Annotated in this window: 54 protein-coding genes (1 of these 54 running past the window's edge); 35 read left to right on the top strand and 19 right to left on the bottom strand. The window is 43.2% G+C overall.

Annotation, left to right across the window (positions count from 1 at the left end):
- Positions 1-209, top strand: partial view of a methyl-accepting chemotaxis protein gene (locus N477_RS08650; RefSeq protein WP_063360132.1) — the end only. Its footprint begins 1,399 nt before the window's first position; 209 of the gene's 1,608 nt are visible here — the last part of the coding sequence; its start codon lies beyond the left edge, outside the window; it ends in the stop codon at positions 207-209.
- A gap of 46 nt (positions 210-255) precedes the next feature.
- Here N477_RS08650 and hemF read toward each other — a convergent pair whose 3' ends face one another.
- The 6 genes from hemF to N477_RS08620 all read right to left on the bottom strand — a co-directional run bounded on the left by hemF (position 256) and on the right by N477_RS08620 (position 5,191).
- Positions 256-1,182 (bottom strand): oxygen-dependent coproporphyrinogen oxidase, encoded by a 927-nt coding sequence (hemF, locus tag N477_RS08645; RefSeq protein WP_063360133.1) that lies wholly within the window; start codon positions 1,180-1,182, stop codon positions 256-258.
- A gap of 4 nt (positions 1,183-1,186) precedes the next feature.
- The gene (locus tag N477_RS08640; RefSeq protein ID WP_063360134.1) at positions 1,187-1,762 is read right to left on the bottom strand and encodes an L-threonylcarbamoyladenylate synthase; all 576 of its coding nucleotides are present in this window, start codon (positions 1,760-1,762) and stop codon (positions 1,187-1,189) included.
- Positions 1,749-2,327, bottom strand: a complete 579-nt coding sequence (locus N477_RS08635) for a type I DNA topoisomerase (protein ID WP_063360170.1) — start codon at positions 2,325-2,327, stop codon at positions 1,749-1,751. The genes N477_RS08640 and N477_RS08635 overlap by 14 nt, the downstream gene beginning before the upstream one ends.
- A 170-nt stretch (positions 2,328-2,497) precedes the next feature.
- Complete coding sequence (locus N477_RS08630) at positions 2,498-2,971, bottom strand: DUF494 family protein (protein WP_063360135.1); 474 nt, start codon at positions 2,969-2,971, stop codon at positions 2,498-2,500.
- 2 nt (positions 2,972-2,973) lie between these two features.
- Positions 2,974-4,053: a DNA-processing protein DprA gene (dprA, locus tag N477_RS08625; RefSeq protein ID WP_063360136.1), complete on the bottom strand. Its 1,080-nt coding sequence runs from the start codon at positions 4,051-4,053 to the stop codon at positions 2,974-2,976.
- Positions 4,054-4,078: 25 nt separating this feature from the next.
- Positions 4,079-5,191, bottom strand: a complete 1,113-nt coding sequence (locus N477_RS08620) for a LysM peptidoglycan-binding domain-containing protein (protein WP_063360137.1) — start codon at positions 5,189-5,191, stop codon at positions 4,079-4,081.
- A gap of 116 nt (positions 5,192-5,307) precedes the next feature.
- On the opposite strand from N477_RS08620, the gene def reads away from it, so the two are divergent.
- Genes def through trkA form a run of 4 tightly spaced genes read left to right on the top strand, consistent with a single transcriptional unit; the run spans position 5,308 to position 9,471 of the window.
- Entirely contained in the window at positions 5,308-5,817 is a 510-nt protein-coding gene (gene def, locus N477_RS08615) for a peptide deformylase (protein WP_063360138.1), read from the top strand.
- 31 nt (positions 5,818-5,848) lie between these two features.
- Positions 5,849-6,793, top strand: coding sequence for a methionyl-tRNA formyltransferase (gene fmt / locus N477_RS08610; RefSeq protein WP_063360139.1), 945 nt, complete (start codon positions 5,849-5,851; stop codon positions 6,791-6,793).
- Entirely contained in the window at positions 6,793-8,076 is a 1,284-nt protein-coding gene (gene rsmB, locus N477_RS08605) for a 16S rRNA (cytosine(967)-C(5))-methyltransferase RsmB (RefSeq protein ID WP_063360140.1), read from the top strand. The genes fmt and rsmB overlap by 1 nt, the downstream gene beginning before the upstream one ends.
- 18 nt (positions 8,077-8,094) lie before the next feature.
- Positions 8,095-9,471: a Trk system potassium transporter TrkA gene (gene trkA, locus N477_RS08600; protein ID WP_063360141.1), complete on the top strand. Its 1,377-nt coding sequence runs from the start codon at positions 8,095-8,097 to the stop codon at positions 9,469-9,471.
- 47 nt (positions 9,472-9,518) lie between these two features.
- Here the strand turns inward: trkA and N477_RS08595 are convergent, their stop codons facing one another.
- The 5 genes from N477_RS08595 to N477_RS08575 form a co-directional block, all read right to left on the bottom strand.
- Positions 9,519-10,196 (bottom strand): flagellar brake domain-containing protein, encoded by a 678-nt coding sequence (locus N477_RS08595; protein WP_063360171.1) that lies wholly within the window; start codon positions 10,194-10,196, stop codon positions 9,519-9,521.
- A 244-nt stretch (positions 10,197-10,440) separates the two neighbouring features.
- Positions 10,441-11,892 (bottom strand): TrkH family potassium uptake protein, encoded by a 1,452-nt coding sequence (locus N477_RS08590; RefSeq protein ID WP_039611128.1) that lies wholly within the window; start codon positions 11,890-11,892, stop codon positions 10,441-10,443.
- An 83-nt stretch (positions 11,893-11,975) separates the two neighbouring features.
- Positions 11,976-12,590 carry a YigZ family protein gene (locus N477_RS08585; protein ID WP_063360142.1) on the bottom strand — a complete coding sequence of 205 codons (615 nt, stop codon included), beginning with the start codon at positions 12,588-12,590 and terminating at the stop codon, positions 11,976-11,978.
- Positions 12,591-12,677: 87 nt separating this feature from the next.
- The gene (gene pepQ, locus N477_RS08580) at positions 12,678-14,000 is read right to left on the bottom strand and encodes a Xaa-Pro dipeptidase (protein WP_063360143.1); all 1,323 of its coding nucleotides are present in this window, start codon (positions 13,998-14,000) and stop codon (positions 12,678-12,680) included.
- Between the two features lie 105 nt (positions 14,001-14,105).
- Positions 14,106-15,974, bottom strand: a complete 1,869-nt coding sequence (locus tag N477_RS08575) for a transglycosylase SLT domain-containing protein (protein ID WP_155731847.1) — start codon at positions 15,972-15,974, stop codon at positions 14,106-14,108.
- A gap of 380 nt (positions 15,975-16,354) precedes the next feature.
- Here N477_RS08575 and fadB point away from each other — a divergent pair, with 380 nt between their 5' ends.
- The 4 genes from fadB to N477_RS25980 all read left to right on the top strand — a co-directional run bounded on the left by fadB (position 16,355) and on the right by N477_RS25980 (position 20,486).
- Positions 16,355-18,517, top strand: coding sequence for a fatty acid oxidation complex subunit alpha FadB (gene fadB, locus N477_RS08570; RefSeq protein ID WP_063360145.1), 2,163 nt, complete (start codon positions 16,355-16,357; stop codon positions 18,515-18,517).
- A 1-nt stretch (position 18,518) separates the two neighbouring features.
- On the top strand, positions 18,519-19,685 hold the full coding sequence (gene fadA, locus N477_RS08565; RefSeq protein ID WP_063360146.1) for an acetyl-CoA C-acyltransferase FadA: 1,167 nt from the start codon (positions 18,519-18,521) through the stop codon (positions 19,683-19,685).
- 181 nt (positions 19,686-19,866) lie between these two features.
- The gene (gene tusA, locus N477_RS08560; RefSeq protein ID WP_063360147.1) at positions 19,867-20,106 is read left to right on the top strand and encodes a sulfurtransferase TusA; all 240 of its coding nucleotides are present in this window, start codon (positions 19,867-19,869) and stop codon (positions 20,104-20,106) included.
- Positions 20,107-20,342: 236 nt separating this feature from the next.
- Positions 20,343-20,486 (top strand): hypothetical protein, encoded by a 144-nt coding sequence (locus N477_RS25980; protein WP_155731846.1) that lies wholly within the window; start codon positions 20,343-20,345, stop codon positions 20,484-20,486.
- Between the two features lie 148 nt (positions 20,487-20,634).
- On the opposite strand, the gene N477_RS08555 is transcribed toward N477_RS25980, so the two are convergent.
- The 7 genes from N477_RS08555 to dnaA all read right to left on the bottom strand — a co-directional run bounded on the left by N477_RS08555 (position 20,635) and on the right by dnaA (position 30,361).
- Positions 20,635-21,087, bottom strand: coding sequence for a hypothetical protein (locus N477_RS08555; protein ID WP_231098041.1), 453 nt, complete (start codon positions 21,085-21,087; stop codon positions 20,635-20,637).
- Positions 21,088-21,152: 65 nt separating this feature from the next.
- Positions 21,153-23,222, bottom strand: coding sequence for a glycine--tRNA ligase subunit beta (gene glyS / locus N477_RS08550; protein WP_063360149.1), 2,070 nt, complete (start codon positions 23,220-23,222; stop codon positions 21,153-21,155).
- Between the two features lie 2 nt (positions 23,223-23,224).
- The gene (gene glyQ, locus N477_RS08545; protein WP_039611136.1) at positions 23,225-24,124 is read right to left on the bottom strand and encodes a glycine--tRNA ligase subunit alpha; all 900 of its coding nucleotides are present in this window, start codon (positions 24,122-24,124) and stop codon (positions 23,225-23,227) included.
- A gap of 184 nt (positions 24,125-24,308) precedes the next feature.
- The gene (gyrB, locus tag N477_RS08540; protein WP_063360150.1) at positions 24,309-26,726 is read right to left on the bottom strand and encodes a DNA topoisomerase (ATP-hydrolyzing) subunit B; all 2,418 of its coding nucleotides are present in this window, start codon (positions 26,724-26,726) and stop codon (positions 24,309-24,311) included.
- Between the two features lie 12 nt (positions 26,727-26,738).
- Positions 26,739-27,827, bottom strand: coding sequence for a DNA replication/repair protein RecF (gene recF / locus N477_RS08535; RefSeq protein WP_063360151.1), 1,089 nt, complete (start codon positions 27,825-27,827; stop codon positions 26,739-26,741).
- Between the two features lie 10 nt (positions 27,828-27,837).
- Positions 27,838-28,941: a DNA polymerase III subunit beta gene (gene dnaN / locus N477_RS08530; RefSeq protein ID WP_063360152.1), complete on the bottom strand. Its 1,104-nt coding sequence runs from the start codon at positions 28,939-28,941 to the stop codon at positions 27,838-27,840.
- Between the two features lie 10 nt (positions 28,942-28,951).
- A complete protein-coding gene (gene dnaA, locus N477_RS08525) occupies positions 28,952-30,361 on the bottom strand; it encodes a chromosomal replication initiator protein DnaA (protein ID WP_063360153.1) in 1,410 nt (469 codons plus the stop codon).
- Between the two features lie 694 nt (positions 30,362-31,055).
- On the opposite strand from dnaA, the gene rpmH reads away from it, so the two are divergent.
- The 8 genes from rpmH (at position 31,056) to N477_RS08495 (ending at position 36,274) form a co-directional block, all read left to right on the top strand.
- A complete protein-coding gene (rpmH, locus tag N477_RS08520; protein WP_005492430.1) occupies positions 31,056-31,190 on the top strand; it encodes a 50S ribosomal protein L34 in 135 nt (44 codons plus the stop codon).
- Positions 31,191-31,196: 6 nt separating this feature from the next.
- The gene (gene rnpA, locus N477_RS08515) at positions 31,197-31,610 is read left to right on the top strand and encodes a ribonuclease P protein component (protein WP_046357211.1); all 414 of its coding nucleotides are present in this window, start codon (positions 31,197-31,199) and stop codon (positions 31,608-31,610) included.
- A gap of 188 nt (positions 31,611-31,798) precedes the next feature.
- Entirely contained in the window at positions 31,799-32,023 is a 225-nt protein-coding gene (gene yidD, locus N477_RS25605) for a membrane protein insertion efficiency factor YidD (protein WP_231098042.1), read from the top strand.
- Positions 32,024-32,031: 8 nt separating this feature from the next.
- On the top strand, positions 32,032-33,663 hold the full coding sequence (gene yidC / locus N477_RS08510) for a membrane protein insertase YidC (protein ID WP_063360154.1): 1,632 nt from the start codon (positions 32,032-32,034) through the stop codon (positions 33,661-33,663).
- A gap of 169 nt (positions 33,664-33,832) precedes the next feature.
- Complete coding sequence (locus tag N477_RS25975; protein WP_155731845.1) at positions 33,833-34,024, top strand: hypothetical protein; 192 nt, start codon at positions 33,833-33,835, stop codon at positions 34,022-34,024.
- A 372-nt stretch (positions 34,025-34,396) separates the two neighbouring features.
- A complete protein-coding gene (locus N477_RS08505; protein ID WP_063360155.1) occupies positions 34,397-35,065 on the top strand; it encodes a cytochrome c biogenesis protein CcdA in 669 nt (222 codons plus the stop codon).
- Between the two features lie 19 nt (positions 35,066-35,084).
- A complete protein-coding gene (locus tag N477_RS08500; RefSeq protein WP_063360156.1) occupies positions 35,085-35,543 on the top strand; it encodes a TlpA family protein disulfide reductase in 459 nt (152 codons plus the stop codon).
- Positions 35,543-36,274 (top strand): TlpA family protein disulfide reductase, encoded by a 732-nt coding sequence (locus N477_RS08495; protein WP_063360157.1) that lies wholly within the window; start codon positions 35,543-35,545, stop codon positions 36,272-36,274. The genes N477_RS08500 and N477_RS08495 overlap by 1 nt, the downstream gene beginning before the upstream one ends.
- A gap of 9 nt (positions 36,275-36,283) precedes the next feature.
- On the opposite strand, the gene N477_RS08490 is transcribed toward N477_RS08495, so the two are convergent.
- A complete protein-coding gene (locus N477_RS08490; RefSeq protein ID WP_063360158.1) occupies positions 36,284-38,455 on the bottom strand; it encodes a winged helix-turn-helix domain-containing protein in 2,172 nt (723 codons plus the stop codon).
- A 125-nt stretch (positions 38,456-38,580) separates the two neighbouring features.
- Between N477_RS08490 and mnmE the strand changes: the two genes are divergently transcribed.
- The 18 genes from mnmE (at position 38,581) to N477_RS08400 (ending at position 57,508) form a co-directional block, all read left to right on the top strand.
- On the top strand, positions 38,581-39,945 hold the full coding sequence (gene mnmE, locus N477_RS08485; RefSeq protein WP_063360172.1) for a tRNA uridine-5-carboxymethylaminomethyl(34) synthesis GTPase MnmE: 1,365 nt from the start codon (positions 38,581-38,583) through the stop codon (positions 39,943-39,945).
- Positions 39,946-40,862: 917 nt separating this feature from the next.
- The gene (gene mioC, locus N477_RS08480) at positions 40,863-41,309 is read left to right on the top strand and encodes an FMN-binding protein MioC (RefSeq protein ID WP_063360159.1); all 447 of its coding nucleotides are present in this window, start codon (positions 40,863-40,865) and stop codon (positions 41,307-41,309) included.
- 415 nt (positions 41,310-41,724) lie between these two features.
- A complete protein-coding gene (gene mnmG / locus N477_RS08475; RefSeq protein WP_063360160.1) occupies positions 41,725-43,614 on the top strand; it encodes a tRNA uridine-5-carboxymethylaminomethyl(34) synthesis enzyme MnmG in 1,890 nt (629 codons plus the stop codon).
- A gap of 15 nt (positions 43,615-43,629) precedes the next feature.
- Positions 43,630-44,250 carry a 16S rRNA (guanine(527)-N(7))-methyltransferase RsmG gene (rsmG, locus tag N477_RS08470; protein ID WP_063379443.1) on the top strand — a complete coding sequence of 207 codons (621 nt, stop codon included), beginning with the start codon at positions 43,630-43,632 and terminating at the stop codon, positions 44,248-44,250.
- Between the two features lie 13 nt (positions 44,251-44,263).
- Positions 44,264-45,049, top strand: coding sequence for a ParA family protein (locus tag N477_RS08465; protein WP_063360162.1), 786 nt, complete (start codon positions 44,264-44,266; stop codon positions 45,047-45,049).
- Positions 45,050-45,064: 15 nt separating this feature from the next.
- Entirely contained in the window at positions 45,065-46,009 is a 945-nt protein-coding gene (locus tag N477_RS08460; RefSeq protein ID WP_063360163.1) for a ParB/RepB/Spo0J family partition protein, read from the top strand.
- 138 nt (positions 46,010-46,147) lie between these two features.
- The gene (locus N477_RS08455; RefSeq protein ID WP_063360164.1) at positions 46,148-46,528 is read left to right on the top strand and encodes an ATP synthase subunit I; all 381 of its coding nucleotides are present in this window, start codon (positions 46,148-46,150) and stop codon (positions 46,526-46,528) included.
- 15 nt (positions 46,529-46,543) lie between these two features.
- Positions 46,544-47,404, top strand: coding sequence for a F0F1 ATP synthase subunit A (atpB, locus tag N477_RS08450; RefSeq protein WP_063360165.1), 861 nt, complete (start codon positions 46,544-46,546; stop codon positions 47,402-47,404).
- A 66-nt stretch (positions 47,405-47,470) separates the two neighbouring features.
- Positions 47,471-47,704 carry a F0F1 ATP synthase subunit C gene (gene atpE / locus N477_RS08445; protein WP_023400939.1) on the top strand — a complete coding sequence of 78 codons (234 nt, stop codon included), beginning with the start codon at positions 47,471-47,473 and terminating at the stop codon, positions 47,702-47,704.
- A 51-nt stretch (positions 47,705-47,755) separates the two neighbouring features.
- A complete protein-coding gene (atpF, locus tag N477_RS08440) occupies positions 47,756-48,226 on the top strand; it encodes a F0F1 ATP synthase subunit B (protein ID WP_046357200.1) in 471 nt (156 codons plus the stop codon).
- A 16-nt stretch (positions 48,227-48,242) separates the two neighbouring features.
- A complete protein-coding gene (atpH, locus tag N477_RS08435) occupies positions 48,243-48,776 on the top strand; it encodes a F0F1 ATP synthase subunit delta (protein WP_063360166.1) in 534 nt (177 codons plus the stop codon).
- Positions 48,777-48,790: 14 nt separating this feature from the next.
- Entirely contained in the window at positions 48,791-50,332 is a 1,542-nt protein-coding gene (atpA, locus tag N477_RS08430; RefSeq protein WP_046357198.1) for a F0F1 ATP synthase subunit alpha, read from the top strand.
- A 49-nt stretch (positions 50,333-50,381) separates the two neighbouring features.
- Positions 50,382-51,242, top strand: coding sequence for a F0F1 ATP synthase subunit gamma (gene atpG, locus N477_RS08425; protein ID WP_039611157.1), 861 nt, complete (start codon positions 50,382-50,384; stop codon positions 51,240-51,242).
- Between the two features lie 32 nt (positions 51,243-51,274).
- On the top strand, positions 51,275-52,660 hold the full coding sequence (gene atpD, locus N477_RS08420; protein WP_023400934.1) for a F0F1 ATP synthase subunit beta: 1,386 nt from the start codon (positions 51,275-51,277) through the stop codon (positions 52,658-52,660).
- 14 nt (positions 52,661-52,674) lie between these two features.
- Positions 52,675-53,091: a F0F1 ATP synthase subunit epsilon gene (locus N477_RS08415; protein ID WP_039611158.1), complete on the top strand. Its 417-nt coding sequence runs from the start codon at positions 52,675-52,677 to the stop codon at positions 53,089-53,091.
- Between the two features lie 300 nt (positions 53,092-53,391).
- Positions 53,392-55,563 carry a winged helix-turn-helix domain-containing protein gene (locus N477_RS08410; protein ID WP_063360167.1) on the top strand — a complete coding sequence of 724 codons (2,172 nt, stop codon included), beginning with the start codon at positions 53,392-53,394 and terminating at the stop codon, positions 55,561-55,563.
- Between the two features lie 977 nt (positions 55,564-56,540).
- A complete protein-coding gene (locus N477_RS08405) occupies positions 56,541-56,747 on the top strand; it encodes a hypothetical protein (RefSeq protein ID WP_063360168.1) in 207 nt (68 codons plus the stop codon).
- A 227-nt stretch (positions 56,748-56,974) separates the two neighbouring features.
- Positions 56,975-57,508 (top strand): hypothetical protein, encoded by a 534-nt coding sequence (locus N477_RS08400; protein ID WP_063360169.1) that lies wholly within the window; start codon positions 56,975-56,977, stop codon positions 57,506-57,508.
- Positions 57,509-57,671 lie beyond the last annotated feature (163 nt).

Raw genomic sequence — 57,671 nt, 5'->3', positions numbered from 1 at the left:
ATGAGATCAATGCGCTCAATGTGCAAATTGCCGATGCCACTGAGCAACAAAACCAAGCTGCTGAAGAGATCAACCAAAGTGTCGTCGCCATTCGGGATAATGCCGAGCAATCTTTGGAAGATGCCCACGGTAGTAAACGAGTCAGTGAAGAGCTACTCGAGCTAGCCCGATCTTTGGATGAGCAGGTGCGAGGGTTCAAATTAGACTAACCATTAAAAAAGGAGCATCACGCTCCTTTTTTAAAACTCAACCAATTTATGAGAGCGCGTCTATATTCAACCAATCTTGTGGTTTTAAGAAATGCTCATATAACTTTGCTTCATTAGAGCCAGACTCCGGGGTGAAGTCATACTCCCATCTAGCTAATGGCGGCATCGACATCAAAATGGACTCCGTACGACCACCGCTTTGCAAACCAAATAATGTGCCTCTGTCCCATACTAAATTGAATTCAACATATCGGCCTCGACGATAAAGCTGAAACTCGCGCTCTTGCTCAGTCACTTGGGAAGCCTTCCTGCGCTCAATGATGGGGACATAAGCAGGTAAAAAGCCTTCGCCAACAGCTTGCATAAAGGCAAAGCTCTTATCAAAGCCCCACTCATTCAGATCATCAAAAAATAATCCACCTACACCCCGGGTCTCATCACGGTGTTTTAAGTAAAAATAATCATCACACCACTTTTTATACCGCGGATACACGTCATCACCAAATGGGTCACATAGGTCTTTTGCGACTTGGTGCCAGTGCTTAACGTCTTCCAAATGCGGATAAAACGGCGTTAGATCAAAGCCACCGCCAAACCACCAAATCGGCGCCTCGCCTTCTTTTTCAGCAATGAAAAAACGCACATTGGCGTGACTGGTTGGTATATGAGGGTTTTTTGGGTGAATAACCAAAGAGACGCCGCAGGCATGAAAACTTCGCCCCGCTAATTCTGGTCGATGCGCTGTTGCTGATGCAGGCATTGACGCGCCAAAAACATGAGAGTAATTGACTCCACCCTGCTCAATGACATCTCCGCCTCTAAGCACCCGTGTTCGACCGCCGCCGCCTTCTGCACGCTCCCACTTATCTTCCACAAATTTACCCCTGCCGTCAGCTTGCTCTAAGCCCGCACAGATAGCATCTTGCAACTGCAATAAGAATGCCTTGACCGTCTCTAAATTCACTTTGCTCACGCACTTAGCTCCTAAATACTTTGCCTGTCATGGCATCACGGATTTGGCTTGGTGCAGTGCGACCACCTAACTCACCCTCTTGATAAAAACCAACGCGTTCATTAAACATGGCTTTGGCTTCATCAATGGTCATTGCAGGCTCTTCACCACTGAAGTTAGCACTGGTCGATACGAGTGGCTTACCAAATGTCTTACAGAGTTGTTTCACAACAGGATGATCGGTCACTCGAACAGCGATGCTCGAATGCTCACCCGTCAGCCATTTTGGTGTCGTCGATTTGGCAGGTAGAACCCAGGTGACCGGTCCTGGCCATGCTGAAAAGATCTCTGCACGTCTATCCATTGGGATTTTTGCGTCATCGACATAGTCTAAACACTGGGCAAAATTGTCAGCAATCAGGATTAGGCCTTTTTCAATTGGGCGCTCTTTTAACGCCAAAAGTTTATGTACCGCACTTTCGCTATCCGGATCGCACCCCAAACCAAAAATGGCTTCAGTGGGGTAACAGATCAACTCACCTTGCTGCAATGCATCAATCGCAGATTGCGGCTTAGCTGTTTGATTTTCATTGTGACTCATAGGGATCCTCAATCATATGCTGACAAGCTTTTTGCGGACATTGTAACATAGCTTTTCCAGCCCGCTTTTTTTGCACCATCACAGGCCAATCGCACTGCTCACACTGATGTGCTACGGGATACTGATTCAAACTATATTTGCATTTAGGATAAGCATCGCACGCATAAAAAAACTTGCCGTACTTGTTCTGTCTTTTCTGTAGATGCCCTTTATGACATTTAGGACACTGAGGAAGTGTATCTGCTTGCTCCTCTTCTTCATGCACAATGAAGTCACACTCTGGGTAACCGGTACACCCTATAAACATGCCATATCGACCATTTCTGATCACCAATGCTCGACCACATTCTGGGCAAGGTGCATCATCTAATACTTTGATTTCGTTGCTCTCATGATGAGCAAAGGCGCGCATATAATCGCATGTTGGGTAATTGGCACAGCCGAGAAATGCCCCATTTTTAGAGTGCTTGACCACCAGCTCTGAACCACATTTTGGGCAGATCTCATATTCTTTTTCTAATGCATGTTTATCTGCATTAAAAAGAGAGTGATCAATTTTACTCATTTGTTTACCTTCAGTGTGCATGCTTTGCGCTATTTTACTGCGTGTATCAATATAAGGACAATAGAATTACACATAAATTAGTCGAGATAAGCATATTCGAAAGAGTTAGAAAAACTGATGACATGAATTTGCTACGGCACTTTGATAGTTCAAATATGCCGCAGGCATTGTTAGTGTAGTAACCCTGATGGTTGCTCGAAGATTAAATCTTCCATTTGTGCATAGGCATGCTCTTTTCCAGGTACATTAAATAGCACCATTAAAATCACCCATTTCAAATCATCCAAACAAATAGATGATTTTTCGAGTGCCAGCATACGGTCAACGACCATTTCTCTGGTCGTGCTATCAATCACGCCTATTTGCTCAACAAACATTAAAAAACCTCGGCATTCTACATCGAGTACTCGACACTCTTCAGCCGTATAAATGCGTATCGCTGAGTCTGGTTTTGCGTTTAAGTAAGGAAATTCGTCACTGTGTTGAAGATCTGCTAGTTGCTCTAACCAATCCAAGGCTTTATATATTTCTGATTGATCAAAGCCTGCGCCAACTAACTCATCTGTTAACTGATTTTGCTCTACGAAGATATCCGCTTCGCTGTGAATATAGTTCTCAAATAAATACATCAGGATATCAAACATATTTAACCCCTCGCTAATTTGATGTAGCCGTTTAATACACGTTCTACTTTGTCTTCAAGCTCTAAGTCCAATAGTCTGGCAAGTACCTGCTCTACTGGCCACTGGGTCCTCTGTGCTAAGGTATCAACGTCAGTTACCTCATAACCGAGATTTTGCAAAACGAGGCAAGCCTCCTGTTTTTTCTCACTTTCTATAATATATAGACTGTTTTCGGGTAAAAAGCTCACCTCTTCAATAATATCACTGACATTTTCAGTCAGCTTTGCGCCCTGCTTTATTAAAAAGTGGCACCCCTCAGATAAACTGTGGCGAATGGAACCTGGAATAGCAAATACCTCTTTATTTTGCTCAATGGCATAACGCGCAGTGACCAGTGAACCACTTTTAATCTCAGCTTCAACCAATAACACGCCCAAAGAGAGTCCTGATATAATTCGATTGCGTCTTGGAAAATTAGTTCCATGAGGTTTAGTACCGGGCAAAAACTCACTGACTATCAAGCCTTGTTCAACAATGCGCCAATACAGCTCGTCGTGACGCTTTGGATAAATCACATCGGCACCTGTCCCCAACACCGCAATCGTCCCCCGCATACTTTGCAGAGCACCGCGATGTGCAGCGCCATCAATACCTCTTGCCATGCCTGAGGTGATAACAAAATTAGCGTCTCCCAGCTGTTTGGCAAAATCATAAGCGTTGTCCATCCCTAACCGAGATGCACTGCGACTGCCCACAATGGCAATTTGAGGTTGATGCAACAGCTCATTGTTGCCACGGCAAAATAACAACCAAGGTGGACTACAAATTTGTTTTAGCGACTCAGGATAATGGGTGTCAAAATAATGGATTATTTGAATTTTTGAAGATAAGCACTGTGCAAGGATACTATCCACTTTAGGCCAATCTATGGTGACCAGTTGCTGTGCTATGTGGTCACCCAGCCCTAACTGACAAAGTGCAGGTTTAGAAAAAGTAAAAAGCTCAGATAATTCAGCTTTTTGTTTTAACGCCAAGATGGTGCTCACACCGATGCCACGACATAGATATAAAGCCACAGCTTCTCTTAATGATAAATGTGTCATGCTCCCTCCTTGAGCAATGTTTAATTTAATTCGTTACGCTGTCTCCTATCTGAGCTGGTTGAGACGTTTTCATGACCATCGCGTAACTAATATTGTCATAGACTTTGAATAGCATCAGCTCACCCACTTTTTCACTGGGCATGTGCCATACAGTGCTATTCTCACTGTTTTCTTCACCAAACCAAGAGCCAACTTCCCCAATAAGCTTATCAAGACTGCTAGAGTCTTCTATGTATTTTGGCGTCCCATTACGCTCTACAACTGTCGGGGACTGGCGTAATATGTCCAATACGCTGCCTTCAACTAATTGCTGCTTACTCCCTACATTCAACACCACAACAGACATAGGGCCAAATTCACTGTGTTGATTGCTACTGGCGATAATGGTGCCATCAACCGCTTCTGTTGGCCTGCTCATTTTAAAAGTCGCTTTTAAATCTTGACCTTGCGGCAGTGGCATTAAAAAATCACCCGCCTTAACTTCCCTTTTAACCGCTTCAATTTTTACAGTGCTCGGCACCCCTTCAGAAATATTTCCCGCTTTTAAAGCACGTGCAGTCCCCACCAAGATGGTTTCATATGCCAGTGTTGCTAGACCATCCTTATAAGCACTGCCACGACGGTAAATACCATAATTTCCACCTCGAACGAGATTGCCTTTTACATACAGCAAATGACCTGTAATGCTCATTTTAAAATTTTTGCTGGCACCCAGTACAATGGGATACGTATCAATGTCAGCTTGATCAAGTGCTTGATCGTAACTTAAGTAAGGCTCTAATACCGAGAGAGGTAACGTCGGTATTGCGGTGCCTTTTTCTGCTATGATACGCACGTGTGGCGATAATTTTCTTACCCCTTTGTCAATTACTAATATCGGATTACCATGTTCATCCTTTCCAAGCGATAAAATATTACCGGGGTAAATCAAATGCGGATTATCAATTTGCGGGTTTTGCTGCCAAAGCTTTCGCCACTTCCAAGGGCTATTTAAATACAAACTCGAAATATCCCATAGTGTGTCACCCTTCTTAACCACATACCGTTTGGGCGCGTCAGATTTAACCGTCAAAGTATCGGCCATCGTAGGGAATACAGCTGAAGCTGCCAGTAATAAGGCTGCAATTTGAGATTTCATTCCGAATTCCTTGAGTTATTTTTAGATATTATCCACCAAAACCTGTTAAAGGGGAACGTGAATGGCTAAAATAAGAGCATACATTACCCCATTTATACAGACTGTAAAAGGTATCCATGGCAAAGTTAGAAGTGCTTACATTTCCAGACGAGCGTTTGCGTACAGTGGCAAAACCGGTGGAAGAAGTAAATGATGAAATCCGTAAAATCGTCAAAGACATGTTAGAAACCATGTATGAAGAAAACGGCGTTGGTTTAGCAGCAACACAAGTTGATATTCATCAACGTATTGTGGTGATCGACGTATCAGAAGAACGCAATGAACCATATGTTTTGATCAACCCTGAAATCATCGCCACAGAAGGGACTATGGTCTGCGAAGAAGGCTGTCTATCTGTACCCTACTCATATGCAAAAGTAGACCGAGCTGAGAAAGTGACCGTCAAGGCCCTCAATGAAAACGGTGAAGAGTACCAATTTGATGCGCAAGAACTGCTCTCAAACTGTATACAGCATGAGCTAGACCACCTTGCAGGCAAGCTTTTCATTGATTACCTGTCGCCACTTAAGCGCCAACGTATCAAGAAGAAAATTGAAAAAGAAGCGCGCCTAGCGGCTAAAGCGTAATCATACACATTTTTTATTGGACAGATTATTCGTGAATACCCCTTTACGTATCGTGTTTGCGGGCACGCCAGATTTTGCTGCACGCCATCTTCAAGCATTGCTCAACTCCCATCATGAAGTTGTTGCAGTGTACAGTACACCAGATAAACCAGCTGGTCGCGGAAAAAAACTAAAAGCCAGTGAAGTAAAAACACTCGCTCTAGAGAATAACCTGCCAGTTATCCAGCCCGCTTCTCTAAAAAACGACGAAGCAACGCAACAACTTGCTGAGTTAAATGCTGATGTCATGGTCGTGGTTGCCTATGGACTACTATTGCCAAAGGCCATATTAAATACGCCTAAACTTGGCTGTCTTAACGTACACGGCTCTATTTTGCCAAGATGGCGTGGTGCTGCCCCTATTCAACGCGCAATTTGGGCTGGGGATCAAGAAACCGGTGTGACCATCATGCAAATGGATGAAGGCTTAGATACCGGTGATATGCTACATATCGCCACGTGTCCAATCGATACGCAAGAAACCAGTGCAAGCCTATATGCAAAACTTGCAGAATTAGGTCCGTCCGCATTGGTAGAAACGCTAGATAAGCTCGCGGCGGGTAACATCACCCCAGAAGTTCAGGATGACGCCCTATCAAACTATGCACAAAAGCTCTCTAAGCAAGAGGCTGACATTGATTGGACCATGGAAGCTGCACAAATTGAGCGTAATATCCGCGCGTTTAACCCATGGCCGATGTGCTTTACGCAAATGCAGTCACAAACAGTGAAAATTTGGCAGGCCAATGTCGTCGAACAACAAGGTGAAGCCGGAACAGTTTTAAGCGCAGACAAGCAAGGTATTGTCGTTGCGTGTGGCACCCATGCCTTACAAATCACCCAACTTCAACCGCAGGGTAAAAAGCCAATGTCAGCGCAAGACTTTTTAAATGGTCGTGCTGAATGGGTAACACCTGGCAATAAGGTAGGTGCCTAATGGCAAATGTACGCGCACTCGCGGCACAAACACTATTTCAAGTCGTCGATAAAGGGCAGTCACTCACAGCGCAATTGCCTTATGCCAGCCAAAAGCTACCAGTCAAAGATCGCGCTTTACTGCAGCAAATGTGTTACGGCGTGCTGCGCTATTTGCCGAGCCTTGAAAACTATTGTCAGCAGTTACTTGATCAACCATTACGAGGCAAGCGTCGCGTTTTTCAGTTTTTGCTTTATGTCGGTATTTATCAACTTCAGCATATGCGCGTCCCCGCTCATGCAGCAGTAGCAGAAACCGTTAATGCACTTAAGTCATTAGGTGCGCCAGGCATGAAAGGCCTAGTCAACGCAGTACTGCGCAACTTTCAACGTCAGCAGGCAACTCTTGAGCAAAGTGCGAATGAGATCATGGTCTGTCAGTACAATCACCCAAGTTGGTTTATTAAAAAGATTCAGGCTGCTTACCCAGAGACTTGGTCTGACATTCTAGAAGCCAATCAGCTACAAGCCCCTATGTGGCTGCGTGTAAATCAGCGTCAAGCCGACACGGATACCTACGCTCAGCAACTAGATAAAGCAGACATTGACTATACTCTGGATGAATCGCACCCTGATGGTATTTTACTTGACCACCCAGTAGATGTGACAAAATTACCGGGCTTCTCAACGGGTGCAAGCTCTGTGCAAGATGCCGCGGCACAAATGGCAGCCCGCTTATTATCACCACAAGATGGAGATAATATCTTAGATGCATGCGCAGCACCGGGTGGAAAAACCTGTCATATATTAGAACTTGCAGATGCCCAAGTCACCGCATTAGATGCTGATGAGAAACGTTTAGAGCGCGTCACCGATAATCTTAATCGCTTGTCATTAACAGCACAGTGCGTGCATGGGCTTGCCGATGAACCTGATAACTGGTGGCAAGGCGAGCAATTTGATCGTATTCTGTTAGACGTACCTTGTTCTGCAACTGGCGTGATCCGCCGTCACCCTGATATCAAATGGTTAAGACGCGCAGCTGACATTGATGAACTGGCAGCGTTACAAGCCAAAATACTGGATAATATCTGGCCATTACTCAAGTCAGGCGGTACTTTAGTCTATGCGACCTGCTCTGTTTTGCCGGAAGAAAACCACCAGCAGATCAGTGCTTTCTTATCACGCACAGACGATGCACAGCACATTGCTTTGCATGCACAAGACAAGGTTGAACAGCCTGGCTTGCAATTATTGCCTGGCATCACGGATGGCTTCTATTACGCCAAGTTGCAAAAACTCTAAACGTTGTAAGTTTAAGCTATGAAAATCATTATTTTAGGCGCTGGACAAGTTGGCGGTACACTGGCAGAAAACCTCGTTGGTGAGCAAAACGAAATCACGGTCGTTGATATCGATGGTGAGCGTTTACGCGAACTGCAGGATAAATACGATCTGCAAGGCGTCAATGGACATAGTGCACACCCTGAAGTGCTCAGGCAAGCGGGTGCCGAAGATGCCGATATGATCATTGCCGTGACCAGTTCCGATGAAGTAAACATGGTTGCATGCCAAGTCGCCTATAGTATTTTCAATACGCCTACGAAAATTGCTCGGATCCGTTCCGAGCAATATCTAGACTATCGCGAAAAACTATTTCACAACGATGATCTCCCCGTAGATCATTACATTGCACCGGAGCAATTGGTCACTAAGTATATTCGTCGATTAATTGATTACCCCGGCGCACTGCAAGTACTGCAATTTGCCGATGGCATGCTGTCACTGGTCGCGGTCAAAGCCTATTATGGTGGCTTGCTGGTTGGTTATGCACTGTCAGCATTGAAAGAGCATATTCCTAATGTTGATACTCGAGTCGCTGCAATTTACCGTCAAGGTAAAGCAATCAAACCACTGGGCACAACCGTGATAGAAGCGGATGATGAAGTCTTCTTTATCGCCGCCACTAAACACATCCGCGCAGTCATGAATGAGCTGCAAAAGCTGGAGCAATCGTATAAAAAAATCATGATCGCCGGTGGTGGTAATATCGGTGCAGGCCTTGCCCGCTCGTTAGAGAAAAATCACAGTGTTAAACTGATTGAACGCAATCACAGTCGCGCATCTCAACTTTCTGAAATGCTCGATAACACAGTTGTATTCTGTGGTGACGCCTCTGATCAAGAGCTACTATCTGAAGAACATATCGAACAAGTGGATGTGTTTATTGCCGTCACCAATGATGATGAAGCCAATATCATGGCTGCCATGTTGGCCAAGCGTATGGGCGCGCAAAAAACCATGGTACTTATCCAACGCAGTGCCTATGTTGATCTTGTACAGGGTGGTGAAATTGATATCGCAATATCACCTCAGCAAGCTACGATTTCAGCACTCCTCACGCATGTTCGTCGTGGTGATATCGTCAATGTTTACTCGCTTCGTAAGGGGGCTGCAGAAGCCATTGAAGCCGTCGCACACGGCGATGAAAACACCTCTAAAGTTGTAGGTCGAGCGATCCGTGATATTAGGTTGCCACACGGCACTACCATTGGTGCGATAGTGAGAGATTCAGAAGTACTCATTGCCCATGATCACACGGTGATTGAGTCAGGTGATCACGTGATCATGTTCTTAATCGATAAAAAACAAATTGGTGTCGTTGAAAAGTTATTCCAAGTCAGTGCGCTATTTGTATAACACACATCCGAGATGGCCAATGTGCGCCATCTCGTCATCACACAGAGCTATTCGTTACCCAGTACAGAAATATCAATTAAATAGTCTTTAAGTATCGCCTGCACTTGCTTATCTTGGCTTTCTAAGTGAATCCCCAATGATACAATCTCTTCTTGGTTTTCTTTCACCCGGCACACCTTACCAACAAGCGTCAGTTTTTTTGCATCTTTGCCTTCAATTAAAATTTCACAAGACAGTTCTTTTAACTCTTCTGGCAAATGCGTTTTCTGAACATCAAACATCAAACCCGCCAAAGAAATATCCTTGATGACACCCACTTCACTTTTACCTTCTACATTTAGCACCGCTGGTATCAAGGTAGGAATGCGCGTCTGAGCGCGTAATTTATAGGTTTGCACTTCGTTAGGATAATACAGGTAGATGAGCCTGGCTGGGTGTGTGGTCACTGATTTAATGGTTTCTTTAAATGCGATAATTTGTCCATCACCTTCCTCTGGTAAAGCACGTACAATCACCTCAGTGCCCTCTTTGACATAATCCATTGCCGCCCCCAAGCGCTGATGGCTAGGGTGGTTTAAAATAATAAATTGATTCTCAAGCGCACCAACAAACTCTGTTTTGATCCGCTTGCGATTGGCTGGCAGTACAATCTCCATATCGACAATACTTCCCGCTCGCATTTGTAAGACCTGCAAACGATTTTCTGCCAACTCTTGTATAGTCATGCTAAATACCTCTAACGCTTCCATTGTTTATTTTAGCTGTATGACGCCCCTATATGACGCCATCGCATAATTACTATGAATTATCGTCTAGATATAAAAAAACTTTAACTTTTACACGGGATTTCACACTTGATGATGGGTTTAAGCGCCCATCATCAGACTTTTGGAGGGAGTAAAAAGCGCAGTCCAAAAGCGCGTTGCCAAGGCATCCTTGCCTTGGGATAAATTCAATCTTCAGGAAAAACTAGCCTCGCCAGAACGTTGGCGTAAATAACACTAATAAAGTAAATATTTCTAAGCGGCCAAATACCATCGCTAGCGTTAAAATCCACTTAGCGGTATCGGTGATATCACCATAGTGCGCCGCCACATCTCCCAAGCCTGGACCTAGGTTATTGAGGCAAGCGGCAGTTGCAGAAAACGCCGTGATATTATCAAGCCCCGTGCCCAGTAGCGCGATCATGATGATCACAAACACCAAAGCATAGGCAGAGAAAAACCCCCATACCGCTTCAACTACCTTGTCTGGTAAAGCTTTTCTACCCAATTTAATCGAATAGATGGCTCTTGGGTGTACCAAGCGATTTAACTCTCGGATCCCCTGCAAGTACAATAAAAACACCCGAACTACCTTCATCCCACCACCAGTAGAGCCGGCACAACCGCCAATAAAGCTGGAAAAAATCAGTAAAATAGGCAAAAACAGTGGCCAAGCAGAAAAGCTATCGGTTGCAAAGCCCGCTGTCGTACTGATTGAAACGGCTTGGAATAAAGCATGGTCTAACGTCTCATCACCATCGCTATAAACTTGATTTGAAGACAATACCGCAAAACAGATCACCACCAGCGCCAGTTGAATAAACAAGAAGACTTTAAACTCCGGGTCGCGTAAATATGCTCGCACACTGCGACTTGCCACCGCCGCATAATGCAGCGAGAAATTAATCGCCGCAATAAGCAAGAACACCACACAGATAAAGTTAATCATCGGGCTATCAAAGTGACCAATCGACGCGTCATACGTAGAAAAACCGCCTATCGCAATGGTCGCAAACGCATGACAAATGGCATCAAACCAGCCCATCCCAGCAAACTTATACGCCAATGTACACGCTGCGGTCAGAGCCACATAAATGTACCAAAGGTGTTTTGCCGTATCGGCAATACGCGGCGTCATTTTCGAGTCTTTCACCGGCCCCGGTGTTTCTGCACGATATAACTGCATCCCACCAACGCCAAGCATAGGCAGCACCGCGACCGCAAGTACAATGATCCCCATGCCACCGAGCCACTGTAGCTGTTGACGATAAAACAGTACTGACTTTGGTAAATACTCTATTCCGGTTAAGACCGTGGCACCTGTGGTTGTTAATCCAGAAAACGCTTCAAATACCGCGTCGGCAAAAGAGAGGTTAGGTTCATCGAGAAATATAAGAGGTACGGATGCAAACGATCCCAGTACCAACCAAAATAACACCACAATCAAAAAGCCTTCTCGGGCTTTGAGTTCACCGCGTTCTTTTCGGTTTGGGTAATAGGCCATCAGACCAATTAAGACACTAAAGATAAAAGCCAAAACGAAAGGCACACCACCACCATCTTTGTAGATCAAAGATACCAGTGCTGGCGGCACCATAGTCAAACTAAACAGTGCGACGAGTTGGCCAAGAATTTTTATAATGGTACGAAATTGCATAACGCAGATCGCTTGTTGTTATGATTAAACTTGATTGTCTAATACACTCGGGCGTTAGTAAACCTCATAACCCGACAAAGCAATTACTTTTGTAGTTTCATTGTCACACTACCGTGGGTCAGATCAAATATTGACTGAATGGCCAGCTTGGCTTCTCGGGCATCAATCTCTATTTGCCAGCCAATATTTGCTGTAAACGTATGCTGGATATTCAGTACCTGATACTGGCTAGCTAAATGCTGTTCAATGACCCCTTGCAGCGCATAGTCGGACTCACCAATGAGTATTGCTGCAGGTACTTTCACTGCTGTCGTCAACACATTCAAGGCATTATTCAAAGTGCCGCCATAAGCTCGAACTAGACCACCTGTTCCGAGCTTAATCCCCCCGAAATAACGCGTCGTCACCGCGGTGATTTCACCAATACCAGAGCCCATTAAGACATTCAACATAGGTTTTCCAGCCGTACCATTAGGCTCACCATCATCAGAAAAACCTAAAACATGACTGCCTCCTGGAGCCCCAGCCACATGCGCCCAACAATTGTGACGCGCATCTGGGTATGCGTCATTAATACTGCGAATAAATGCTTTTGCATCGTCCACTGTAGGGGTATGCGCAACATGCACCAAAAACGTACTTTTTTTGATTTCTTCGTGATGTGAAATGGTTTCAGTTGGGATTTTATATTCTGACATAAAGTATTTTCTAGCAAAAAGGAGCCTTTCGACTCCTTTTATTAAACAAGCTGAGCCGTACTTACACCAGTACGACACACCAACATATTAATCTAAGTTAAGATCGCGCGTCATATTCTCAAGACGGTCTTCGTGAACAATAATATTGTCTTCAATACGGATCCCGCCATATGGCTTAAACTCTTCCACCTTATCCCAATTGATATGCTGCGCGTGTTCGCCTTTTGCTAAATCGCTAAGTAATGAATCAATGAAATATAAACCAGGCTCGATGGTAAACACCTGCCCAGCTTCAATGCGCCTTGTACAACGTAAGAACGGGTGCCCTTCAGGTGGTGCCTGATGTGTACCTTGCTCATCAGCCATAAAGCCACCCATGTCATGTACCTGCAAACCAATGTGGTGGCCCAATCCATGCGGGAAGAACGTCGATGAAATGCCCTTCTCGACAATCTCATCTGCACCTAAGTTCACCACTTTAAAGTCAGACAAAATTTGCGCCATACGACGATGGCAATCAATGTGTAGATCACCGTACAGTTTACCTGGCTCAAGTGCATTACCAAGGGCTATTTGATGTTGGTTTAACGCATCTACCATTTCTGCAAATTGCCCTTGCTTAGCAAAGTCATAAGTACGCGTTATGTCTGATGCATAGCCATTGAAGTTAGCCCCTGCATCAATTAAAAATGAGAGATGCTTGCTCGGAGCCTGACGTTCAAAATGCGTGTAGTGCAAAATCGCACAGTGCTGATTAAGCGCCACGATATTGCCATACGGCGTATCATTTTCCATATGTGCAGTCGCATTCAAATACGCCTGCTGAATAGAAAACTCAGATCCACCAGCATAAAATTCATCTCTGGCAGCTTGGTGGCCAAGTACCGCAATGCGGTTAGCTTCACGCAAACAGGTCAGCTCATATTGTGTCTTATAGGCACGATGATAATGCAGATAGTTTATCACTGGCTCTGGGTTCATTTGACCAAAACCAAGCGCTTGCGCGACCTCGAGGTATTCGCCGATATAAGCAAACTTCTCTTTGTCGTAAGGCAGTAGTTTTTCAACCTGCTCAGGGTGAACGAGCAACGTAATATCAAAATGCTCAGCCCAAAAATCACTTGGCTCATCAGGAACTTTATGCCAAAAATCTACAGGGCGATAAAAAATCAATTTAGGCTTATCTACGCCATTGACCACTAACCAACAGTGTGGGTTATCGATGACCGGTAACCAAGCTTTAAACTGCGGATTAACTTTAAATGGATAATACATATCATCCAAAAACTGGCGTTTAGCTTGACCGGAATGAATAACTAAGCCATCAAGGCCTTCGCGCTCAACGATGGTTTTAGTACGCGCCTGAAGCGTGGTGATATGCTCTGCATACAAATTTGCTAATGTGTCCACAGTGTACCCATATTAATTCTGTTCAATTATGTTTGAGTCTAACATAGCACCGTCTCAAAAACGATGCCATGCCAACTCCTTGAAATGACGTCACAGCACGACGCTTTAACGTTTGCCGCCTATACTCATATCCAAGATCCCTGCCAAGACATTCCCATCTCGACCAAGCTTGGTATGATAGACCTGTCGATACGCCATCACATTTTTCACATAGTCCCGAGTTTCTCGATATGGAATAAGCTCAATCCATAATTCAGCAGGCATGGCTTCATCCGGTACCCAGCGCTTCACTCTGTGATAACCAGCGTTATAGGAAGCGGTCGCTAATATCTCATTGCCCTTAGTTTTACGCTTTAAGTACTCCAAATAGTCCGTCCCAAGGCGAATATTAATAGACGGTGTCATCAACTGCTTCTTAGATACACGCTTTTTCGCCACGTAACGGGCTGTGCTCGGCAGCATCTGCATCAAGCCATAAGCATCAGCGGAGGATCTCGCATCTGGTGCAAAGCTGCTTTCACGACGTGCCACCGCATAGCTCCAAGCAAGATCAACCCGATTTCGCTCACTATAACGCTCAAATAAACTGTCAAACGCCATCGGGAAGCGTAAATCGACATAGTTCCATGCTTTAATCTGCGCTAGGGTGTAAATGGTGCTGTCATACCAATCTAATTCTGCAGCCAATATCGATGCCGCAAGCTTTTCCTCAGTACTGGATGTGTTCGTTAAATAGTTCCATTCTCTACGAGCGTGGGTAAAACGCTCCAGTTCATACAGTGCTTTTGCCCGTTTAAAGCCGGGCGCTTGTGACACACTCGCTAACGTTTGCTCATTGACATCCAGTGACTGCGCATTCATTGACGGTGGTAAGTTCAGTCGCGCAGCTGCCAGAAAACCATAATAATCTCGCTTACTGGCCAGTGGCTGCCACAGTGATGTCGCTTTGGCTGAGTCTCCGCGCTTAAAGTAGCTGTAACCGAGCCAATAAGTTTGTCCATTGCTCAAGTTATCCATGCCTGTGAACAGTGCTGCGATCCCCTCCCAATCTTGCTCTTTGAGCATATTACTCATCAGCCATTGACGGAGCTTCACATCTTGTAATTCAGTAGGCACTTTATTCAACCAAAAACGCGCTTGCTCATGCCCTTTTGATGCCAAAGCCAACGCAAAGCGATAAGCAACGCTGTCTTTCTGCGCTTGGCTAAATTCAAACATGTCTTGCAGTTTATCCCATGCCCTGAGCGCCAACTTAGGGTCACGCCAAATAAGTCGTCTGACGCCATACACCGCGATTTCACTTTCTTTTTGACTGCGTTGTTTATAACGATATAACCCTGCTGACGCGCTTGGGCTTCTGCGCACCGCCACATATAAATCAGCAAGATACGCTTCATTACTTGGCAACAAGGTTTTTAAGTACTTAATTAGCGAGGTTTGACCGCCCTGTGCGGCCTTGGTAATGCGTTGCCAAATTAACGCTTGTGAGCGGTAACCTGCTTTTTGCCACTGTGAAAATAACTTATCGCAGGCTTTAGGTTGTGACTTGCCCACCACCCACAAAGGTTCAACTTGATCTAAAATGGCTTTTTTAGGCGCGCCTAAGTCCAATTGAAACTGCAAATATGTGCATTTTAACTCTGCATTATTTGTTGTCTGATAATGTTCAATAAATAACGCTTTCTTGCCGCGCTTTTTTAAATAGTTCAGCCAGCTTTTACGCACAGGCCAATCCAAGGGCGTGTGATCATAAACAGATAAAAACTGACTAATCTCTGCTTGATATTTTAATCTGGGATGACGTTTATAAAATGTCATCTCGACGTAAGGCTTCAATGGATGATCAAGTTCATCCAGTGCGTGTTTAAATTTAGTGTAATTTCCTGACCAAGCGATTCGCTCAGCTTGTATAAAATCTTGATGGGGCTTTTGCGCATACCCTTGGGTACTTAACAAAGTGAAAAAAGCGCACATACCCGTACTAAAAAACCGAGAGATCCGTAATTTCATGGCGACCTATACTTTACATAAATGCGTTGTATATCCAGACCCAGCTAATTTAAAAACCGTGTTTAAAGACAAAAGCTGAGTACTTCCTTAATTAAACTGCGTCACGCAGTCTTGAGTAGCACCTATGCCCTACTCATAATCAAGTTATGCATGATTGAAGGTTTAAATAAACTGAATGCGTAAACCTTAAAACACCTTAGTCCAATCTATGCACTTAGCCACCTTAACATTCCAATTTATGCTTTACAGTAAATCTGCGGTAAATTTTTCATTGCAATTTTCATTTAAAGGCGCCACACTGAATGAAATGACAACTCATCGTACCAGTGTCACGGAGAACAAGTATGTTAATCAAAAGCGAGTCCTTTGTAGTTGATTTTTGCAAAGGCAATATTGCTGAGTTTAAGTTTTGTCTGCCCGGTTCGGTAAACAAACTTTCTCAACAAACCCTGCAAGACTGTGCCAAAGCACTAGCTGAACTCAGCGCACGTGATGATGTAAAAGGCCTAGTTTTTACCAGTGATAAAGACCACTTTATTGTTGGTGCCGATATCTTCGAATTCTTACCGACCTTTAATCGCCCTGAACAAGAACTCGTAAGTTGGATAAAAGATGCCACTGACGTATTCGATGCGATTGAAGATTTACCTTTCCCAACCTTATCAGCCATCAATGGCCTAGCACTGGGTGGCGGATGTGAGTGGGTACTTGCTACCGATTATCGTATTGCAACTCCTAATGCCAAAATCGGTTTACCTGAAGTCAAACTTGGGATCATGCCTGGTTTTGGTGGTACCGTGAGACTGCCTCGCGTGATTGGTGCAGATAATGCCATGACTTGGATCTCAACCGGTCAGGAAAATCGTGCGCCCGATGCCTTTAAAGTCGGCGCATTAGATGCCGTTGTTGCAGCGGATAAATTAATGGACGCCGCGATAAAAACACTAGAGCAAGCCATTGATGGTAAGCTCGATTGGCAAGCAAAGCGCCAACTTAAACTTGAGCCTCTAAAGATGAATCGTGTTGAGCAAGGCATGAGCTTTGCGATGGCTGAAGGCATGGTTATGGCAAAAACCAAAGGCCATTACCCTGCACCTGTGATGGCAGTCAAAACCATCAAAGCGGCAGCTAACCAGAGTCGCGCAGAGGCTATGGCAATCGAAAATGCCAACTTTGCAAAACTAGCCAAAACGGCTGAAGCAGCAGCGCAAACAGGTATTTTCCTGGCGGACCAGTACATTAAAGGCGTTGCCAAAAAACAAGCTAAGGCAAGCCAACTTGATATTAAGCAAGCGGCTGTACTCGGTGCTGGCATTATGGGTGGTGGCATTGCCTACCAGTCAGCCTATAAAGGCACGCCGATTGTCATGAAAGACATCAACCAAGCTGCGCTTGATTTAGGCATGGGCGAAGCGGCTGGCTTACTGGGTAAAAAAGTAAAACGCGGCCACATGAAAACAGAAAAAATGGTTGCCACGCTTGGGAAAATAAAACCAACACTCAACGAACGTGATTTAGAAAACTCAGACATCATTGTTGAAGCCGTTGTCGAAAACCCACAAATTAAAAAAGCGGTGCTGGCTGATTTAGAAAAGCAATTACCAAAAGGCACTGTGCTGACGTCAAACACCTCTACCATCCGTATTGACGAGTTAGCAACTGCGCTTGAAAACCCAGAGCATTTTTGTGGTATGCACTTCTTTAATCCAGTGCCTAAAATGCCACTTGTTGAAATTATTCGTGGTGAAAAAACCTCAGATGATACAGTTGCAGCTGTTGTTGACTACGCATTGAAACTCGGTAAATCGCCAATTGTCGTTAATGACTGCCCTGGCTTTTTCGTAAACCGCGTCTTATTCCCTTATTTTGCAGGCTTCAGCAAGCTCGTTGTTGAAGGGGCTGACTTTAGTCAAATAGACAAAGTCATGGAAAATGTATTTGGTTGGCCTATGGGTCCAGCTTACCTGCTTGATGTTGTCGGTATCGACACGGCAAATCATTGTACAGGCGTGATGGCAGAGGGTTTCCCAACCCGTATGGCTCGTCAAGACAAAGACCCAGTTGCCTTACTAGCCAATGCAGAGCGTTTTGGTCAAAAGAATCAAAAAGGGTTTTACCAATATGCGCCGGATAGAAAAGGCCGCTTGAAAAAGAGCAAAGATCCTGAATCATTGACGCTTTTGAGTCAGATTTGTGATGACACGCAGCAGTTCGACAAGCAAACCATTATTGAGCGCTGTATGGTCCCTATGATCAACGAAGTACTGCTTTGTTTGCAAGAAGGCATTGTCGCTTCACCGCAAGAAGCAGATATGGCACTCATTTACGGTATTGGCTTCCCGCCATTTAGAGGTGGCGCTTTCCGTTACTTAGATCAAATTGGTTTGAGTGAGTTTGTTGCTATGGCAGATAAATATGCTGACTTGGGTGAAATCTACCAAGTTTCTGAGCAAACACGTGCTTGGGCAGCAGAAGGTAAAGTGTTCTATCAAGTGGAGGGCCAGTAATATGGAACATGCAGTTATCGTAGATTGTCTTCGTACCCCAATGGGTCGCTCCAAAGGCGGTGTGTTTAAGCATCGTCGTGCAGAAGATCTCAGTGCACACCTGATGAAAGGCCTACTTGAGCGCAACCCACAAGTTGCCCCAGAATCCATTGATGATATTTATTGGGGCTGTGTGCAACAAACACTTGAGCAAGGTTTTAATGTTGCACGTAACGCGGCGCTTCTGGCTGGTATCCCCCATTCAGTACCCGCAGTTACCGTGAACAGGTTATGCGGTTCATCCATGCAAGCACTGCATGATGCAGCGCGCGCTATCATGACAGGTGCAGGCGATACTTACCTTATTGGTGGTGTTGAGCATATGGGCCATGTTCCTATGACCCATGGTGTAGACTTTCACCCAGGCCTTTCAACTTCAGTTGCACAAGCAGCTGGCGTTATGGGCTTAACCGCAGAGTACCTTGCTACGCTTCATGGTATTAATCGCGAACAGCAAGATGCGTTTGCAGTACGCTCACACCAACGCGCTCACGCAGCCAGCGTTGAAGGCCGCTTTGCAAAAGAAATTTTACCGACCGAAGGACATGACGAACACGGCATTCCTGTATTGGTTGAACATGATGAAGTTATCCGCCCAGAAACTAACCTTGAAGGACTAAGTCAATTACGTCCTGTGTTTAATCCAGCCAGTGGTACTGTAACTGCTGGTACTTCCTCTGCATTGTCTGATGGCGCGTCAGCCATGCTCGTCATGAGCGAAAGCAAAGCCAAAGAACTTGGACTGCCGATCAGAGCACGCATTAAGTCAATGGCTGTTGCGGGCTGCGATCCATCTATCATGGGGTATGGCCCTGTTCCAGCGAGCCAAAAAGCGCTTAAACAAGCAGGAATTCAAGTGGAAGATCTAGACGTAGTAGAACTGAATGAAGCATTCGCTGCGCAGTCTCTGCCTGTAATGAAAGACTTAGGGTTACTGGAAGTTGCCGACGAAAAGGTAAACCTGAACGGCGGCGCCATCGCACTTGGCCACCCGTTGGGTTGCTCTGGTTCGAGGATCAGCACGTCACTTATTCATATTATGGAAGAAAAAGATGCCAAATATGGCCTTGCAACCATGTGTATTGGTTTAGGCCAAGGCATCGCAACCGTATTTGAACGCGTGAATTAACACGCTTGTTGTCATCACCAATTTCAACTTGGTAACCAAGGCAAAGTCACAATGTGTGTCTTTGCCTTTTTTATCGCCTCTTTGAATTTCAGGATATTGTAACAAATTACCTCAGCCCTCTTTAAATCTTCATACATGCCAAGTTAAAATGTCTTTTTTAATAAAAGCTAAGTGCAATTTTATGAGTTTTGATAATGCTGACCATACATTAGATGCCGTTGGGCTGCGTTGCCCTGAACCGGTTATGATGATCCGTGGCATGGTGCGAAAAATGAATCATGGTGAAACATTATTAATCGTGGCTGATGACCCATCGACCACCCGAGATATACCGAACTTTTGTGAGTTTATGGATCACACATTAGTTGCTCAAGAAACTGCGCAAGCACCCTATCAGTATTTGATTAAAAAGGGCCAATAAGCCCTTTTTAATCAGTCAGAGATAACCTCTGCCACAAGTCACCTTTTACATAAATAGTATTCTCGGTGCTCCATATCTCATAGCACGATTGCACATCTACTCTAATTAAACTTAAAGGTTTACCCACACAGTAGTGCATAAATGTGTAAGCTCACACCGAGCATTCAATGAATTATTTTATAAAATAATGCGGTAGTTTAAAAAATAGGTAAACAACAAAGTAAAAGGAAAAAGATATGAAATTACAGCTAAAAACAAAAAAAATTAAAAACCTAGACCTTCAAGCTATCAAACCAGCCCAAACGAATGCAGTAGCTGGCGGCGGTATAGCCAGTCTTAACGTTTGTGCGTCTCGCGATTACCCTTGCAAACCTGAGTAATAGTAAATGTTAACAACACGGCAAGTACTAAAACTTGCCGTTTAACTTGCCGTTTAACTTGCAGTTGCACTGCAATTCACACCTACAAATGGCCTTAAACTTTTGCATTACGCGCTCGACCTTTTGTATAGCAACGCTGTATTATTTTTTAATCTCTTTGAATTAAAACGACAGGCTTATGCGGCGCTCTATAATCTAGAGTAATGCGATACCACCCTTTTTTATCTGGCGCAAAACTAAAGTAATTATAAATAGTATTGCAATCGGCCGGCTGCGGTTGTCCAATTGTTACTAAACTTTGGTAGCGATAACCACAGTTATATCCTTGGCTCCATGCTTCATCCGCGATTTTAAATTCATATACTTTGCCAGGGCTCATAAATCGAGCGCGCACCGTATATGTGCCATTCCCTTTCGGCTTAAGCTGGTATATATCTTCAGCATCCCATAAGCTAAAATCACCGCGCAGATACAAAGCTCGATCAATGACTTTTGCTTCCGCTTGGCTCACATCATTACTCGTTATCTCTCCCACTTGTGGAGAGGCACAGCCAGCAAGCCCTAATAATATTAAGATGGATAACGCGATTTTGTTTTGCACTTGTCTCACCTTTTTTGTCAATAAAAAAGCCAGCATCATAGCTGGCTTCACAGATTATTTTTATCTTAGTTTTGTAAAACTGAGATATCCGCTGTATTTAAGAATAAGCGACTGAGCTGGCTCAATAATGCCAGACGGTTATTCTTAACCGCTTCATCATCTGCCATAACCATCACATTGTCGAAAAAATTATCAACCGCTTCACGTAGGCTTGCCAAACGCGTCAACGCTTGTTGATAGTCGCCTTGTGCATATACAGGTGCAAGCTCTTCAGTCAATACCGCAACTTGCTCTGCCAGTTGTTTCTCGGCATCTTCAATCAATAACTCAGTCGACACTGCTGCATCGCTGGTTACATTATTCTTCGCCAATATGTTGTTCACACGCTTGTTAGCAGCAGCGAGTGCTTCAGCTTCATCCAATGTACGGAAGTGGCTAACTGCTTTCACACGACGATCGAAATCAACAGGTTGTGCTGGACGACGTGCCAATACAGCTTGGATCACATCAACACTAATCCCTTCATCTTGATACCAAGCGCGGAAACGACCTAGCATAAACTCAAAGACATCATCTGCAACTTTGTCATTTGTTAGCTTGTCGCCAAACAGGGTTTGTGCCTTAGCAACAATGTCTAAAATGTCTAACTGAAGCTCTTTCTCAACCATGATACGTAATGCACCAATAGCAGCACGACGCAATGCAAATGGGTCTTTATCGCCTTTTGGAATTTGGCCAATACCAAAAATACCCACTAGCGTGTCAAACTTATCAGCCAATGCTACTGCAAAACTAATTGGGTTTGACGGTAATGCATCACCTGCAAAACGCGGCATATATTGCTCGTTTTGTGCAACTGCTACTTCTTCTGCTTCACCGTCAATGCGCGCATAATGCATACCCATGACACCCTGAACATCTGTAAACTCCATGACCATTTCAGTCATTAAGTCTGTTTTACTCAGAAGGCCAGCGCGCTCTGCCAATGCTTTATCCGCACCAAGTTGCTCAGCGATATACCCTGCCAATGCAGCAATACGCTCAGATTTGTCTTTCAGTGTGCCCAGCTGTTTTTGGAATAAAACGCTGCCAAGCGACTCTAAACGACTCTCCAGAGTTTTCTTCTTATCTGTTTCAAAGAAGAACTGTGCATCTGCTAAACGTGGACGAACCACTTTTTCATTACCTGAGATAACCACACTTGGATCTTTGCTTTCAATGTTTGATACAAATAAGAACTTGTTGATCAGTTCGCCTTTGTCATTCAATAACGGAAAGTACTTCTGGTCATCTTTCATCGTATAGATGAGGGCTTCATCTGGTACAGACAAGAACGCTTCATCAAATGATGCGGTCAAGGTTACCGGCCATTCAACTAACGACGTTACTTCTTCAAGTAAGTCTTCATCCATTGCAACAACCGCACCCAGTTTTGCAGCTTCCGCTTCAATCTGCGCACGGATCTGTGCTTTACGCACATCATAATCAGCAATGACATATGCCTTCTTTAAGGTATCAAAAATTTCATCAGCATGCGCTAAAGTCGTGCGTGCCGGGTGATGGAAACGGTGACCTTGCAGTTCATTACTGATCTGTTTGCCCAGTACTTCACCTTTAATGATCTCATTTCCTAGCAGTGCTGCAACCGTGTGCACAGGGCGGATAAATTGTGTTTTATTCGCCCCCCAACGCATTGGCTTAGGGATCGGTAATTTTGCTAAGGCTTTTGCAATGACATCGCTCAGTAGTTCCGTTGCCTGTTGGCCTTTGACAGTCGCCTTATGAAGTAACCAAGCGCCCTTTTCAGTTTCTAACTTGTCAGCTTCGCTAACATCAATACCACAACCGCGTGCCCAACCCTGTGCAGCTTTTGTCGGGTTACCCTCGGCATCAAATGCGGCTTTAATCGCTGGGCCACGTTTTTCAACGACTTTGTCTTGCTGCTGAGTCTCTAGTTGCTTTACCTGAATACCTAAACGGCGAGGCGATGCATACCAACTCACACCTTGATGGGCAAGCTCTAGCGCTTCTAATTCCGCCGCAGTGTTTTGAGCAAATGCTTCAGCTAACTTGCGCAGTGCTTTTGGTGGTAATTCTTCAGTACCAATTTCTACTAATAAATTTTCAGTTGTCATGATCAGTCCTTACAAAGCGGGAATCCAAGTGCTTCACGCGCTTCAAAATAAGCTTGTGCACACGCTTTTGATAATGCTCTTACACGCAAGATATAACGCTGACGCTCTGTCACAGAAATTGCGTGACGCGCATCTAATAAATTGAATGCATGAGATGCTTTCATTACTTGCTCATAAGCTGGTAATGGTAAGCCCGCTTCGATTAACTTTTGGCTTTCTTTTTCGCACTGATCGAACTGGTTAAATAACGCATCGACGTCAGCATGCTCAAAGTTGTAAGTCGATTGCTCGATTTCATTTTGCATGAATACGTCGCCATAAGTCACACGACCCATAGGGCCATCTGTCCATACTAGGTCATAGATGCTATCCACACCTTGTATATACATGGCTAAACGCTCTAAACCATAAGTGATCTCACCCGTTACCGGAGAGCACTCAATACCACCGACTTGCTGGAAGTAAGTGAACTGGGTTACTTCCATACCGTTTAGCCATACTTCCCAACCTAGACCCCAAGCACCTAATGTAGGTGATTCCCAGTTATCTTCAACAAAACGAACTTCGTGCGTTAATGTGTCTATACCCAGAGCTTCTAATGAGCCAAGGTATAACTCTTGAATATTATCGGGTGATGGCTTGAGTACAACTTGGAATTGATAATAGTGTTGTAAACGGTTCGGGTTTTCGCCATAGCGACCATCGGTTGGTCTACGACACGGCTGAACATACGCGCTCGACATTGGTTCTGGACCAATTGATTTCAGGAAAGTCATCGGGTGGAATGTGCCCGCACCAACTTCCATATCTAGTGGTTGTGCAATTACACAGCCTTGCTGTGCCCAATAGTCCTGTAAAGCCAGGATCAACCCTTGAAAGGTTTTGATATCATATTTTTGCATAGTTGGCTTTTATATTTATTTGGTACATGGGACTCAAATTAGCGGCAAATCAAATAGCGCAAAATTGAGTTTTAATGATTGAAAATTATGCTCAGTATACCGTGTGCAGTGCACAGAATTAAGCGTTAAAACGAAAAAAAGGAGGGTTTCCCCTCCTTTTTTATGGATTTGCTATGAGGCAGAGTTATACGTCTAAGTTAACTACTCTTAGTGCATTCTGCTCAATGAAGTCACGACGCGGTTCAACTTGGTCACCCATCAATGTAGCGAATAGCTGATCTGCTGCAATGGCGTCTTCGATAGTCACTCGTAGCATACGACGTGCATCAGGGTCCATGGTTGTTTCCCACAGCTGGTCTGGGTTCATCTCACCCAACCCTTTATAACGTTGTGTATACAAGCCACGCTTAGATTCATTGATAAGCCAATCAAGGGCTTCAACGAAGCTGCTAACAGGTTGAGTCTTCTCACCGCGTTGGATATAGCCACCTTCCTCAATGATATGTGCAATTTGCTTACCTGTGTTTGCAATGCGCGCATAATCTTTTGAAGTAATGAAGTCATAGCTTAGAGTGTGTGCTTTATCAACACCGTGCTGACGAATATTCACCACTGGATAATACATGTGACGTTCATCATCATAACTGACTGCTGCTGAGAAAATTGTCGCGTCATCGTCATGTTTAATCAGGTCAGCAACAAGCGCTTCGCTCCAAGCTGATACTTTTGCTTCATCACTTAAATCTGCTTCAGTCAGCTCAGGCTGGTAAACAAGACGATTCATGATGGAAGCTGGGTATTTACGCTGCAGGCGCCCAATTACATCAACAGTCTTTTGATAATCATGTACCAAGTTCTCTAAACGATTACCTTCAATAGCAGCAGCCCCTTCGTTTGAATAAAGTGCTGCGCCATCAAGCGCTAATGTTGTTAGATATTCAGTCAATGCATGATCATCTTTAATGTAGCGCTCTTGCTTACCTTTTTTCACTTTATAAAGTGGTGGCTGAGCAATATACACATAACCACGTTCGATGATTTCTGGCATTTGACGATAGAAGAAGGTCAATAGCAGCGTACGAATGTGTGAACCATCCACGTCCGCATCGGTCATGATAATGATGCTATGATAACGTAACTTTTCAGGGTCATATTCATCACGGCCAATGCCACAGCCAAGCGCGGTGATCAGTGTTGCAACTTCTTGTGAAGACAACATTTTATCAAAACGTGCTTTTTCAACGTTTAAGATCTTACCTTTCAAAGGTAGTATCGCTTGGTTCTTACGGTTACGGCCTTGCTTAGCAGAACCACCTGCCGAGTCACCCTCCACTATATATAGTTCAGATAACCCTGGGTCTTTTTCTTGGCAGTCTGCCAGTTTACCTGGTAAGCCAGCTAAGTCCATGACGCCTTTACGACGTGTCATCTCTCTTGCTTTACGCGCAGCTTCACGTGCTCTTGCTGCATCAACAATCTTATTCACGACTGTTTTAGCATCCTGCGGGTTTTCAAGTAAGAACTCATTCAGCTTCTCAGCCATGGCTTGCTCAACAGCGCCTTTTACTTCACTTGAAACGAGCTTGTCTTTTGTCTGAGATGAGAACTTTGGATCAGGTACTTTGACACTGACAACCGCAGTTAGACCTTCACGCGCATCATCACCAGTTGCACTGGTCTTGTTCTTCTTATTAAAGCCCTCTTTTTCCATGTAAGTGTTAAGTGTTCTTGTTAACGCCGCACGGAATCCAGCTAGGTGCGTACCACCATCTCGCTGTGGAATATTGTTCGTGAAACAATAGATGTTCTCTTGGAAACCATCATTCCACTGCATAGAAACTTCAACACTGATGCCATCTTCACGTTCAGTGGTAAAGTGGAAAACATGCTGATGTACTGGTGTTTTTTTACGGTTAAGGTATTCAACAAACGCTTGGATACCACCTTCATATTTGAAGTGGTCACTTTTATTTTCTTCACGCTCGTCGGTAAGAATAATACTTACACCAGAGTTTAGGAAAGACAGTTCACGAAGACGCTTCGCAAGAATATCATAGTGGAAGTTTATATCAGAGAAGGTTTCTGGGCTTGGCCAAAATCTCAGTTCAGTACCTGTTGATTCAGCTTCACCGATAATTGCTAGAGGTGCATCTGGCACACCCATAGTGTACTTTTGTTGATGCACTTCGCCATCTCGGCGGATAGTTAATTGTAGTTTTTCAGAAAGTGCATTAACAACAGAAACACCTACACCGTGTAGACCACCAGATACTTTATATGAGTTATCATCAAACTTACCACCAGCGTGTAGTACAGTCATGATTACTTCAGCAGCTGAAACGCCTTCTTCTGGGTGAATCGAGGTTGGTATACCACGACCATTGTCGCGTACAGAAACAGAACCATCAGTATGAATTGTCACGAATATATCGTCACAGTATCCAGCTAATGCTTCATCAATTGAGTTATCAACAACTTCGAAGACCATGTGATGTAATCCAGTTCCATCATCAGTGTCGCCGATATACATTCCTGGACGCTTTCTTACTGCGTCCAATCCCTTCAGTACTTTAATACTGGATGAATCATAATTATCAGACATGGTTAATTCCAATTAATTTGTTATTAAACGACCATGTTCCACGTGGAACATCTCAATATTTTTATCAAGCAGTTCCACAACAGGCGTTAAACTGTCCAAACTGATAGCTGAGATAAATAATTGGGAATCACAAATAGCAAGTAACTTTGCTACACACCCTAAAGTCTCAGAGCTCAGTTCAGATGGTAAATCATCGATTAGCAATATCGACTGCTTTTCAGTCTCTTTTTCAATTAAGTTATTTTGCGTAATCTTAAGCGCGTAGAGCAACAATTTAAGCTGTCCTCTAGACATGATCCCTTCAACACTGTGACCATGAACTTTAAAATTAAAGTCCGCTTTATGTGGACCTCGACTCGTATAACCGAGTTTTAGATCACGCTCAAGCTGTGATTGAAGAACGTCACTTAGTTCCCCTTTCCAACCCGCGTCATAGCGAGCTTCAAGGCCTTCAAAAACAGGGCTAATCCCCCCTATCTTATCAAAAAAATAGCCTTCAAACCTACTTATATACGCTTTTCGATAGATATTTATTTGTTCAGCTAACTCAATAAATTGCTTGTCCCAAAACTTGATCTGCTCAATACAGTTAGCAGGCTTAGTTTTCAGTAACGCGTTACGTTGTTTAAGGACTTTATTGAAACTTTTCCAAACGTCGAAAAACAAATGTTCCACGTGGAACACACCTAGATCAAGAAACTTTCTTCTCTCTTTCGGGCCACCAAAAAACAACTCATAACTTTCAGGTGTAATAACTTGCACAGGTAAAACTTGTGCTAATTCTGCAATGCGACGACTTGCTTGGCCTTGAATACGAAGCTCTGTATCTCCGCTTTGATCTTTACTGATTCCGATTGGTATAGACAAGTTATGTAATTGTTTTTTCCCATGAACAATGCATTTTGCCTGGCTACTGCGGATCATCAATTTATGTTTATTTGTGCGAAAAGAGCGGCCACTAGATAAGAAATAAATGGCTTCAAGCAGGCTGGTTTTGCCGCTACCATTTTGGCCTAAAATTAAATTAAGATCTTTTGAAGGGGAAAGAGAGAGTGCCTCAATGTTGCGAAAGTCATTGAGGCTAATATGTGTCAAACTCATTGAGCGCCCTCTACAGGCGCATTGGCATTACAACATACATAGCATCATCTTCGCCACTGCCTTCTATCAAAGCACTGCTATTTGAATCAGCTAATGTAAATTGAACATCTTCTGTTTTTAAGGTGTTTAACACATCCAGTAAATATGAAACATTAAAGCCGACTTCAAGGTCATCACCTTGATAGTTTACTTCTACCGTTTCCTCAGCTTGTTCTTGTTCAGGGTTATTGGCGCTGATCTTCAGCACACCACTGCTTAAGTTAAGCCTAACACCGCGAAACTTTTCATTTGATAGAATAGATACGCGTTGGAATGCACTACGTAACCATTCACGATTAGCCGTCACAAGCTTATCGCCACCTCGAGGTAGGACACGACGATAATCAGGAAAGCGACCATCAACGAGCTTACTGGTGAAGATAACTTCTTGATCAATAATACGGAAGTGATTCGCACCAAATTGTATAGTCAACTCTTCATCATCCGCAGGTAGTAGACGCATAATTTCTAACACGCCTTTACGAGGAATGATCAGCTGACGTTGTGCACCAAGTGATTGCTCAAGTTGTTTTTGTGCAATAGCGAGTCGATGGCCATCTGTTGCAACTGTTTTAATCTCGTTACCATCCACCTCAAAAGACATACCATTTAAGTAATAACGTACATCTTGGTTGGCCATGGAGAAATGCGTTGCTTCAAGTAACTTACGTAACTCTAGACGCGTGAGCTTAAATTCAACCTCACCTTGCCACTCTTCCAAGTTAGGAAAATCTTCTGCAGCCAATGTCGTCAATGAAAAGCGACTTTTACCGCTGGTCAACAAAACTTGATGTTCTTGCGTACTGAAGTGTAAGTCTGAATTATCAGGCAAACTCTTACAGATATCTAATAGCTTTTTAGCAGGCAATGTGAGCTTGGTGTCTGCGGTATCATTGTCGAGCGTTACAGATGCAACCAACTCAATTTCTAAGTCTGTGCCAGTCATCGACAGCACACCATTTTTTACTTCTAAATGCACATTCGACAAAATAGGAAGGGTGTGTTTGCGCTCTATGGCACCAGACACCTGCATTAACGGCTTTAAAAATTGTTCTCTTACTATCGTTATTTGCATCACTCAACCCTTAAGATGACAATGTTCTGATCAAGTTTTGATAATCTTCTTTTACTTCGTGACTTTCCTCACGAAGTTCTTTTACTTTACGACATGCGTGCAATACGGTGGTGTGATCTCTACCACCAAATGCGTCGCCTATTTCAGGTAAACTATGGTTAGTCAGTTCTTTTGACAATGCCATAGCAACTTGTCTAGGACGTGCCACAGATCGACTGCGTCGCTTAGACAATAAATCAGACACACGAATACGATAATACTCGGCGACTGTACGTTGAATATTGTCAATCGTTACCAACTTGTCTTGTAATGCTAACAAGTCACGTAACGCCTCTTTGACAAACTCAATGGAGATAGGACGCCCTGTAAAGTTCGCATTTGCGATAACACGATTCAATGCACCTTCTAACTCACGTACATTCGAGCGCAATTTTTTCGCGATAAAAAATGCAACTTCATGCGGTAAGTTAATGTTACTTTGCTGTGCCTTTTTCATCAAAATCGCAACGCGCGTCTCAAGCTCTGGTGGCTCAATCGCAATGGTTAGACCCCAACCAAAACGCGATTTCAATCTATCCTCCACTCCTTCAATTTCTTTCGGGTAGCGATCGGATGTCAAAATGATCTGTTGATTGCCCTCTAGCAGCGCATTAAAGGTATGAAAGAACTCCTCTTGAGAGCGCTCTTTATTGGCAAAAAATTGAATGTCATCAATCATCAATGCATCAACACTGCGATAGTAACGTTTGAACTCTTCAATCGCGTTGTTTTGCAATGCTTTTACCATATCTTGCACAAAACGCTCTGAGTGCATATATACGATTTTTGCATCGGGCTTTTTATCAATAATGCCATTACCGACAGCGTGCAAGAGGTGTGTTTTACCTAAGCCAGTACCACCGTATATAAATACAGGGTTAAAAGCAGAGCCTGGGTTATCAGCAACTTGAGTTGCCGCAGCTTTTGCTAACTGGTTAGATTTACCTTCAACAAAATTATCAAAGGTATAGTTTTCTTTGATATTAGATTTAACGCTAGATTTCGGAGCGGGCTCAACTTTTACATCGTTAACAGGTGCCTGCACAACTCTTTTAGACGATACATGCGATGTTGTTGGCGCATGCGTATCACTAATAGATGATTCTGCAGATACTTGCGGCTGAACTTGCGCCATCGGTTTACTACCGACATCAAAACGTAACTCTGGTGCTTCATCACCACAGATTTCAATCAGTAGTTCATTAATTCGATTTAAGTACTTTTCTCGAACCCAATCCAACACAAAACGATTAGGTGCATAGATGGTTAAAGTATCTTCGGTACTTTCTGCTTGTAGTGGCCTAACCCACATATTGAATTGCTGCGACGGCAATTCATCTTGCAAAACATATAAACAACTTTGCCAAACCGACAGATACACATTGCACTCCGAAATAGTTATTATTCCCGTACATCAGTAGGGTTGGTTTTTAATGTGCATTCACAAAATAACCAACAGAGTTATTCACAGCTAACTCAGAGATCTACGGAAATGTTTGTATATTATCAATTATTCACAGGTGGAAGCCGGGTATTATGAAGGGATCTTATCCACAACATCAATATTGACTTTTAAAAAAATTAAGATCTCACCAAACAAAAAAGATAAGCAGCTGTTTTTAATGAGTTTTTAATTTCACTTATTTGAAAAGATCTTATCAAAAAAAGAGCAAGATCTCACCATAAAATTACGATCAATTTAAGTTTTCCAAAGGTTGTTTGCAATTTGCGCCCAAGCTCTGTGGAAAACCCGCCCAAGATCAAACAACTTGATCCACAGCTAAGATCTCGATCATATATAGATAGATCAGAAAAGCTGATCCTTCATATATAAGCAAGACCATGGCATTTCCTTCTCTATATATAGAAAGTATAAAATCAATTACCTTATTTGGGTAAATTACAGGCGTTTCTATCAATTTTGCACCAGATTGCCTATAAATTAAGCCTACTATCACAATTATGATTGACTTTCATGCGCGTCGGCTTTAATATCTCGCGCTCGCAATGGCACCTGTGCCAGGATCGCGACCTGCATAGGATGTTTTAACTTTAACCGATCGGATGGATTAGTTATGAAAAGAACTTTTCAACCAAGCGTACTTAAACGCAAGCGTACTCACGGTTTCCGTGCTCGCATGGCTACTAAAAATGGCCGTAAAGTACTAGCACGTCGTCGTGCTAAAGGCCGTAAAGAGCTTTCTGCTTAATATTAAGTGGAAGGTTTAGGCTTCAGCAGGGAGTTACGTCTGTTAACTCCCTCGCATTACTCCCGCATATTTCAAGAGCCTGCTCGTGCAGCGACCCCTGTTTTTACACTATTAGCAAAACCTAATGATGTAGGTCACCCACGTCTTGGATTAACCGTTGCTAAAAAACGTTGTAAAAAAGCCTGTCAACGTAATCGCATTAAGCGTCTTGCCAGAGAAAGCTTTCGCCTCAATAGACATAAGCTAGATAACATCGATATCGTTTTGATGGTCAAAACAGGTGTAGATGAGCAAAGCAATGAAGAGCTTACAAAGCAATTAAATAAGCTTTGGCGCAAAATTAACGAACGTTGTAAGCCGGGTGCACCAAAACCTAAACACCATAAAAAACGCCCTACCAATAAAAAGCCGAAAAAATAACAGCGCTTTTATACTTCTATATCCGTCCTAACATGGCTATTTTAAGTGAATTAAGGTAAGGTTAGCTCACCTTTTAATCACTCAATTATCGAGTCTACCTCGCGACTATGAAACACGCCTCGAAGACCAAAAGCGAGTGTAAACGATTGGTGGATTATCCGCTTTCGGTAATACGTCTATTTTTGATCATGCTTATTAAAGCCTATCAAAAATTTATCAGTCCCATGTTTGGACCACATTGCCGATTTAATCCAACATGCTCAAGTTATGCAATTCAGGCAATTAATTTACACGGAATTGCAAAAGGGAGTTGGTTAGCGGTTAAACGCATATTAAAATGTCACCCTTTAAGCGCAGGTGGGGATGACCCCGTCCCTGAAAAATCGAATCAAGATAAACAACACGAGAAATAAGAGCTGTTATGGAATCGCAACGCACGTTTTTATTGATCGGATTGCTTTTAGTCTCTTTCTTGCTATTCAGTGAATGGCAAGAGGAACAAGCTCAAAGCAAAGCCGAGACCAGTGCTGTCACACAAGTGGCCACTTCACCTTCAAATAACGACCAAGCGGATATTCCGACTTCTAGCGAAGCGGACGTACCGGTTGCACAAACTCAAGCTGTTCGTTCTGTTATCACAGTAACGACAGATGTGTTTGCAGTTAAAATCGATACAAAAGGTGGTGACATTGTTGAAGCCAAACTTCTTCAACATGCAGAAACGCATGGTAGCGATATACCTTACTTACTACTTGGTGAATTTGAAGGGAAGCAATATATTTCACAAAGTGGTCTGATTGGCCTAAATGGCCCAGATGCATCAAGTGAAGGTCGCCCTGTTTACTCGAGCGAGCAAAAGTCATATACCCTATCAGGTGATGAGCTTCGTGTGCCGCTGACATTTGTGGACAAAAAAGGCGTTCAATTTACAAAAACATTTGTATTCAAAGCAGGTCAATATGACGTTGCGCTAGAATATGATGTGGTCAACGCAACAGAGAACCCTGTTCAAGTTCAACTGTACACACAAATCAAGCGTACGGCACAAGACAAAGACAGCATCATGACCCAAACGTATTTAGGAACCGCGTATGGCACACAAGATGAGCCATATGAAAAGTACGCATTTGACGATATGGCCAAAGCGAACCTGAACGAAAATACGTTAGGTGGCTATGTATCGTTTATCCAGCATTACTTCGTGAGTGCTTGGGTACCACAACAGGATGTCAACAACACCATTTACAGCTCACTGAGAAATAATCAAGGTATCATTGGTGCTAAAGGCGAGCCAGTTAACATTCAAGCTAACTCTGAAGCAAAGTTATCGGCCATTTATTATATGGGTCCAAAAGATACCGATGCACTTGAAGCGATCCACGAAGACTTAGATCTGACGGTGGATTATGGTTGGTTATTCTTTATTTCTCAGCCTCTACTTGTATTACTGAAGTTCTTATACGGCATTTTAGGCAACTGGGGTCTAGCTATCATCGGTATTACCGTGATCGTGAAAACTATCCTTTACCCGCTGACAAAAGCACAGTACACCTCAATGGCAAAAATGCGTGCATTACAGCCGAAGATGCAGCAATTAAAAGAGCGCTACGGTGACGACCGTCAGAAGTTCGGTCAAGCCATGATGGAAATGTACCGCAAAGAAAAAGTGAACCCTATGGGTGGCTGTTTCCCACTATTACTGCAAATGCCTATCTTCTTAGCGCTATTCTATGTATTCCTAGAATCCACAGAATTACGTCACGCGGAGTTTGGCTTGTGGTTAACTGATTTATCAGCGATGGACCCATACTACGTGCTACCAATTCTATTTGGTGCGAGTATGTTCTTAACGCAAAAACTTCAACCAATGACCATCACAGATCCAATGCAGCAGAAAGTGATGACCTACATGCCAGTGGTCTTCTCTATCTTCTTCATCTGGTTCCCATCTGGTCTGGTACTTTACTGGTTAGTATCGAACTTAATCTCTATCGCACAGATGCTTATCATTTATCGTGGCATGGAGAAAAAAGGCATCAAAGTACGCGACTAACGCGTAACCGCCTTAAAAAACGCCCGCTTCTGCGGGCGTTTTTGATCTTGTACATACAACTAATTCGCTCATCTAAACTCCCTCTCATACCGGTACGCCTAGGCATTTGACTTGCTGTTATTTAGGACATATTCGCCAAACACCATTTGCAACTCTAGGACGAAAACAAATGATGACTTCAAACCGCACACCGATAACAGCTCCCTCCGCTTATACACCCAATGCCCCCCACAACGAACCAAATCAAAATCGCGCCGAGCACCAGAGCCAAGAGTCGGTCAGTCACGCTCAGCAACAGCGCTGTACAGCTGTCAAACACATCTGTACAGCGTTACAACCCCTATGCAATGTCGACAAATGAAATGATAGCCCTGTCTCAGCAGCTTTTATCAGAAGGCAAAATAACGCCCCATGAATCCGTAAAATGAGCTTTGATATTAAACATACGCAGCTGTTTCCTGAAAAAGAGAGATGAGACTTCAATACACCCATTGACCAGATCCAAGTTTGGTCAGATAAATTAGCCGTTGCGCAGCAGCATGGTTTGCCAACCGAGTAAATTCAGCAAACCAAGCATATACTCGGTGTATTAAAGGGGCTTATATAACTTTTTAAAATCAAATAAAACATAGACTTGATAAATTTTGATATCGATTTGATGCCCCTTTGATAGGCCTTACAAACGCGCCCGTGCACTCTAACAGCTCATTCACGACATCATAAGAGCAAGCATATGGAGCAAACGATTTTAGGGGCATTGACCACGTCAGACATCAATGGCTGGCAAATCCCAGTCGTATTTTTTATCGGCCTACTAACCAGTCTAACCCCCTGTGTATACCCTATTTTACCAATTACCGTTGCCACCTTTGCACAGCAAAAACACCCTCGCATTGCCCCTCTACTGTACTGTATTGGTTTTGCATTCATTTATGCTGGGCTGGGCTTTATTGCAGCCACAACCGGCAGCCTATTTGGTCAAGTAGCAAGTGATCCACTCATTCTATTAGGGTTTGCCAATGTGTTACTGCTTTTTGCTGCCATTAATAAAGGCTTAGTCACATTACCGACTCAGCACTTTGCGCTAAAAAATACCAGTGCCGTACCCTTGATCATGGGCATGATCAGCGCGTTAGTTGCCGCGCCATGTACCTCGCCTATTCTAGGCGCATTATTGATATTTGTTGCTTCCGCACAGCAACCTCTACTCGGTGCCAGTCTGTTATTTAGTTTTGCGCTGGGTATGAGCACATTGCTGCTACTGGCTGGCACCAGCGCAAGACTACTGGCTGCCCTGCCTAAATCAGGGAAGTGGCTGGCTCACGTTAATAACCTCACCGCACTCATGCTCTTAATCATGGCGCAATATTTTCTTATTCAGGCTGGTAAAAGCTGGCTATAGTAACCACAAGGAACCCATTATGAAGTCTTTAGCACCTCTATTCATCTTACTCGGTGTACATACCAACATTTACGCAACCACCTACCCGCCTTTGTTAGCTAATACCCTAGACGGGCAAGCGATTTCAAGCCAAGGTCAGGTGACTTATTTGAAGTTTTGGGCCACTTGGTGCGCCTACTGTATTGAAGAAATGCCATTACTTGAACAGAGCTATCAACAAGCCAATACGGGGTATCAAGTTATTTCCGTCAATATTGGGTTCAATCAAAACAAACGCAGCATCACGAATTACCTGAAAAAACATGGCTACCGCTTCCCTACTGTCTTTGACAGCGACGGTAGTATCACACGTCAATATGCGGTATTGGGCACGCCGCAACATATTTTATTAGATGGATCAGGCAATGAGCTTTATCGCAGTGCGCTATTTACTGATGAATTAGCAAGTAAACTGACTGAATTACAAGGAAGAAAATAATGTATATACAAGCAAAACTTGGCCTAGTATTCGCCTTATTTATGGTAACTTGCAAAGCACATGCAACAGCCACCGAATATGTATTTATCAATATCTGGGATGAATATTACCAATCAACCAAATTGCCACAACCATTAGGAAAGCGCATTTTTATCCAGCCAGATATCAATATTGATAAGCCCAGCTTAACGCAGTTTGTCACAGCCAATCCCACATTTAAGGGGATCCGCATCGATCACAACAATCAACTCATGTTTAAATTTCAAGTTCGCAAGACCCCGACAAGGGTTGTTGTAAGCGAGGGACGTGTGGTCTTAAAAGAAGCACTTATTAGTAGTGAACCATCAGAAGCCACTTCAAATACCAAGGTGCCGTTACAGACATTATCGGGCAAAAGTCTTTCCAAGACATTGATACATCAACAGTATCAGGTACTATTTTTCAGTGACAGCCTCTGTCCATTTCAGCATATTCCCGATTGTGAAAAACGCATTGAGCAAAATAATCAGCTCGCTCAACACAATAAGAATGTAATTACGGTGATAAAGCCATTTTATGTAGACAAGCAAAGTGCACTCAATTACCAACAGCGCTTTGGGGTGAAGCACGATATTGTATTTGATACCCATAATCAGTTATTTGAACAGTATCAAATCACTGAGCTTCCCTATTGGGTTTTGTTAGATAATAAGGGGGAAGTCCTCTATCGAGGCACCAACGTGCCGCGATAAGTCATCTAATTACTCTAAAATCCATTTACTTTGACAATAAACACTGTAGGGCGCATCCAACAAGTCCAAAATATTTTTATCTGTGTGCCCTACTAAACGTGTAAACTCATCCAATTGCTGCAATAAACCATCGCTGTTTCTGAGTGCACTCAACTTCGCTTTTGAATGTGCAGCAAGAGACTCGTTATTTATCATCTGAGCTGCCGCTGAGGTATAAAACAACATGAGATGCGCATCGGTATTATCGCTATCTGCGAGCGCTAACGCCTGCTCTGGTTGACCTTGTTTAAGATGTATATACATCTTTGTATACTCAGCATAAATCGCCACATCAGCCAATTCAAAGCGTTGATATTCCGTTAAAGCCTGTTCAGTCAATGTGTGAGCCGTTTCTAACTCCCCCAACTTTAACCCAATCCAAGCCAGCATAAGTTTCGTATTTGCACGTGTCAGTGGCGAGATATAGTCAGTCTCAAGTAATTGGTGATATTGCCGCTTTGCATTATGTAATGCGTTTTGATCGTTTTTCACCAAGCCGATATCCATCCACGCCATCGCCTTGAGTAACTGAAGTTGCTCAGTGGCAGGTAAAAAAGACTCATGTATTTGCACTTGATCCAGATAAGATAAGGCTTTTTCACCCTGATGGAGCTGAATATAATAAAACCCTAAGTAAGTGAGTACTTGCACTTTAAAATATTCATTGCCACTATCAGCTACAATGTCCAGCGCCTCCAGTAAACTCTGTTCCCCTTCATTCACGGGCACTAAATAATTTTGCCCATACGCAAATAAGCTGGTTGCCAATTCTAAGTTTGCAGAGATCTGTCGATAATAGTCTATGGCCTGACTCAGTACTTTTTTACTTTGTACTAGGTTAAGGTGATTTTTTTCCTGTGGGCCGGCAGCTGGTGGGTTTGCAAGATAAAATGAGCGTTGTGCTTCACTGTAAGCAAACGAGCGACTACCTATGAGTGCATAAGCAGCATTCATCGCCAAAGTGTAATCTTGCCATTGCAAAGTATGCCAATAAATATCAGCTTGCAGTTGATAAGCACTGGCGATCAGTTCTATTTGTTGGCTTTGTTGTGCTGCTCGCAGTCCAAGTTCTGCACTAGTGAGCGCCGCTTCAAACTCCCCCTGTGCCTTTTCAAATGTCCCTTTATACAGATGATAACGAGCTTGTAATCCATCCTGCGTGTCACCCAATGTGATCTTATCAAAGCGTGCTTTCGCCTGCGTCACATCCCCTTGCTGCCAAGCTACCTGCGCTAACTCTAATTGTGAAGGTAAATGCTCAGGTACACGTACTAAAGCCGCCTCAAAATATGACCTCGCAAGCTCGGGACCATGCTCGTTCAGCGCTTGCAAACCACGATAATAATCACTGAGGTCCTTTACAGGCGCAGCGGTTTTATTTTCATGATCGGACGTCACTTCTAAAGCGAATAGCACATTTGTGGCAATTTCACTGAAGTTATGCCCTAACTGCTCAACAATGACATCTGTTGTTCTCCCATCTAGGCTGGCTTGCAGGATAAAGCGCTGCTGTCTTGGTTTCAGAGTGAGCGCTAATGTATGTGGCTGTTTCTCTGCTGGTAGCTTAAGCAGCTCAGGGGCTTGGTTTTTCGGTTTTAATTGATAGTGGTTTTGCAGCTGTGCTTTTAATTCGCTTTCGATGGCGTAGCCCCACCACGCGTTGGCCTCGACTCCCGTTTCATTTTGCAAAGGTAAAATCAATAAAGCTGGTTTTTGCTGAATTTGCTCGCTTGATGATAGTGGCCAGATAGCGTGAATTTTGTCGACCGCAAAAAACAAGGCAGCAACTAGGCTCACTGCCACGCCTATTTGCTTGGCACGTTTTGTTGCACATTTTGCGGCGTGCACCTCACAGATAAACTGATAGCCTTGTTGTGGTAGCGTTCGAATATAAGTAGGACTTTGCGCGTTATCGCCCAATGCTTGGCGTAATTCATTGATACTCTGTGTCAGTGCGGCTTCTCGAAATTCACCGTGCTGCCACAGTGCGCTCAATAATGTTTCGCGCTTAATGACTTGGTTGGGATGTGCGAGAAAGTAAGCCAGTAACTGTAAGACTTTAGGACGAAGAAGCTGCTGCGATTGCCCAGTGTATAAAACCAAGCGCTCAGCATCAAAACGAAATGGACCAAATAACAACACGGCTCAGAGTTTCCTTATCTCTACATCTTGCGTAATTGACTCTATTGATTAATTTCCACTATACCTGAGAAATGCCATTTGCTGTACAATTAAGCTCAGAATACATTCATTTAGCAAGAGCCATCATGATTGCACAAGATACAATAGCAGCTCAGGCAACCGCCCCAGGTCGTGGTGGTGTCGGCATCATCCGAATTTCAGGCACAGGTGCCAAACAAGTTGCTGAAAAAATATTAGGTAAATGCCCAAAAACGCGATATGCCGAGTACTTACCTTTTAATACCTTAGCAGGTGAACAGCTTGATCAAGGTATTGCGCTATTTTTCCAAGGCCCAAACTCTTTTACCGGCGAAGATGTGTTAGAACTACAAGGCCATGGTGGGCCAGTTGTCATTGACATGCTGCTCAAAGAGATCAGCCAAATTGACGGAGTAAGGTTGGCAAAACCAGGTGAGTTTTCAGAGCGTGCATTTATGAATGATAAACTCGATCTCACCCAAGCTGAGGCCATTGCAGATCTCATCAATGCAACCAGTGAGCAAGCAGCGAAAAGCGCCCTGCACTCTTTACAAGGCGACTTTTCAAAGCACATCAATGTGCTGGTGGAACAAGTGATTCACTTACGTATGTATGTTGAAGCAGCCATTGATTTCCCAGACGAAGAAATCGACTTTTTATCTGATGGCAAAGTGTCTGGTGACTTACAAGCGATCATAGATCAGCTTGCTGAAGTCAGACAACAAGCCAAGCAAGGCAGCATTATGCGTGAAGGTATGCGTGTTGTTATCGCGGGTCGCCCAAACGCAGGGAAATCTTCACTACTGAATGCCTTAGCAGGTAGAGAAGCCGCGATTGTCACTGATATTGCGGGCACTACACGCGATGTTCTGCGAGAACATATTCATATCGATGGCATGCCACTGCATATTATTGATACAGCAGGCCTACGTGAGAGCCCAGACAAAGTCGAGCAAATTGGTATTGAGCGCGCATGGGAAGAGATCAGCGGTGCCGATCATGTGCTATTTATGGTCGATGGCACGGAGACGCTAGAGACAGATCCGATCAAGATCTGGCCTGAATTTATGGAAAAACTGCCAAAAGGCATGGATATCACCGTCATTCGCAACAAAATCGATCTATGCGGAGAACAACAAGGACTATGTCAGCAGGGCAACTACCCTGTTTTAAGACTCAGTGCACAGGCCAATGCCGGCGTTGATATACTCAGAGAGCACTTAAAAGCGTGTATCGGATTTACCGGAGCGAACGAAGGTGGCTTTATGGCTCGCCGCCGCCATTTAGATGCATTAGAGCGTGCTGCTGAACATTTAGAGATCGGTCAGACACAACTAGAAATGCATATCGCAGGCGAGATCTTAGCTGAAGAGCTGCGCTTAACACAGCAATACCTCAATGAAATTACCGGTGAGTTCACCTCAGACGATCTACTCGGTAAGATATTCAGCTCATTCTGTATTGGTAAGTAACCAATCTCACATGTGCTCTTAGCGATGGCGTTTAAACACCGCAGACCAAGGGGCTGGCAATTTTGCCACCCACTTGGTGTATGCCTTGCTAAAAGTGGTTTTACCCAGCACCGAAATAGACAATCCCACTAAGATAACCCCTCCCCCAATTACCCCGACAACAGAAATAAGTAATGTAAAAGGTGAAACGCTCGCACTCGGGTAATTCACCTTAAACTTATAAACTAGCTCATCGTAAACTCAAAAACTAACTCAAAAGCCTACTATTACTGGTTTTTGGCTCAACCAATATCCAACTTTATAGACAAAAGATGAGCGCTCTCTACTGCCAGACCAAAAAGCAGCTTAGGTGCACCAATATCGTTTAAACATACTTACCCTATCACTGAAATGGACTGTCAGCATGCAGAATAGTATCGGACATAATGAAAATTATTATATGTCGATACCCACCATAAATGACGTAAAAAGTAGAAATCTACCGCTTCAATACATGAAATCTCTGTCAAAATGAGGGGATCTCACCGACAAATAAAACTTTTTTAGAATATTTACTTATATAGATCTAATTTTATAGATCTAAAAAAAGTAGATCACCGAAGGCGATAAGATCGTTATCCATAGGGTAATTATCCACACCCGCTAAAATGAGACTGGTTTTTGTGCATCGGCCTATTAACCAAGAATACCAACACCTCATTGCCACACTGATTACCCCCTGTTTATCCACAAAAATTAAGCCACAAAGCAGCGAGGAATAATTTATTAAATCATTATTAATCAATGGTATATATAAAACAACTCACAATAGGACACAAATCACACTGAAAAATTTTATCCCAAGACTTAAGTAACACTTTACTTCTGATCAATCCACATTAATATGGCCAGCATAGAAGATTAAAAAACGAATCATAATGCGCAATATTGAGATCATTATCGGTAGCCAAATGGGCTCTGCTGAATACGTCGCAGAACAATTAGCTGAAGATCTAAATACACGATCTTTCAACTGTAATTTACATGAACAACCTGATTTATCAGAGTGTAATAGCCATACATGGTTGCTTGTCACCTCTACATATGGCGCAGGTGATTACCCAGAGAATCTATTGCCCTTTATCTCACAGCTGACTGAAGCGTCAGATCTAAGCCATATCAGCTTTGCAATTATAGGTATTGGTGACTCCAGTTATGACACTTATAACTATGCGGCAACAAACAGTGAAAAGCTGCTGGTGGAAAAAGGTGCGCAAATACTGATCCCTACCCTAAAAATAGATGTATTAGATGAAGCATTGCCTGAAGATACTGCACTGGCATGGCTGCCTCAATTAAGTGAGGTTATAGAGAAGAATATATAAAGATCAGTTCTACATAACTTATCCACAAATTTTGTTATTTTAAACACCGTATGTGGATAACCTTTGATCTAACTGCTGATCTAGTATTACTTATCCATTGGATAAATTTAATCAGATTTGTGCCTGTGTATAAATAGCTCTTTTGATCAAAGCTTATACGCCCTTAGATCCGATCTAATTCACACTATATGATCCGACCTAAGCTTATGGATCATAATAGGAATATAACCTTATACACAGATCTGGCTCTGCTTAAATATAAGATCAATAAAGATCTTTAAAAAGATCCTTATATATTTTTAAGTGATCCATTTTGAGTTCAGGTTAAAATTTAATCGTTTCACTTCTGCGTTTTTCTAGGTAGAATACGCACCCTTTCGAAATTTGCTGGTTGTTTTTAAGTAGGATCCCGTAAATGATTTATCATGAACATTTTGACGTAATCGTGGTTGGTGGCGGTCATGCTGGTACTGAAGCTGCATTGGCTGCAGCTCGTATGGGTATGAATACCTTATTGTTAACTCACAATATGGATACTTTAGGCCAAATGTCTTGTAACCCAGCGATCGGCGGGATCGGTAAAGGACATCTTGTTAAAGAGATTGATGCGCTAGGTGGTGCGATGGCTCAGGCCATTGATAAGGGCGGGATCCAATTTAGAACTCTGAATTCATCTAAAGGTCCTGCGGTAAGAGCAACTAGAGCACAGGCAGATCGCGCATTGTATAAAGCGGCGATCCAAGATACTTTACAAAACCAAGAAAACTTAAAAGTTTTCCAACAAAGCTGTGATGATCTCATTGTTGAACAAGATCAAGTAAAAGGCGTAGTGACTCAAATGGGGCTACGTTTTAGTGCCCAGTCGGTTGTTTTGACTGTAGGTACGTTCTTAGGTGGACAAATTCACATTGGCCTTGAAAATTACAAAGGCGGAAGAGCAGGGGATCCACCTTCAATCGCGTTAGCGCATCGATTACGTGAATTACCATTTCGTGTAGACAGACTAAAAACTGGCACACCTCCAAGAATTGATGCAAGAACGGTTGATTTTTCAGTGATGCAAGAGCAACCGGGTGATACACCAACACCGGTGTTTTCATTTTTAGGTAAGCAATCCGATCACCCACAACAGATCCCGTGTTACATCACTTATACAAATGAAAAAACACATGATGTGATCCGTGAAAACCTGCACAGATCACCAATGTATGCAGGTGTGATCGAAGGGATTGGACCAAGATATTGTCCGTCTATTGAAGATAAAATAGTGCGTTTTGCTGACAAAGAGAAACATCAGATCTTTGTTGAGCCAGAAGGGCTAACATCCTATGAGTTATACCCTAATGGTATTTCCACCAGCTTACCTTTTGATATCCAATTAGATATTGTGAAATCAATTAAAGGATTCGAAAACGCACATATTTGCCGTCCAGGTTATGCGATTGAATATGATTTCTTCGACCCAAGAGACTTAAAACAGTCTTTAGAGACCAAATTTATTAATGGTTTATTTTTCGCTGGTCAAATTAACGGCACTACGGGTTACGAAGAAGCCGGTGCACAAGGCTTGATTGCGGGTATGAATGCCGCATTACAAGTGAAAGGTGAAGATGCTTGGACGCCGCGCCGAGATGAAGCATACACAGGCGTTTTAATTGATGATCTTGCTACTTTAGGTACAAAAGAACCGTATCGTATGTTTACTAGCCGTGCAGAATACCGCCTGTTATTACGTGAAGACAATGCTGATTTGCGTTTGACTGAAAAAGGCCGTGAGCTAGGCTTGGTCAATGATGAACGTTGGGCCGCTTACAATGATAAGTTGGAAGTCATGGAGCAAGAGTCACAGCGTTTACGTTCGACTTGGATCCACAAAGATCACGAAGCATTAGATCAAGTCAATGCGTTGCTTAAATCGCCACTAACCAGAGAGGCGAGTTTAGAGGATCTGATCCGTCGACCTGAGGTGAGCTATCGCGAGCTGATGACGATCGATGGCTTGGCCAGTGAGCACGAAAATTGGCAAGCATTAGAACAGGTTGAAATTCAAACCAAGTATGCAGGTTACATTGCGCGTCAACAAGATGAGATAAATAAACAGCTTCGCCATGAGGAAACTTTACTGCCAGCTGAGTTTGATTATAGCCAAGTAAGTGGCTTGTCAAATGAAGTTGTGGCTAAGCTCACAGATGCGCGTCCGCAAACGATTGGACAAGCATCACGTATTTCTGGTATCACCCCAGCGGCTATTTCGCTATTATTAGTGTATCTGAAAAAGCAAGGGCTGTTGCGCAAGTCGGCGTAACAGCGATGGAAAACTGTGTTACTAGAACAACTCAATGCTTTGTTAGCTGAAACGGAGATTTCGCTGACCGAAAATCAAAAACAGCAGCTTGTCGATTATGTCGGGCTGCTCGACAAATGGAATAAAGCTTACAACCTAACTTCTGTACGTGATCCAAAAGAGATGATGGTAAAGCATATCTTGGATTCACTGGTGGTTGCCCCGCATCTCAATGGCAAGCACTATATCGATGTTGGTACGGGCCCTGGATTACCGGGTATCGTTTTAGCGATAGCCTTGCCGGACACTGAATTTGTGCTGTTGGATAGCCTCGGAAAAAGAGTACGTTTTTTAACCCAAGTAAAACATGCGCTTGGACTAAAAAATGTCACCCCAGTCCAGTCACGTGTTGAAGAATATCAGCCAAGTGTTAAATTAGACGGTGTGTTGAGTCGCGCGTTTGCATCACTGCAGGATATGGTCCAATGGTGTACGCATTTAATTGACTCTTCGGGACGATTCGTTGCACTGAAAGGAATGTATCCGCAAGAAGAATTGGACAACCTGCCTGAAGGTATTTCTTTGGAGCAAAATGTCACCTTGCAGGTACCCAATCTTGAAGGTGAGCGCCATTTAATTATTCCTACTAAAGACTAAATTCGAGGATACTGTGGCTAAAGTCATTGCAATTGCAAACCAAAAGGGTGGTGTTGGCAAAACAACCACTGCGGTGAACCTTGCTGCCTCGATGGCGGCAACCAAAAGAAAAGTACTGCTGATAGATTTAGACCCGCAGGGCAATGCGACAATGGGCAGTGGTGTTGATAAATATGGCGAAGTAGCCACCATCTACGATTTACTCATTGAAGAAACGCCGATTAAAGATGTTATCTGTACAGACACATCTGGTGAATATCATTTAATTGCAGCTAATGGCGATGTGACGGCTGCTGAAGTTAAATTGATGGAATTGTTTGCCCGCGAAGTACGCCTGCGCAATGCCATTGAATCAGTGCAAGATGAGTACGAATTTATCTTTATTGATTGCCCGCCGTCTTTGAATATGTTGACCGTTAATGCGATGGCCGCGGCTGACTCCGTCATGGTACCGATGCAGTGCGAATACTACGCGCTTGAGGGCTTAACCGCATTAATGGATACAATCACGCAATTATCAAAACTGGTAAACCCTGAACTGCAAATTGAAGGGATCTTGCGTACTATGTATGATCCTCGTAACCGATTGGCAAACGATGTTTCTGAGCAGCTTAAACAGCACTTTGGCGAGAAAGTATACAGAACGGTGATCCCGCGCAATGTACGTTTAGCTGAAGCCCCAAGTTTTGGCGCACCTGCAATGTATTATGATCGCGCATCAAGTGGTGCTAAAGCGTATCTTGCATTAGCGGGAGAAATGTTGCGTCGTCAAGAAAAACAAGCCGCTGCTGTAGCATAAGAGGATAATAACAAGATGTCGGTGAAAAAAAGAGGATTAGGGCGTGGTTTAGATGCATTGTTAAGCTCTGCAAAACCACCTGCCGGGGCAACACAACCAGAGGCACCTAAAGCCCCTGACGTTGAGGCTTCATCAGCACCGGTTAGCCAGCCATCTGCAGCACCTGAGCAAGAGTTACAGCGATTACCGATTGAGTTTCTACAGCGTGGCAAATATCAACCACGTAAAGATATGTCAGAAGAGGCACTGGAAGAATTAGCGAATTCTATTCGTGCACAGGGCGTATTACAGCCAATCGTTGTGCGGCAATTGGCAGCTGAGCAATATGAAATCATTGCGGGTGAGCGCCGTTGGCGTGCATCACAACTTGCGGGTTTAGATGTGGTACCCTGTATCATTAAAGATGTTGAAGATGATGCGGCGGTTGCCATTGCACTGATTGAAAACATTCAGCGTGAAGATCTCAATGCCATGGAAGAAGCGGTTGCCTTAGATCGTTTGCTCAATGAATTTGATTTAACCCACCAGCAAGTCGCGGACGCTGTCGGCAAATCGCGTACAACCGTGACTAATTTGTTACGTTTAATCAATCTCAATGATGATGTGAAAATCTTGTTAGAACATGGTGATATTGAAATGGGCCATGCTAGGTGTCTATTGTCGCTACAAGGTGAAGCACAATCAGAAGCTGCTCGTACTGCTGTAGCAAAAGGCCTGACAGTACGTGAAACTGAGAAATTGGTTCGCGCTATGCAAGAACCGGTGGTTAAAAAAGAAACTAAAGAAAAAGACCCAGATGTCAAACTGTTAGAACAGCAGCTCGCAGAAAATTTGGGCGCAAAAGTCGAGATCAACTACAATCAAAAAGGCAAAGGGAAATTGGTTATTTCTTACGCTGATCTTGATGAATTAGACGGTATTCTTGGGCGGATCCACCCAGATTTACAACAACCCTCCTAAAGGTCAAAATTGCGACGAAATGAGCGCTTAAATTATGCTGCATTTCGTCGCGTCAAGTTGCAAATTGAGCAGAAATCAGTATAATTTCGCCAGTTTTTATACCCTGATAAATTTTAGCGTCATTAAGGTTAATATAAAGTGACTCATTCGTTAGCTGGCCCGTATAGACGCGCCGCATTAAAAGGTGTCTTGCTTCAGGGTATCGTAGCATTAGTAGCTGCAGTAATAGTTTTAGTAGGTTGGGGAGCCCATGCAAGCCTGTCAGCATTGGTTGGCGGACTCGCAATTGTGTTTCCGAACCTAGTATTTGCCTTGTATTCATTTCGATTTGTCGGAGCGAGCAAAGCAAATCAAGTGTATGACTCGTTAAAACGAGGCAAAGGATTAAAATTTTTGCTAACCATTTGCATATTTGCACTGGCGTTTAAACATTTGAGTGTCATGGCGTTGCCATTTTTCTGTTGTTACATACTAGTGATGTTTTCGCAGTGGCTAGCACCGATTTTTTTTAATCATTAACTTTTGGGATAAAACATGGCTGCAGAAGAAGTTACTCTATCAAGCCATATTCAGCACCACTTGACCAATGCCAAGATGTGCTCGACCGATGCCGGTCTTGCCTTCAATAAAGCATGTGCGGATAGTGGATTCTGGACATGGCACATAGATACCCTCGCATGGTCAATCGGTTTAGGTCTGGTTTTTTTATGGATCTTCCGAAGCGCCGCTAAAAAATCCACTACTGGTGTACCTGGCAAATTTCAGTGCTTTATTGAGATGATTGTTGAGTTCGTTGGCGACAACGTACGCGATACTTATCACGGTAACAGCAAGTTAATTGCTCCACTGGCCCTAACAATCTTTGTTTGGGTGTTCTTAATGAACTTAATGGACTTGATTCCTGTTGATTTCCTACCTGCATTTGCTGGCTTTGTTGGCGAAACTGCATTTGGTATGGACTCACACGATGTATACATGAAAATTGTACCGACAACTGACTTAAATATGACGGCTGCATTAGCAATCGGTGTATTCCTTCTGATGATCGGTTATTCAATTAAAATCAAAGGCATCGGTGGTTTTATTGCTGAGCTAACGCTTCACCCGTTCAGCACTAAAAACAAGCTTGGTATGGTTTTCCTTATCCCTTGTAACTTGTTACTTGAAACTATCGCGTTGTTTGCTAAGCCTTTCTCGCTAGCACTACGTTTGTTCGGTAACTTGTACGCGGGTGAGATGATCTTCATCTTGATCGGTGCAATCGGCTTGATGCAGTTACCACTGCACTTTATCTGGGCGGCTTTCCACATCTTAGTTATCGTTCTACAGGCATTCGTATTTATGATGCTTACGATCGTATACCTGAGCATGGCAAGTGCTAAAGATAGCCACTAAGAATATAATTTTTAAAAGATTTTTTAACTTTAACTTTAATTTACAAATGAAACTTTGGAGAAAAAAATGGAACTAGTATTAGGTCTTAAGCTTATCGCTGTTGCTTTACTTATCGGCTTCGGTGCAATCGGTACTGCTATCGGCTTCGGTAACATGGGTGGTAAATTCCTAGAAGCATGTGCTCGTCAGCCTGAGCTTGCGCCTTCACTACAAGTTAAAATGTTCATCCTAGCTGGTCTAATCGATGCGGTAGCGATGATCGGTGTTGGTATCGCTATGTACATGTTGTTCGCGCTTTAATTTTTAAGACAATAGCTGAATCGAACAACTGTCAAGTAAGGAGGAGCGGTCGTGAACTTAAACGCCACTCTAATAGGTGAATTAATTGCATTTACGGTGTTCGTACTTTTCTGTATGAAGTACGTATGGCCACCGCTAAATGGTGCAATTGAAGCTCGCCAGAAGAAAATTGAAGATGGTTTAGCTGCCTCTGATAAAGCTGAAAAAGATCTTGAGCAAGCGCGTGAACAAGCTGCTGAGCAGCTTAAAGAAGCAAAGACTCAAGCGGCTGAAATCATTGAGCAAGCTAAAAAGCGTGCTGCGCTTATCGTTGACGAAGAGACAACTCGTGGTCAACAAGAGCGTGAGAAGATTATTGCTCAAGGACACTCTGATATCGAAACAGAGCGTAACCGCGTAAAAGAAGAGCTACGTACTCAAGTAGCAACTCTTGCCGTGGTTGGCGCTGAAAAGATTTTAGAGCGTGAAATCAATCAAGACGCACATAGCGATATCGTTGATAAGCTAGTTGCTGAGCTTTAATTAGGAGGGTATGAGCATGTCTGAATTGACTACTATCGCTCGCCCATACGCTAAAGCGGCTTTTGAACTTGCTGTTGAAAAAGGCACAGTTGAAGCTTGGAATGAAATGCTGTTCTTCGCCGGTCAAGTGACCAGCGATGAACAGGTTCAGACACTACTAGGTAGCCTTGCTACTCAAGCAGAGCAGTCTGAAATCATCATCAAGCTATGTGCTGAACAACTCGACGAGCAAGGTCAAAATCTTATCAAGCTGATGGCCGAAAATGAGCGTTTATCTGCAGTCCCTGCAGTTGCTGATTTATTCGCTGAATTTAAAGCGGATTATGACAAAGAGATCGACGTTACTGTGGTTTCTGCAACTGAACTTGCTCAAGAGCAGCAAGATAAATTGGGCGCTGCGTTAGAAAAACGTTTCGCACGCAAAGTTAAGCTGAATTGTAGCATCGATGAAACCGTAGTAAGCGGTTTGGTTATTAAGGCTGGCGATACCGTAATTGACGGTAGCGTACGCGGTAAATTAGACCGCTTAGCAGTGTCGCTACAATCGTAATTGGGAAAAAGAGCATGCAACTTAATTCCACAGAAATTTCTGCACTGATCAAGCAGCGTATTGAGCAGTTTGAAGTTGTAAGTGAAGCACGTAACGAAGGTACTATCGTATCTGTTACTGATGGTATCATCCGCATCCACGGTCTAGCTGACTGTATGCAAGGTGAGATGATCGAGCTTCCTGGCAACCGTTATGCTATCGCACTAAACCTTGAGCGCGACTCAGTAGGTGCAGTAGTAATGGGTCCTTACGCAGACCTTAAAGAAGGCGTAAAAGTACAATCTACAGGTCGTATCCTTGAAGTACCAGTAGGCCGTGGTCTACTAGGTCGTGTTGTTAACACACTAGGTGCACCAATCGATGGTAAAGGTGCACTAGACAACGATGGTTTCGAACCTGTTGAAAAAATTGCACCAGGTGTAATCGAGCGTCAATCAGTAGACGAGCCAGTACAAACTGGTTATAAGTCTATCGATGCGATGATCCCAGTTGGTCGTGGTCAGCGTGAGCTAGTAATCGGTGACCGTCAGACTGGTAAAACTGCACTTGCAATCGATGCAATCATCAACCAAAAAGACACAGGCGTTAAGTGTGTGTACGTAGCGGTTGGTCAAAAAGCATCTACTATCGCAAACGTAGTACGTAAATTAGAAGAGCACGGTGCACTTGAAAACACTATCGTTGTTGTTGCATCTGCTTCTGAATCAGCAGCGCTACAATACCTAGCGCCATTTGCTGGTTGTACTATGGGTGAATACTTCCGTGACCGCGGTGAAGACGCACTAATCGTATATGATGATCTTTCTAAGCAAGCTGTTGCTTACCGTCAGATCTCACTACTACTTAAGCGTCCACCAGGTCGTGAAGCATACCCAGGTGACGTATTCTACCTTCACTCACGTCTTCTAGAGCGTGCATCACGTGTAAACGCTGATTACGTTGAGAAGTTCACTAACGGTGAAGTGAAAGGTAAAACAGGTTCATTGACGGCATTGCCAATCATTGAAACTCAAGGTGGTGACGTTTCTGCATTCGTACCTACTAACGTTATCTCAATCACCGATGGTCAGATCTTCCTAGAAACTGACTTATTCAACGCAGGTATCCGTCCAGCTGTTAACGCTGGTATCTCGGTATCTCGTGTAGGTGGTGCAGCGCAAACTAAAATCGTTAAGAAACTAGGTGGTGGTATCCGTCTAGCGCTAGCTCAGTACCGTGAACTAGCGGCGTTCTCTCAGTTCGCTTCTGACCTTGACGATGCAACGCGTGCACAGCTTGAGCACGGTGAGCGTGTAACAGAGCTAATGAAGCAGAAGCAATATGCACCTATGTCTGTTGCTGAAATGTCTCTGTCTCTATTTGCTGCTGAGAAAGGCTTCCTACAAGACATCGAAATCCCGAAGATTATGGATTTTGAAGAAGGTCTTATTGGTTTCGCTAACAGCACATACGCAGAGCTAATGACTCAAATCAACGAAACTGGTAACTATAACGCTGAGATTGAAGCGCAACTTAAAGAACTTCTAGAGAAGTTCAAGTCGACGCAAACTTGGTAATTTAGTTATTCATGGTGACTTCGGTCACCACTGATTCGGAGAGAGAGTCATGGCCAGCGGAAAAGAGATAAAAAGCAAGATCGGGAGTATTAAGAATACTCAGAAGATCACCAGCGCGATGGAAATGGTTGCCGCTTCTAAAATGAAGAAGGCGCAAGACCGTGTGGCATCAAGCCGTCCATACGCTGAGAACTTACGCAAAGTGATCGGTCGTATTGCTCAAGCAAATCTTGACTTCAACCATCCGTTCCTAGAGGAACGTGATGTGAAGCGAGTTGGTTACATTGTTATCTCAACTGACCGTGGTCTGTGTGGTGGTTTGAACTCAAATGAGTTTAAGAAAATCACATTAGACGTTAAGGCGTGGAAAGAAAAAGGCGTTGATGCCGAATTTGCTACTTTAGGTAGCAAGGCAGCTGGTTTCTTCCAACGTTTTGGCGGTGAGTTACTCGCTAAAAAAGCGGGTCTTGGAGATGCTCCTTCAGTACAGGACGTAGTAGGTCCAGTAAAAGTAATGTTAGATGCATTTACTGAAGGCAAAATTGACCGCTTGTTCGTTGTGTACAACAAATTCGTGAACACAATGAAGCAAGAGCCAACGATCGAACAGTTATTACCTTTGCCAAAAGCTGAAGAAGAAGTATCAGCCCACGCTTGGGATTACTTATATGAGCCGAGCCCAGAAGCGATCCTAGAGACGCTACTGGTACGTTTCATTGAGTCACAGGTGTACCAGGGTGTAGTAGAAAATGCTGCATCTGAACAGGCTGCCCGTATGGTTGCGATGAAAGCCGCAACTGATAACGCAGGCGACCTAATGGATGAGCTGCAACTTGTTTACAACAAAGCACGTCAGGCTGCAATCACACAAGAAATCAGTGAGATTGTTGGCGGTTCGGCTGCTGTATAACGCTTCGGCAAAGTTTAACGAGAGGAATAGACATGAGTTTAGGTAAGGTCGTCCAAATTATCGGCGCCGTTGTGGACATCGAGTTCCCACAAGACAACGTGCCAGCCGTATATGACGCACTAAAAGTTACAGAAGGCGACCTAGCTGGTTTGACACTAGAAGTGCAACAGCAGTTAGGTGGCGGTGTGGTACGTGGTATCGCACTTGGTACTACAGACGGTCTACGTCGTGGTATCTCAGTAGAAGGCACAGGCGAGCCAATCAAGGTTCCAGTTGGTACAAAGACCCTAGGTCGTATCATGGACGTATTAGGTCAGCCTATTGATGAAGCAGGTCCAATTGGTGAAGAAGAGCGTATGTCAATTCACCGTGCTGCGCCTTCATACGAAGATCAATCAAGTTCAGTTGAGCTACTAGAAACAGGTATCAAGGTAATCGACCTTGTATGTCCGTTCGCAAAAGGTGGTAAAGTTGGTCTATTCGGTGGTGCCGGTGTTGGTAAAACCGTAAACATGATGGAACTTATCCGTAACATCGCAATCGAGCACAGCGGTTACTCAGTATTCGCTGGTGTTGGTGAGCGTACGCGTGAGGGTAATGACTTCTACCATGAGATGAACGATTCAAACGTACTAGACAAAGTATCGCTAGTATACGGTCAGATGAACGAGCCACCGGGTAACCGTCTACGTGTTGCACTAACGGGTCTAACGATGGCTGAGAAGTTCCGTGACGAAGGTCGTGACGTACTTTTCTTCGTAGATAACATCTACCGTTACACGCTTGCAGGTACTGAGGTATCAGCACTTCTAGGTCGTATGCCTTCAGCGGTAGGTTACCAGCCAACTCTTGCAGAAGAGATGGGTGTACTACAGGAGCGTATCGCATCGACTAAGACTGGTTCAATCACTTCAATCCAAGCGGTATACGTACCTGCGGATGACTTGACTGACCCGTCACCAGCTACAACGTTCGCGCACTTAGATGCAACAGTTGTACTTTCACGTGATATCGCGTCTCTAGGTATCTACCCTGCGGTAGATCCACTAGATTCAACTTCACGTCAGCTTGACCCTCAAGTAATCGGTAACGAGCACTATGAGACAGCACGTGGCGTTCAGACTGTACTTCAGCGTTATAAAGAGCTGAAAGACATCATCGCGATCCTAGGTATGGACGAGCTATCTGACGAAGATAAGCAAGTTGTATCTCGTGCACGTAAGATCCAGCGTTTCCTATCTCAGCCGTTCTTCGTTGCTGAGGTATTCACAGGTGCACCTGGTAAATACGTATCTCTTAAAGACACAATCTCTGGCTTTAAGGGCATCCTAAACGGTGATTACGATGATATGCCTGAGCAGGCATTCTACATGGTTGGCTCAATCGACGAAGCAGTTGATAAAGCTAAAAACATGTAATTTAGGAGGTTGTTATGGCAATGACAGTACACCTTGATGTAGTAAGTGCAGAGCAGAATTTATTCTCTGGTGCTGTGGCTACAATTCAAGTGACAGGTAGTGAAGGTGAACTTGGTATTCACCCTGGCCACGCGCCACTCCTGACTGGCCTAAAGCCTGGTATGGTACGTTTGGTTAAAGAAGATGGTGCTGAAGAGTTCATCTACGTTGCAGGCGGTACGCTTGAAGTTCAACCTAAGACAGTAACTGTTCTAGCGGACGTTGCTATTCGTGGAGAAGAACTTGACGAGCAAGCTGCTGAAGAAGCTAAACGTGAAGCTGAAGCACAGCTTGCTTCAGGTACTGCAAGCGAGCTGGATTACCAGCGTGCCGCTATGCAGCTTGAAGAAGCGCTTGCCCAGCTACGACTACTTCGCCAGCTGCGTAAATAAGCAGCCACCTATCTGGTTTGAAACCCACATGCTGACAAGCATGTGGGTTTTTTTATACCTGTTTCTTTATCTACATTATCTGTATTATCACGACAGTGTTTTGACTGATTCTGGCATGCGTATCACCAAAAAATCGAGAAGTTGAAGCATGTGTTTTGAATAAAAAAACAAACCGGTAACTTCTTACTTTTTAACACAATCCTCTCGTACCAGTTACATCTATTCATATATTCGCTTGAGTAAAACATGGCTTTGAGTAAAATGGGTATTCGTTAGCAGCCTACTCGTTTAATACTCACCATGAATGAAGTAAAATTTTCTAGGCAAGTAAAGGAAGTCAAATTTGGCGAATGGGTGCTTGATCCAAAGCGCCAATGTATTTGTGATGGTGACACTACTCGTGAGTTGGAACCGCTATTATTTCGCTTATTGTGCTATTTGATAATTAACAATGAGCAAATTATTACGCGGCAAGACTTAGTAGACGATGTCTGGAGCCAGAATTATGTTGATGATAATGCGATTAATCGTGCAATGTCGGAGTTGCGAAAGATTTTAAAATCTGACAAACAGCGCGGTATTGTCGTAAAAACCCATTATCGTAAAGGGTATAGCTTTTTTCTTGAACCCGAAATCATATACTATTCTGATATACCTGCCCAAGCTCACCCTGATGCTCATTCAAGCAGTGTCTCTCCAAGCATATCTCCAGTCTCTCAAATTGACCCCTCCTGTGATAGTGAAAAGCCACCAAATCGTTTTACATGGGTATTTAAAGGCGCTGCACTGTGCTGTGTTATAGGGTTAACTGTTGCGGCAGGGGTAAAGTTTGGCGTTGATGAGCAAGAGGTAATCACGCCCAGTATTGTTACTCAAGATCAACCTATTAAGGAACACGCTCTGTCATGGATGCAAGGTCGTTATACCCTACTTAATTTATCTCCCAATGATGCCATGGTGGCCTATTCCTTTATTAAGCGCGATACTAACTATTATTCATTGGTGGTCAAAAACTTAAAAAGTGGTCACGAGCGCAGGTTGGGTGAACAAGGCGTTAACTATTACCCTGTAGGGTGGTCACTAGACTCCAATACCATTTATTACAGAATAGTGGATGGTGATAAGTGTCAAGTATGGCAATTGAACGCGGACTTCAACTCTGGCAGTGAGTATTTATTTGACTGTAAAATAAATAGTATGACAGGCGGAGAGATAAATCAGGGCCGTCTTGTTTATGCAAAAAGTGGCTATCGCAATAGGGATGAATTATCTGCATTAACTAACCGGGATTTGGCTACCGGAGAGGAGTTTCAAATTACTTCTCCAAATTTAAATTCCTATGGTGATCGCTTTTTAACTTATATTCCGGAAAAAGAAATTATCTTGTTTGAGCGACGTCAGTACGATACCAATGAGTTGTATATGACGGATCCGGATGGAGGAAATCAGGTTAAAATTTATGACTCAGCATCGCGCATTTGGGGGCTTAGCTATGATGAAAAGACGGAACAATTAGTCTGGTTCAACAATGCTGAGAATGTTGTATATGGTTTTTCTCTTAATGAAATGCGTCTGGTGAAAGCGCAGAAGTTGTTGACTGATCAGTCTTATGCGAATTATGAGATACTCAACAGCCGCGACTTATTAATGACCAGCTATCCATTCGTATTAGATATCTATCGCTTAAATACACAGAATGACGCACTTGAGCCACTCATTAATAGCAAGCGTGAAGACTCTAAAGCGGTAGAGGTCCCTGAAGGGTTTTTGTTCTTAACACGTTTGGGAGATGTGCAGCAAATACACCAAATGAACCGTGATGGCAAAGTTAAACTTCTGGGTTTACCAAATGCGAAATATAAGGCGCTGCGTTATAACCAGACAACGAATGAGTTATTGGTCCAATATGCACGTAAAATTGAAGTGTATAACCTAAGTGATTTATCTCTTACTATGTCAAAGTCTGTTGATGGCACATTGGTATCAGTTGAGTATTTAAATGATGAAGAAATTAGTTATACCGTAATTGACGAGCAGAAGGTTAATAGCAGCGCATACGTATGGTCTAGTGTAGATGGTCATGTAAGAAAACTCCCTATGCAAAGTACGTTATGGTTGGATCGCCTAAATGAAGACACGCTCATTACTCTCTCTTCTAACGATATTATTTCTGCATTTGATTTACACAGTGGTGAAGTGATCCATCGTGTGGAGTTGCTTCCTGCAAAATATAAGCATTCGGTTGCTATTTTAGACGGAACTATCTATCACTCTAATGGCAAGCGCATTTTTAAAATTGACTTTTCTTCTGATGTTCCGATTGAGACAATTCACACAGTCAATGATCCTAAATTGTTTATTGAGCAAATACGAGGGTCTAAATCAGGTCAACTGATCGCTGATATTATAAGGACCGTAGACAATCAATTGCTAAAAGTATCGATGATAAACTCAGGCAACGATCTTAATTAGCTTGGATAGCGCGCTTTCTGTGTGAGAGCGATTTTGAAGGCCCGCTATATCTTATTGCTAATATTTCTTTTCTAGTCTGTTTAGACTGGCCTTCGAGATGAAATGATTTATTGACCTCTTTTTTGTGTTCATTTTGATATCCGGTTGAGTAATCGTTAAAGTCACAAACTAAATAGTAGAACTTTGGTTACTCAACCACCAGCCTTCTCATGTTTTGTAAAGCGCCTTATGACCCTGTTTTTTTAACTACATAAAGACATGACTTTTTACTTCTTATCAATGTCTAAGTGGCGTTTAGGTGCTTATAACGCTGCCTAAACGGCTTTGATCGAGAATGAATATAAGAGGTCGCTATACGATAAGCTGAGTGATCTTTTCATAGATAAACAGAGATTTAAAAATAGTGGTTTTAGCTAAGCTTTTTGATTAGAGCCTTGACCCTTATTCGCTATGAAAATACATTGGTCTTAAATTGCGCAGTGGTGAGTTCAATAACCCTAAGTTGTTTTTTCTGTCTCAACTTTTTGCTCAGGTTTGACATTAGATGTTGGGATTATCTCCTGCACTTTGCATAGATAACATGAGCAGTCGTCCCCTAAACACGACCTAAGTATCCATCAATAATGTAACTGCCTGCTGTGGTTACACGTATATATTTCACGGTACTAAAAAGCGCCTATTTGCCTTATGAGTGTTTGTTTTATCGTTGTGTATTCATTTTGTTCACTACGTCATTTTGTAATAAATCTAGATTTTTTAACTACTTCTCTTTAACTACATATCCTTACCAAGCTGTGTTTTTTTATTATGATACTAATCAATGGGTTGTGAAACATTACGGGATATTTCATAAGATTTGATATGTACCAATGTGGCTATGAGTGCGCTAATGTAGAAATCACTGAAGCACACGAAGATGTGCAAAAAAAATAAGATAAAAACGATAAAAATTATAAAACCTATTAAGGAACTAAAGCATGTTACTTTCTCTAAAAACAAAAACACTTAAGATTCTTTCTAAAAATGCACAACTTGGCGCAAAGCAAACACAGCTAATTGGGGGTGGAACTGATTACACTGCTCCTAACACAGATACAGTGACGCAATTTGCGGCTCCTAATACAGACACTGTGACGCAATTTTCAGCACCTAATACTGATACTGTGACACGAAATAATAGTTAAATTAGTTGTATCGTATAACATAAAAAATAAGCTGTTAGTACATCAGAAAGCCTCGTTCGGCTTTAAGTAAATTAAAGTTTTAGCACGCCTGCATTAGGCCTACGCATCTAAATAGTATATGAATAGGTAACTTAGTAGGAGTAGCTTATTCATATGCTTTATAGATGCCAATCTAATTTTTTTAATATGATACCTAATTAAATTCAGGACATTGATTAAGGATTGATATGAACAGTTTACTGGCTTTTTCTCTCATCTTACCGAGTTATGATGCGCCTATGATTGGACAGTTATACTTACAAGCGCCAGCAGTAGAGTATTACTTTACTCGTGAGACTGGGGTTGCCACACGAGCAGAAAAATTAGAAGTCGGTAAACTTGTTGAAAAAGGTGAAGAGTTAGTTAGATTTAAGCCGGATACTGATAGTGGCGCAAGCAAAGTGTATATCTCTAATACAAAGGGATATATTGAGTTTATCAAGGACACACAGTCTATGCTTGAATCGGGCGAGTTGGTAGCTAAAGTGTCTTCTGATCACGCATTTGGAAATTACTACTTCGATAAGCATTATGACTTAAGCAATATCTCTCAGAGTGTGTGGTTATGCACGGACAAGAAACCAGTTAAATTTAATGTCGATGGAATATTAAAAAATAGCCTATTAGTATCTGTTGAATTAGCACAAATAAGATATAGTGAATTGACTGAGCTATCCACTGGAAAGGTGCTGTTGTATGCCAACTCAAGCGATTGTGGGTGATCTTATTTTACTAAATAGAGGAAAGTTTAAAGTGGTGAGTCAACGGGTTTTTAGCATCATTCGTATGTCACATTGCTTTAAGTTTATGTTTAAAGTGCAGTTTTTATAACTTACTACTCTTCTAATCTGCTAACCTACTAATCTGCTAACCTGCTAACCTGCT

Source organism: Pseudoalteromonas luteoviolacea H33-S (genome assembly GCF_001625695.1).
In the GTDB taxonomy this organism is placed as follows: domain Bacteria; phylum Pseudomonadota; class Gammaproteobacteria; order Enterobacterales; family Alteromonadaceae; genus Pseudoalteromonas; species Pseudoalteromonas luteoviolacea_B.
This window is presented reverse-complemented; position numbering and strand designations above follow the sequence as displayed.

Bases quoted from the DNA above. Each gene is read 5' to 3' on its own strand.
- fadA (WP_063360146.1), top strand. From the start codon at position 18,519: ATGGAACATGCAGTTATCGTAGATTGTCTTCGTACCCCAATGGGTCGC.
- N477_RS08620 (WP_063360137.1), bottom strand. From the start codon at position 5,191: ATGAAATCTCAAATTGCAGCCTTATTACTGGCAGCTTCAGCTGTATTC.
- yidC (WP_063360154.1), top strand. From the start codon at position 32,032: ATGGAATCGCAACGCACGTTTTTATTGATCGGATTGCTTTTAGTCTCT.
- N477_RS08595 (WP_063360171.1), bottom strand. From the start codon at position 10,196: ATGACTATACAAGAGTTGGCAGAAAATCGTTTGCAGGTCTTACAAATG.
- trkA (WP_063360141.1), top strand. From the start codon at position 8,095: ATGAAAATCATTATTTTAGGCGCTGGACAAGTTGGCGGTACACTGGCA.
- gyrB (WP_063360150.1), bottom strand. From the start codon at position 26,726: ATGTCTGATAATTATGATTCATCCAGTATTAAAGTACTGAAGGGATTG.
- mnmE (WP_063360172.1), top strand. From the start codon at position 38,581: ATGATTGCACAAGATACAATAGCAGCTCAGGCAACCGCCCCAGGTCGT.
- fadB (WP_063360145.1), top strand. From the start codon at position 16,355: ATGTTAATCAAAAGCGAGTCCTTTGTAGTTGATTTTTGCAAAGGCAAT.
- glyS (WP_063360149.1), bottom strand. From the start codon at position 23,222: ATGACAACTGAAAATTTATTAGTAGAAATTGGTACTGAAGAATTACCA.
- def (WP_063360138.1), top strand. From the start codon at position 5,308: ATGGCAAAGTTAGAAGTGCTTACATTTCCAGACGAGCGTTTGCGTACA.
- mnmG (WP_063360160.1), top strand. From the start codon at position 41,725: ATGATTTATCATGAACATTTTGACGTAATCGTGGTTGGTGGCGGTCAT.
- glyQ (WP_039611136.1), bottom strand. From the start codon at position 24,124: ATGCAAAAATATGATATCAAAACCTTTCAAGGGTTGATCCTGGCTTTA.
- atpA (WP_046357198.1), top strand. From the start codon at position 48,791: ATGCAACTTAATTCCACAGAAATTTCTGCACTGATCAAGCAGCGTATT.
- N477_RS08415 (WP_039611158.1), top strand. From the start codon at position 52,675: ATGGCAATGACAGTACACCTTGATGTAGTAAGTGCAGAGCAGAATTTA.
- atpG (WP_039611157.1), top strand. From the start codon at position 50,382: ATGGCCAGCGGAAAAGAGATAAAAAGCAAGATCGGGAGTATTAAGAAT.
- N477_RS08495 (WP_063360157.1), top strand. From the start codon at position 35,543: ATGTATATACAAGCAAAACTTGGCCTAGTATTCGCCTTATTTATGGTA.
- N477_RS08635 (WP_063360170.1), bottom strand. From the start codon at position 2,327: ATGAGTAAAATTGATCACTCTCTTTTTAATGCAGATAAACATGCATTA.
- N477_RS08585 (WP_063360142.1), bottom strand. From the start codon at position 12,590: ATGTCAGAATATAAAATCCCAACTGAAACCATTTCACATCACGAAGAA.
- N477_RS08410 (WP_063360167.1), top strand. From the start codon at position 53,392: ATGAATGAAGTAAAATTTTCTAGGCAAGTAAAGGAAGTCAAATTTGGC.
- N477_RS08500 (WP_063360156.1), top strand. From the start codon at position 35,085: ATGAAGTCTTTAGCACCTCTATTCATCTTACTCGGTGTACATACCAAC.
- N477_RS08405 (WP_063360168.1), top strand. From the start codon at position 56,541: ATGTTACTTTCTCTAAAAACAAAAACACTTAAGATTCTTTCTAAAAAT.
- atpB (WP_063360165.1), top strand. From the start codon at position 46,544: ATGGCTGCAGAAGAAGTTACTCTATCAAGCCATATTCAGCACCACTTG.
- N477_RS08575 (WP_155731847.1), bottom strand. From the start codon at position 15,974: ATGTGCGCTTTTTTCACTTTGTTAAGTACCCAAGGGTATGCGCAAAAG.
- rpmH (WP_005492430.1), top strand. From the start codon at position 31,056: ATGAAAAGAACTTTTCAACCAAGCGTACTTAAACGCAAGCGTACTCAC.
- atpH (WP_063360166.1), top strand. From the start codon at position 48,243: ATGTCTGAATTGACTACTATCGCTCGCCCATACGCTAAAGCGGCTTTT.
- N477_RS08590 (WP_039611128.1), bottom strand. From the start codon at position 11,892: ATGCAATTTCGTACCATTATAAAAATTCTTGGCCAACTCGTCGCACTG.
- N477_RS08460 (WP_063360163.1), top strand. From the start codon at position 45,065: ATGTCGGTGAAAAAAAGAGGATTAGGGCGTGGTTTAGATGCATTGTTA.
- rsmB (WP_063360140.1), top strand. From the start codon at position 6,793: ATGGCAAATGTACGCGCACTCGCGGCACAAACACTATTTCAAGTCGTC.
- tusA (WP_063360147.1), top strand. From the start codon at position 19,867: ATGAGTTTTGATAATGCTGACCATACATTAGATGCCGTTGGGCTGCGT.
- recF (WP_063360151.1), bottom strand. From the start codon at position 27,827: ATGAGTTTGACACATATTAGCCTCAATGACTTTCGCAACATTGAGGCA.
- yidD (WP_231098042.1), top strand. From the start codon at position 31,799: ATGCTTATTAAAGCCTATCAAAAATTTATCAGTCCCATGTTTGGACCA.
- N477_RS08630 (WP_063360135.1), bottom strand. From the start codon at position 2,971: ATGTTTGATATCCTGATGTATTTATTTGAGAACTATATTCACAGCGAA.
- dprA (WP_063360136.1), bottom strand. From the start codon at position 4,053: ATGACACATTTATCATTAAGAGAAGCTGTGGCTTTATATCTATGTCGT.
- N477_RS08400 (WP_063360169.1), top strand. From the start codon at position 56,975: ATGAACAGTTTACTGGCTTTTTCTCTCATCTTACCGAGTTATGATGCG.
- N477_RS08640 (WP_063360134.1), bottom strand. From the start codon at position 1,762: ATGAGTCACAATGAAAATCAAACAGCTAAGCCGCAATCTGCGATTGAT.
- atpD (WP_023400934.1), top strand. From the start codon at position 51,275: ATGAGTTTAGGTAAGGTCGTCCAAATTATCGGCGCCGTTGTGGACATC.
- N477_RS25980 (WP_155731846.1), top strand. From the start codon at position 20,343: ATGAAATTACAGCTAAAAACAAAAAAAATTAAAAACCTAGACCTTCAA.
- N477_RS25975 (WP_155731845.1), top strand. From the start codon at position 33,833: ATGATGACTTCAAACCGCACACCGATAACAGCTCCCTCCGCTTATACA.
- N477_RS08505 (WP_063360155.1), top strand. From the start codon at position 34,397: ATGGAGCAAACGATTTTAGGGGCATTGACCACGTCAGACATCAATGGC.
- atpE (WP_023400939.1), top strand. From the start codon at position 47,471: ATGGAACTAGTATTAGGTCTTAAGCTTATCGCTGTTGCTTTACTTATC.
- mioC (WP_063360159.1), top strand. From the start codon at position 40,863: ATGCGCAATATTGAGATCATTATCGGTAGCCAAATGGGCTCTGCTGAA.
- dnaN (WP_063360152.1), bottom strand. From the start codon at position 28,941: ATGCAAATAACGATAGTAAGAGAACAATTTTTAAAGCCGTTAATGCAG.